Here is a 57,024-nt window from a genome sequence, read left to right as displayed (position 1 = left end):
GGAGACGACACTGCCGTCGCGGACCTCTCCCGCCGCCTCGTCGACATCGAAGAAGCGATCGCCGCCAACGACTACCGCATCGCCAACATCCGGGCGGGCTATGTCTACGTCATCTCCAACATCGGCGCCTTCGGTCCGAACATCGTGAAGATCGGCATGACCCGCCGCCTCGAGCCAATGGACCGGGTCCGGGAACTCGGCGACGCATCAGTGCCGTTCCGGTACGACGTCCATGCCCTGTTCTTCTCCGAGGACGCCGTGACACTGGAGTCCGAACTTCATAGATCGTTCGCCGACCGACGCGTCAACTTCGTCAACGAGCGACGCGAGTTCTTCTTTGCCACACCATCCGAGGTCCGAGCCCACCTCGCAGACCGGGTCGGCGGGCTGCTTGAGTTCACGGAGGAACCAGCGGCTCCCGAGTACTTCCAGAGCCGCAGCCGCTGGCCCCAGCACAACTAAGAGGGTGAATCGAGAGCGATTGTCTGTTTTGAGACGGAGGTTGGGCAGGGCACCCTGGTCGAGAGCGAGGCTGCCCGGATGCGGATGGCAGCCTCAACGAACTGGTATTCCTGTCCAGTTGAACTGCTAGTCGTCGAACTCGAAGCCCGAAGTCTTGGCCCGGGCGATGATGTCGCGGACCGCGTCGGGGCTTGTGATGACTGACTCAAGGGCGGTCTTGAGTTGCGCTAGGTCACTCGGAGTCCCGACAGCGCAGAACATGCCGGACTCGCTGTCGAAGTCGAGCGGCTCGGCGATGTCTGGCCAGGCAAGCCGCACGAGACCTTCCCAGAAGTACCCGTTCGGTTCGTGCCATGCATCGACTATCGCCATGTCAGCGGCCAGGCCGCCGACATCCAACGTTAGCGAGTGTTCGCCGTCGAAGTCATGAAGCGTGATGGTCACGGCCACGACCTTCTCACGCCCGGCATGGGCCGCCGGATCCGCCCCGGCGGCCCATCCGCTCCCTCACCGCTCTCGGCCCCGGTGAACCTCTCCGGTCACGGCACCAGCCACATCGCCCGCACGAGCGAGCCCGGCGACGACGCTCGCGGAGGCCTGGGCAGCAGCGTCAGGCGGAGTAGGTCGGCGAGATGCGCGGCGACTGGACGTTGCCCCAGTAGCCGTAGGAGCCGCCGGGAGGCGTGCCCCAGTAGCCGTACTGGAAGACGTAGGTTCCGTCGCCCGGGTAGTACGCGTTCCAGTTCACCGCGTAGTAGCCCAGGGGCGCCCAGCCGTTGCAGCCGTAGTCGTGGACCTCTGTGGTGGACCCGTTGGAGTTCACGCGCAGGAGTTGTGCGCAGGCGTCCGTGCCGATCTGGCCGTCGTAGACGCCCAGCGACGGGACCAGGCCGCCGTCGGCGTTGCTGTATCCGCACGCCGACATCGTGACCTGGCCGGGCCCGGTCCAGTCCGCGCGGCAGTTGCCCGACGTCCCCGGCGGGTCGGCCTGCGCGGCGCCGGTGCCGATCGCGAGGGAGCCGGCTGCGAGTGCGGCAACCGCCGTAGTGCGGGCGATGTGACTCAGCTTCAAGGCAGAATCCTTCTCTTGTGTGGCCGGATCCGCCGTGCGTGCAAGCGCGGCAGCCCCGATTTCGTGCCGCTCCGCCCGGTCCGGCGCGAAGCAGCGGAACCAGGTTGATCGCAGGGACTCGGCGCGGTCCCGTTTCCCGTACGAATCCGTACGCCCGCTCCTAGAATCGCCTTGTCAGGGCACGGCTTCACGACGCGGGGGGCATCGTGGGAGAGCAGCGCGGCGTACTGCCGGATCCGGGCAGGGCCGAGGATCTTGCCGAGTTCATCGGCTTGCTGGGCGAGTTGCGTACGTGGGCGGGCATGCCCTCGTACCGAGTGCTGGCAAAAGGAGTCGGGCCGCTTCTGCGGCCCCCGCGCGTCGTGTCGGCCACGACGGTCGCCGACGTGTTCAAGGTCGGGCGGCGCCGCCTGGATCTGGACCTCGTGGTCGCGGTCGTCCGGGCGCTCGGCGTCGACGAATCGGCGCTCGACCGGTGGCGCCAGGCCTGCGTCACGGTCCACGCGCAGGCCAAGACCGGCGGCCCGGTCGGCGTCCTCGGCCAACTGCCCACGGAACTGGCCACCTTCACCGGCCGCCGCGACGAACTCACCCGGCTGATCGCGCAGGCCACGAACCCGCGCAACGGTGACGGCTCCGGCCCGAACACGGTGGTGATCTCCGCGGTCGAAGGGATGGCCGGCGTCGGCAAGACCCAACTCGCCGTCCACGCCGCCCACAGGCTCGTCCGCGACGGCCACTTCTCCGACGTCCAGTTGCACGTCAACCTGCGCGGTTTCGACCCTGAACTTCCACCCGCGGACCCCTCCGCCGTCCTGGAGGCGTTCTTGCGGCAGCTCGGCGTGCCCGCCCAGCAGATCCCCGCCTGCCGTGAGGAGCGGGCGGCTACGTTCCGCGACCGTCTACGCGACCGCAGCGCGCTGGTCCTGCTGGACAATGCCGCCGATGAGGACCAGGTCCGCGACCTCATCCCCGCCGGCCCCGCCTGTCTGGTCCTGATCACCAGCCGCCGGAGCCTGATCGGTCTCGACGGCGTCACGCCGCACCTGCTCGACACCTTCACCGACGCCGAATCACTGGAGTTGCTGGGGCGGATAGCGGGCCGCGACCGGGTGGCGGCCGAACCCGAGGCAGCCGCCCGCATCGTCGAGCACTGCGACGGTCTCCCCCTCGCGGTGGCACTGACGGCCGCCCGACTCCGCTCCCGACCAGCGTGGAGCCTCGCTGACCTCGCCTGCCGGCTCGAAGCCGGTCGACTGGAGGCGCTCCGCGCCGGCAGCCGCGCCCTCACCCCTGTCCTCGAGCTCTCCTACCGAGACCTCACCGAGCCGCTGCAACGTGTCTTTCGCCTCCTCGGCCACCACCCCGGACCCGACTTCACCCCGGCCATGGCCGCCGCCCTCGCCGACATCCCCGCCCACCAGGCCGAAGACGCCCTCGACCAACTCCACGACGAGAACCTGATCCGCCAGAACACCCCCGGTCGCTACGAACTGCACGACCTGCTGCGTGCGTACGCCGCTGAACTCGCTGAAGCCGAGCCGGATCCGGATCCCGTCGCGCCGCTGGCCCGGCTGCTCGACTACTTCGAGACCACCGCCCGCCGCGCCGACGAACTGCTGACGCATCACAAGATGCCGCTCCCGCCCGCCTCCGGCTCGCGCCCTGACGTCGGACTGCCCGATCGGAGCGCGGCACTGGCCTGGATGCGGACGGAACGCGAGAACCTGATCGCGACAGCGGGCCAGGCCCAGCAAACCCACCCGTCGCGCTGCCTGGCACTCGCCCAGGTGATGGGCACATTTCTCCAACTGGACGGGCCGTGGCTGCGCGCGTCCGCCTTCCAGGGCGACATGCTGGCGCTGGCGCGGCGCTGCGGTGACGGACTCGCGCTGGCCAACACGCTGTGGAACCTGGGTCGCCTCGGCCTCACCACCGGTCAGTACCACCAGGCCGCCGGGCACCTCGCCGAGGCAGTGGACGCCTACCGGAGCCTGGGGCAGGACTTGGGCGAGGCCAACGCGCTGTGGGACCTGGGGCGTGCCAGGCAGTTCACCGGAGCACTCCACCAGGTCGGCGAGCTGTACGAACGGGCCCTGACCCTGTATCAGGGACTTGGCGAACACGCCAGTGAAGCCAACGTGCACCACGAACTCGCCCGCGTCCGCCATCTGACCGGCGACGACGATGCCGCAGTAGCCCTCGAAGGCCAGGCTCTCGAAGGGTTCCGCCGCGCCCTGAACCGCCTCGGCGAGGCCAACGCCCTCATCGGACTGGCCCGGATCCACCAGGCCACTGGACGGCTGGACCTCGCCGCCGACCTGTTCGGCCAGGCGAACGACGTCTACCGCGAACTCGGAAGCCGTCTCGGACAGGCCAACGCCCTCACCGGCACCGCCCGCATCCACCACATACAAGGGCGCCTTCACACCGCCAAGGAGCTCTACGAAGCCGCACTGGTCGAGTACCGGGACATCGGCGGCCGCCAAGGCGAAGCCAACACCCTCCACGACCTGGGCCGGGCTGAACAGGATCTCGGCCACCCCGACACCGCGGCTGACCTGTACCGCCAGGCCGAAGAACTCTTCACCGCACTGGACGACCCCCACGGCACCGCGCAGGTGCTCAACAGCACGGGCACACTCCACACCGTCATGGGAAACCCGCACGAAGCCCTGCCCCTGCACCGACGAGCGCTCGACCTCGCACGCGCTACCAACACCCCCACCGAAGAGGCCAAAGCACACGAAGGCATCACCCGCGCCCTCACCGCCAGGCTGGTGACTTCAGTGCCGCGCAAGCGGCGTTGGTGACGACCCACGGTCCCGCACGCGGGCGCGAAGGTCACCACCGCGGGTCAGGCCCGGTCCGGTGACGTGGTGAACGAAGGTCACCAGCGGACCCACGCCGCCGGATTACCCTTCCCGTCGCCGGTCCCAAGCCGGTCGCGTGCCGCTGCACGGCGCCGGCGGATGCGCCATCTAGGATCGGCAGCACGCTTCATCCGGTGGCGAGAAGGAAGAGACAGGTGCGCGCGTGATCGCGCTGGCAGTCACGATGGCCACACTTTTCGTCTGGTCGCTCGTGGCCGGCCGCCTGGCGCGGTGGAGTGTCACGGCGCCGGTCGCGATGACGGCCGCCGGAGTGGCGCTGACGGTCGGGCCGCATCCCCTGGTGCGCATCCATCTCACCACCTCGAACGCCGAGCACGCGGTCGAGGTCATCCTCGCCGTCCTGCTGTTCATCGACGCCACCGAGGTGCCCGCCGGGGCGATCCACAAGCAGCGGACTCTGCTGACCAGGCTGCTGGCCTGGGGCCTGCCGCTGACGCTGGCGGTGGCCGCCCTGCTCGGGAAGCTGCTCTTCCCCACGGGCGGCTGGTGGCTGGCAGCGCTGTTCGCGACGGTGACCGTGCCCATCGATCTGGCGCCCGCGGCCGAGCTGATCCGCGACTCACGCCTGCCCCCGTGGCTGCGGGGGGTACTGACGGTCGAGAGCGGGCTGAACGACGGGATCGTCGCCCCCGTGTTCCTGCTGTGCCTGGCCGGCTTCGAGGCGCACGGCGTGCCTGCGCACCACGCCACGGGCGAGGTGGGCGCGGCCTTGACCGCCCTGCCGTGGGCCGTGGCCGCCGGCTTCCTGGTCGGCGGGCCAGGCGGCTGGCTGCTGCGGCGCTCCTGGCGCGCGAAGTGGACGCGCGAGTCGGCCGTACGCCTGGGCATCGTGGCACTGCCATTGGCCGCCTACGCGCTCGCGAACACCCTGGACGGAAACGGCTTCGTCGCCGCCTTCGTCGCCGGGCTCAGTTTCACCCCGGCCTCCCGCGCCCTGCCGCACAAGGCACTGCACCTGGTCGAAGACCTCGGAACCCTGCTCTCGCTGGCACTGTGGTTCGTCTTCGGCGATGTGGTCACCACGGCGTTCACGGGCAACTTCAACGCGAATGTCGTGGTCTACGCCCTCCTGGCACTGACCGTGGTGCGGATCGGGCCGGTGCTCCTCTGCCTGACGGGCAGTGGGCTGGACTGGGCCGACCGCTGGCTGCTGGCCTGGCTCGGCCCCCGCGGCCTGGCCTCCATCGTGTTCGGCCTGCTCGCCTTCATCAGTCTGGCCGACACCGACCCGCACGCCGCTGACCTGGTCGGCCAAGTGATGACGATGACGGTCCTGATGAGCCTGGCCCTGCACGGACTCACCTACGGCCCCCTGGCCGCCAGATACGCGGCAGCCCGCTCCAGGACGGCAACAGCGGCAGAAGCACACGGATAGCCGCGAAATCGTGCACCCGGTCAAGTGCGACAGCGCAGCGTGGCCGAGTAGGAGAGGCGCACACCGGCTGCTCTCCGCGACTCAGAGCTGGACTGCGAGCCGCGGCCACGGCCTACCCGAAGGGCGTCCGGTCCGGTTGGCAGACGGTGCCGTTGGCGGGGGTGACGAGATCGACGAGGTAGCGCACCCTCGCCTCGTCGACGCATGTGCTGGGGACCTGGTAGCTGGGGTGGCCGTAGCCGTTCAAGGTGAGCAGCACCGCGTTGCCGAGTCGCCGCTGCGCCGCCTGGGCGTTGCGGTAGCCGGTGGCGGGGTCGTAGCGGGCGTTGATCAGCAGGATCGGGGTTCTGGTCCTGGCGTTCCACGGTCCGGTGTAGCGGTCGGCGTCGGGGGACGGCCAGTGCGAGGCGCACGGCGACCACAGCCACCAGCCCAGCACCGTGCCCCACAGCTTGCTGGTGTCGGTGAAGTCGGCGATCTGTCGGGTCCAGGCGGAGGACGGGACGCGGGCCGCGGCGTCCGCACACGAGATCGACGACGAGGTCGTCGCGCCGACGCCCAAGGCCTCGGGTGTCTGCAGGGCCTCTGCCGCTGTCTTCAGGTTCGACGCGTCGCCGCTCACCGCGGCCTCGAGGTCCTTCGCGAAGGCGGGCCAGGTCAGCGGCGACCGCAGCGGGGCGAATGTCGAGACCTGTAGGTCGCCGTAAGTGAGCACGCCCGGCGGGTTGGCGTGGTGCGCGGGGATCGGCGCCCGGCGGGCGGTGGCGAACAGCCGCGTCACGCGCTGTGCGACCGTGTCGCCGTGGCCGGCGAGCGCGCAGCGCCCGGGACCCGCCTGCTGGCACAACGTCTCGAACTGAGCCAGCACCTCGTCGGTGGAGGAGACGGCGCTGGTGATGTTCGCCTCCATGCTGGTGGTCTGGGCCACCGTGTCGACGATGCCGTCGAGCATCATCGCCCGCACCCGGTCGGGGAACAGGTTCGCGTAGGTCTGGCCGATCATGGAACCGTAGGACAGGCCGACGTAGGTGAGCTCGGGGTCGCCGACCAGGGCACGGAGGCGGTCGAGGTCGCGGGCGGTGTCGGCGGTGGAGATGTGCGTGAGCAGGTCTCCACTGAGCTTGGCGCACCGGGACGCCAGCTCTTCGGCCTTGTGCTGGTACGCGACCGATTCCGCCGGGGTGCTGGGGATCGACACGCCCTTCCAGAACTGGTCCTGCTCATTGCTGCTGGTGAAGCACTGCACGTGGGTGCTGTCGTTCGAGCCGCGCGGGTCCCAGCCCACCACGTCGAAGCGTCCGCCGCCGAACGTGTCGAGCTCCGCTCCCGAGTCCCGTACCAGCCCGACCCCGCTCTGGCCCGGGCCGCCGGGATTCACGAACATCGACCCGATGCGCGCGTCCGGCCGGCTCGCGAGACGACGCATGACGGCCAGTTCGATCTGCCTGCCGGTCGGCCGGTTCCAGTCCAACGGCACCGGGACCCGCGCGCACTGGAACTCCCTGCCCAGTCCACTGCAGCTCGTCCAGGCGATCGCGCCCGGCCGGGACCCGACATCGGCTTGGGCGTCGTGCGGGCCGGTCGACGTGCACGCGGCTGCGGCCAACGACACCAGAACGGCCGCGACGGCCAGCCCCGCACGCCGTCCCCATCCAGCAGCCCGCAGGGACGGTGGGGCGGTCCCAGTAGTCATCCCTCGGCCGATCCTCGGCTCAGCATCCAACCTGCCCACGCCAGCATCCGGCGCGAGCAGGCGACGACCGTGACGGCTCGCCGATCCCCGTCCGCAACCCACCCGCTTGGTGCACCCGCCGCGCTCAGCTCCGCCTCGTCACGCCAGAGGCCTCGGACCGGACCGGGCGGCCTTGCTCGGCTTGTCGGACAACGGCGCCTCCCTGCTCTCCTTCCGTCGCCGACACGGCGAGCCAGGAAGGGAAATGACGCCGGTACAGGGGACGATCACGAGACCCGCAGCGGTGGTCGCCGTGGGACAAGCGAGGAGGTTGAGATGAGTGCGGGACTTGCCGGCAAGGTCTGCGTCGTCAACGGGGCGGCCAGCCTGATCGGCCAGGCCGTCGCGGAGCGGTTCGCGCGTGAGGGCGCGGTCGTGGTCGGCGTGGACAAGGTTCAGCACGCCGTCGGCGCGCACACGGTGCAGGCCGACCTCACGGACGAGGCCCAGGTCGAGGAGGTGTACCGGCAGATCGTGCGCGAGCACGGCCGGCTCGACGTCATCTACAACAACATGGGCCTGATGGACCGGGGCGACCACTCCGTCCTCGACATGAGTCTGCAGACGTGGCGCAACGCGCTGGACGCGAACCTCACCAGCGTCTTCCTCTCCTGCAAGCACGGCATCCCGCACCTGCTGACCACCGAACCGGCCGGCGGCAGCGTCATCAACGCCGCCTCGTTCCTGGCCGCCGTCGGCTCGGCGACCGCGCCGATGGCGTACACCGCCGCGAAGGCCGGCGTCGTCCAGCTGAGCAGGGACCTGGGCGTCCACCTCGCCCGCAGCAACGTCCGGGTCAACGCGGTGCTGTTCGGGCCGATCGAGACCCCGCAGCAGCGGGCAATCCTGGAACGTGACCCCAGCGTCCTTCAGAAGCGGCTCGTCCACTGGCCCATGGGCCGCTTCGGCACACTCGACGAAGCAGCGGGGACCGTCGCCTTCCTCGCGAGTGACGACGCCGGCTTCATCACCGGTGCTGCCATCCCACTCGACGGCGGAATCACCGAAGCCTTCACCGTCCCCGAATGACAACCTGCGCGCCCTCCCCGCCGCGAAGCGTCAGCGGTCACGCGCGGCGCGACAGCGCGGGTCGGCGTCAGCTGCCGATGGTCTTGGCGAACGTGCGCTTGAGCGGCGGCAGGGCGTTGGTGGCGCCGATGCCGCCCATCGGGGTCATGTTGTGGATGGCGTCGCCGAGCAGGGTGACGCGCGAGGGGGTCCAGGCGCGGACGGGCTAGGCGGAGCGGTCGGCGGCGTAGGCCCAGAAGACGTAGTCCTGGGTGTTGTCGAGCAGCACTCCAGCCGGGGCGGGGGCGGCCGGATCGCCGACGGCCCGGCAGTCGCCCTCCCAGACGGCGGTGAACATGAAGGCGTCGGCCGGCGGCATGATGTTGTGCACGTCGCGCCTCTACGAGCCTCCGCCGCAAGACGGATGCTCAACTCCCCTGGTTCGCCATAGGATCCGTGCAGACTGAGCCCAACTCATCCACGGGGGAACTGATGAAGCTCCGCACGTCCGCCATGCTCGGCGCCGGCCTGCTCGTCGCCATCCTGCTCTCCGCCAGCGGCGGGGCCGGCAGCGTCAACAGCGCCGACACCCTGCAGAACGGCCCGAACTACTTCACGGCCAGCCCGGCCGCGCCCGCGACGGCGTACGGCCTTGTCGCCAACCCGGACGCGACGGCCACCGAATACGGCCTCCTGTAGCGGACCAGAACTCGGCCCGGCGGGCCGACACCGACCGCGCCACCGCCCCGATCTGCACTCCGCGGATCGGGGCTGGCGTCAGGAGGTGGAGCTCTTGCCGATCAGCCACCAGCGCTGGATGCCGGAGCTGTCCAGTGTCAGCGGCACGCCGTCGACGTTCTCCTGGGTGGCCGCGAACTGGCTGCTCTGCCAGAGCGGGACCACGGGCACGTCCCGTGCGATGTCCTGCTGGATCTGTGCGTAGTCGCTCTTGGCGTCCTCGCGATTGGTGTGCGCCAGGCCGTCGGCGATCAGCGCGGCGGGAGCGGTGTAGCCGTTCTGGGCGGCGTTGTGCGGGCCGACGAGCGGGGCTATGTAGTCGTCGATGTCGAGGTAGTCGGAGTACCAGGTCAGCGAGTAGGCGTCGAAGGTGTGGTTGTCCAGGATCGCCGCCGCAAGCTTGGGGTGGGTCACGTAGTCGTGCAGGGTGACCTTGAAGATGCCGCCGGCTTCGAGCTGCTGCTTGATGAGCCCGGCTTCCTGCGCGATGGCCTGGTCGCCCCTGCTGTAGTACGCGAAGGTGAACGGCACCGGGAGCGCCACCCCGGCGCTCTTGAGCTGCTGGCGGACCTTGTCCGCACTCAGCGGTCGCTGGCCGTAGGTGGAGAAGCTGCTGGTCGCGTCGGCGATGATGCTCGGGACGATGGTGTACGCCGGGGAGACCAGGTGACTGAAGGCGTTGTCGGCGATCGCGCCGCGGTCGACCAGTTCGGCCACCGCGCGCCGCACGGGCTGCTTCGCGAAGACGCCTGACGCGGTGTTGAGCACGATCATGTGGATGCCGCCACCGGGGCCGGAGTCGACCTGGAGGCCGGTGCCGAGCTGCTGGTCCTGCTGCATGCTGACCACGTCGGAGACGTTGAGGTCCGCGATGACGGTGTCGACCTGGCCGTCGTCCAGCGCCTTCTTGGTTCCGACCTGGTCCGGGTAGTACCGCAGGTCGATCCCCGAGTTGCGCGGGGTCGCGGCGGCTCCCTTGTAGCTCGGGTTCAGGGAGAGTTCGACCTCGCTCGGGGACTTGCCGGCGCCGGAGCCGGTGAAGGTGACCGAGTCGATCTTGTAGCGGCCGGAGCCGACGACGCCGGTGTAGTCCGGGGCGGCTTCCTTGGCAGCGGGAAGGGTTTTCGGGTCGATGATCGAGGCGACGCCGGAGGTGAGCTTGGCCGGCATGGTCGCGTCCGGTGACTTCAGATGGAAGACGACCGTGTTGTTCCCCTGCGTCTCCACCGACGCGATGGTGGCGCTCAGGATCGCCGCCGGACCGTTCGGGTCGTTGATCGCTATGACGCGGTCGATCGAGTACTTGACCGCCTCGGCGTTCAGCGGGTCGCCGTTGGAGAACGTCATGTCCGGGCGCAGGACGCACGTGTAGGTCTCGTCGGCGTGACCGGTGTAGCCGCACGACTGGGCCGCGTCCGGCTGCGGGGTGTCCGATCCCGGACGGTAACTCATCAGGCCCTGGTAGACGTTGGAGTAGAGCGTCCACGCGCCGATGTCGTAGGCCTGCGCCGGGTCGAGCGTGGTGTAGGCGTTGGCCGAACCCACCTTGATGACCACGGGCGGTGCCCCCGGAACCGGACTGGTCGGCCCCGAGGAGGCGCACGCGGCGGTCGTCGTGATCAGGCCCGTACAGGCGAACGCTGCTGCCATTCGCTTGGCTGCTGACATGGTGTTCGGCATCTCCAAAATCGTGAAGTGAGCAGCCTCCCACGCAAGTCGCACAAACCATGCAATCACTCCCGGACTGACACCCGCTCAAAACGTGCCCCACCAGGCCCGATATGTTCATATAGATCCTATAAATCCAGTCTTGTCATGACGTTTAGTACCTGGGCGGAAGCTCAGCGTGCCTCTGCGCATCCCTTGGGCTCGCACCGAATAGCGCTCTGACCAGGCAATATGTGCACATCCAGTGGATTTCGAATGGATTACGTGGAGGGTGTGCCGAAGCACCCATCCGACGCCGCCCGTGGCGCAGGGCTCTTCGCGCCGGAGGTCAGGCCGTTGCCCCTGCGGCGTCGCGGGTAGGCGAGGGCGACAGCCGCGGTGAGGCAGGCTGCGCCCACCACGGTCAGGTCCCAGGGCGCCTTCCTCGGACGTCCACGGCCACAAGGGACGGCCGGAGGCCTCAGTTCCTCCGATCGGTGCATAGCCGGGGTGACTCTCCGCAGGGACGGCACGGCGGTCGACATACTCGCCCACTCAGCGGAAATGCAGAGCGTGGAGAGAAACACCGACCACACCCGACCCACAAGCCGCCCCCCGCCACTCCCGGCACGCCCACCGCCCCGGGCGACGAACACACCCAGCGCCCGCGGGTGCCCCGGCGACCAGTGACACGACCGAAAACAGCACCGGAACCGGGAACCACCGCCCCCACCGACCGACCTCGCCCCGCACCGGGCACGACGGAAATCCGGGTCAACAGGACAAGAGCACACCGGGACACCACGCGCACCGAAACACCACCGACGACGTGACACCGGAAGCAACGGTACGACCGCGTAGTGTCACACGACCCCGGTGGCGCCTTTGTCAAGGACCCCTATCAGGACTGAAGCCAGAACAACCTTGAGTCCCGCTCGAACTGCACTTACTCTCGTGATCATGACAAGTATTCGTGCACTCGGCCCGGAAGAATCGTTTCTTGTCAAACTGAACCCCACCGTCCGGAAACACCCGGACCCGGGAACCAGCCCCCGACCCGCGCTCGCCGCCCACAACGGAACCGACACCGCGCACGCGCTGTACGACCTCGCCGTCAAAAACCCGGCCTGGCACCCCGACGACGCCACCACCAGCCACGGCTGGACACAACGCGAACTCGACCACGCCGCCGACAAACTCCACCGCCTCGGCCTGTTCGCACCCAGCGACCACACCCCCAGCGGCTGGATCGCCCTGGCTCCTCAGCACGCGCTAGGCGACCTCGTCCAGGACTTCGAGACCCAACTCGCCCAATTCACCACCACGCTCGCCAACACCTGGGAAAACGCCTACGAAGTCCTCACCGGATACCGCACCACCTACATGACCCACCACGAGGACAACCGCATCCACATCCTCGACGACCCCCACCACATCAAAGCCGCCCTCGAAAAGGAACTCAGCACCACCACTTCCGAACTCCTCCTCCAAGGCACCGGAGACGAATTCACCAGGGCCCTCACCCCTACTCTCCACTCCCTCCTCGATCGAGGGATCCAGATCCGCTTCGTCATCCGCACCGCCACCACCCATGCCCCCCACGCCGCGCAACAGCTCCACCACCTGCTCCAGAACGGCGCTCAGGGACGCAGCCACCCCGTCCTCCCCCTCAGCTTCGCCCTGATCGACCACACCACCACCCTCCTGCACATCCCGCACGACGCCACCACTCCCCAAACACCCAACCCTCCGCCGTCGCGCCTCCTGATCGCCCACAGCCCGGTCGTCAACCACATCCTCCGCACGCTCTTCCACCACTACTGGACCCACGCCACCCCGCTCACCCCCCAAGGCACCAAGAGCCTCAAACAACACCCGCCCACAACCCCACCCACGGACCGAACAGACCCCGAGCGCCAGACCGACCCCGGAGACCCCGCTCCCCACCAGCCCCCGCCGCCGCACGACACCCACACCACGACCCTGCTCCACATGCTCGCCAACGGACACACCGACCAGGCCATCTCCCACCACCTCGGCATCCACGAACGCACCGTGCGCCGCAAGATCGCCCAGCTCACCACCCAGCTCCGCGCCAACAGCCGCTTCCAAGCAGGCGTCAACGCCACCAAAGCCGGCTGGCTCAACAACACCACCCCCACCACCTGACACAACCCAGCCCGAGCGTGCACCCCACCAGGGAGTGCCGACGGCACGTCACTTGGCCAGGGGGAATGCGCACGTGGGGCTGACGCCGGCTGTGGACCCACCCAGGGGCCGCGCGCAGCACTCGCGCAGGCAGGCAGCGACGGCGACAACGACGTCACCGTCCCTGACCGGACAGCGCAGGAGCCGGCCAGGGGGCCGGTCTAGGGCGCGACGCGGTCACCCGCGAGACGTGCGTGCAGGTGCTCGTCGTGCAGCTCGCCGTCCCCGTAGCGGTACGAGGAGCGCAGCTCGCCCTCCAGCACGAACCCGGCCTTCACCGCGACCCGGCAGGAGGCGTGGTTCTCCCGCCCGTGCAGCAGTTGCAGCCGCGTGAGATCGAGGGTGGCGAACGCCCAGTCGGTGACCGACATCAGCGCCGCGGTGGCGACGCCCTGGCCACGGGCCCACGGCGCGACCCGGTAGCCGATCTCGGCGGAGGAGTTGCGCCGGTCGATGTCGGACAGCGATATCGTCGCGAGCAGCGCGGGCTCGGCCGCGTCGAAGACGCCCCACACCGCCGAGGTCCCGCCGTTCCAGCCGGACCAGCGTTCGCACCAGGCCCGCGCGCTGTCCTCGTCGCTGACCGTGGTCAACCCGTTCCACAGCCGGATCTCGGGGTCCTGCGCCATCGCCAGTACATCCCGGGCCTCGCGCAGTGAAGGCGGACGGAGCCGGTAGCGGGCGCTGACGATCTCCACGGGCTCCAGTGAAAGATCAGGTGTAGCCATGCCGCGTATTGTGCCGGACACCGGCGCGCCCGCCTGCGGCGCGTGGACCGGAGTCACCTGGTGACCTTAGGAACAGGCCGCCAGGTGACTCGGTCAGTGGCTCCGGGTGTTCACGCCAGCGAACGAATGACCTCCAGCGCCAGGTCGATCTCCGCCGGGAAGTTGACGATGCCGGCGGACAGGCGCACGTGCGGGACGCCGTAGGGGGTGGCATTGGCGATGACCCGGTTGTGACGCAGGGTCTGCGCCACGTCCCGGGGGCTGTGGCCGTCCACGTCGAAGGTGACGATGCCCGCGGAGATGTCGGGGTCGAGCGGCGTGTGCAGGGTGACGTGCTTCATCCCGGCCAGGCCCACCTTGATCTGGCTGTTCAGCTCGGCGATCCGGTCGTGGACGCGCTTGCGTCCGATCTGCTGGTGGAAGCGGAACGCCTCGGCGGCGGCCCACTGGTGCTCGTACGAGAAGAACCCGCCCGGGCTGACCCACGCCGCTTCGGTCGGGCCGACCGGCAGCCGGTCCTGTCGCCATGCGTCGGCGGTCTCCCGGGTCATCAGGCTGGGGATGGTCGGCCGCACGAGTGCCCAGTTCCGGGGCTCCGCCCAGACGATGCCGGTCCCGCGCGGTCCGAGGATCCACTTGTGCGTGCCCGCCGAGAAGAAGTCGCAGCCCATCCGTGCGACGTCTTCGTCCGCGACACCGAACCCGTGGACCCCGTCCACCACCAGCAGGACGCGGTCGTCCTCGTCGCGGTTCTTGTTCAGGTCGGCCAGTGCGGCTGCGAAATCGGCGAGCGGCAGCCTGACTCCGGTGTTGGAGTGGACCCAGGCGACACCGAAGACCCGGGTGTTCGGGCGCACTGCCGCGCACATCCGGGCGATGGCCTCGTCTGCGGAGAAGTTCAACGACGACTCGTAGAGCGGGATCTGACGCATGCTCGCGCCCGACTTCTCGGCAGCCAGGCGGATCGACTCGTAGTGCGGGTAGAACTCGTGCGTGGTGGTGAGGATCTCCTGACCCGGCTTCAGGCTCAGGCCGTTGTAGATCAACGCGAGGCCCATGGTGGTGCTGCTGGTCAGGGAGATCTCGTTCGGCTGCCCTCCGACGTAGTTCGCGGCGGCGGCGCACACCTCACGCCACAGCATGTCCTCGTCGCGCCCGAACATGTTGTCGTCGAGAAAGCCGTGCGGATCCTCGTCGAACGCCCTCCGGTAGCGGGTGATGGCGTCACGCACGGGAGTGGGGTTGGAAGCGAGATAGAAGTTCGAGAGGTGCACCAGCTCCGGCGACAGCAGGAACTGGGCGCGGACGGATTCCCAGTCCCCCGGATCGAACGCTCCGCCGTCGACGGCGAGCGCCGTGTCGGATGCGACGTGGGACAGGGTCGCTGGCTGTGAGAGAGACATGAGGAGTCCTCCGTGAAGTCGGCGTGTCAAGGGTGGGCGTTCAGTGGACCTCTGACGGCGATTCCGCCGGTCGGACCGTCGCCCGACCGGTGTCGCCGTGGGACGGTGGCTCGCCGTGGGACGGCGGTTCGCCGTGACTCGGGACGCGCGCGTCAACGGCCCAGACGGCCAGCGCGCAGGCCGCGAGGACGGCTCCGAGGAGGCAGGAGCCCGTCCAGCCGTGAGCGGTGGACACGGCCGTCGTGGCGGCCGCGCCGAGGGCGGAGCCGAGTGAGTAGAAGACCATGTAGCTGCCGATGAGTCCGCTGATGCGGTCGGGGAAAGCGGTGGTGAGCAGGTGTTGGTTGCTCACATGGACGACCTGGACGGCGAAGTCGAGCAGGACGATCCCGAGAACGAGGATCCACAGCGACCAGGTCAGCTGCGCGGTCGCCGCCCACGAGAGGATGAGCAGGATCAGGGCAAGGCCGGTGAACAGCCTTGCCCGGCCCGCGTCCGCCCACCGTCCCGCGCGTGCCGCGCCGAGGGCCCCGGCGAGGCCGGCGAGGCCGAACAGACCGATCTGGGTCTCGTTCAGGTGCCAGGGCGAGCCCGCCAACGGCAGGGACAGCCCGCTCCAGAGGGTTCCGAACGAGGCGAACAGGAAGAAGGCGATGAACCCGCGTGTCAGGAAGGCCCGCCTGCGGAACAGGCCGCCCAGTGCGGCGATGGCCTGCCGGTAGCTCGCGGGACGGTCGGAGCGCTCCTCCGAGGGCAGCACCGCCAGGACGAGTGCCGCGAGGGCGAGCGACAGCAGCGCGAGCAGGAGGTAGAAACTGCGCCACCCCCACGCCTGGGCGACCGCGCCGGTGACGACTCGCGCGCCGAGGATGCCCACCACCACGCCGGAAGTGACGACGCCGATGTTCCGTCCGCGTTCGGCCGGCGGGGAGACCGAGGCGGCGTAGGCCACGGTGGTCTGCACCACGACCGCGAACATCCCGGCCAGGGCGAGGCCGACGAACGCCACCCATGCGGTCGGCGCGGTGGCCGCGAGGATCATGCCGAGCGCGGTGATCGTCAGGTGGGCCGTGATGAGTCGCCGCCGGTCGAGCATGTCGCCCAGCGGGACCAGGAGCACCAGTCCGATCAGGTACCCGCATTGGCCGATCGCGACGATCCACCCGGTGAGCCCCGCCGGCACCCCGAGATCGTGTCCCATCGGCGCGAGGACCGGCTGCGCCGCGTAGATACTCGCCACCGCCACGGCACAGACCGTCGCGAGCAGCAATCGCCGCCAGGCGTTCATCGTACTCCTCAATGAGTAGCGAATTGCAACTGATTCGACGCTACGGCATGATGGTTTTGATTCGCAACTCATCGGGAGATCCGCAACCCATCGGAGGTGTCATGCCAACCACCGCACTGCGCGCCACCGGCCCCGAGTGGACCGACCCCGACTGCCCCGTCGCCCGCACGGTCGACCTCGTCGGCGACCGCTGGAGCCTGCTGGTGATCCGTGACGCGATGGACGGCGCGCGGTCCTTCACCGAGTTCCAGCGACGCACCGGCATCGCGCGGAACATCCTCACCGACCGCCTGCGCAAGCTCACCGCGTACGGGGTGCTCGCTCAGGAGGTCGCGACCTCGGGCCGTCGCAAGGAGTACGTGCTCACCGAGGCCGGCCGCGATCTCTTCCCGGTCGTCCTCACCCTGCGGCAGTGGGGGGAACGGCACGCCTTCGCGCCCGGCGAGGCTCACTCCCTGCTCGTGGACGAGCACGGCGACCAAGTCCTGCCGTGCACGCCGACCAGCGCCGAGGGCGTTCCGCTCACCGCGGACAACACCCGCGTGCAGAAGACCCGGTAGCACCGCTGAGTTCGTGGTCTGCGGATTCCTGGCCTTCGGGCATGTCCTCCGCCCGCCCGGCCAGTTCCGTCCGCAGCAGGTCCAGGCCCATCGGGCCGAGGCCGAGCGCGTGCTGATGGAACCGCTTCAGGTCGAACGCGGAACGCTCGCGCCGCCGTGCCGCCTCCCGCGCCTCCAGCCAGACCCGCTCGCCGAGCTTGTAGGCGAGGGCCTGGCCGGGGCGCCCGAGGTAGCGGTCGATCTCGAACTCGACGAACCCGGTCGGGCCCAGCCCGCAGTAGTCGGAGAGGAACGCACGTCCCAGCCGAGGTGTCCACCGCTCCCCCTCGGCGAAACCGGCGCCTGCGGGGATCCGTAGGCGCAGGTGCAACCCGATGTCCAGCACCACCCGTGCGGCGCGCAGCAGCTGACCGGTCGCCAGCATTCCCAGCCGATGCGCGGGGTCGGTCAGATGGCCCAGCTCGTCCATCAGTCGCTCGGCGTACAGGCCCCAGCCCTCGCAGTGCCCCGGATGCAACTCGGAGGAGAGGCGCTGGAAGCGGTTGAAGGCGGCCGTGTTCAAGGTGGTCATGCCCAGCTGCAGATGGTGGCCAGGGACGCCTTCGTGGAACAACGTGCTCGGCGCCGACCAGGTGGGGATCGGCGCGCCCGGATCTCTCAACGGCCACTCGACCGTCCCTGGCCGTGACAGGTCCTCGCTGGGCGGCAGATAGGTGGCCGGTCCGCTGGTGAGAGCGATCCGGCAGTCGATCCGACGCAGCGGCTCGGGGATCGCGAAATGCGTTCGGTCGAGATCGGCGATGGCGCGGTCGGCGAGCTCCTGAAGCCAGTCGCGGAACGCCTCCGTGCCCGTGATCTGGTAGCGAGGGTCGCGGTCGAGCCGCGCCAGCACCGCCGGGACCGGTTCTCCAGGGGCGATCCGCGCGGCCGTGCGGACCATCTCCCGCTGGACCCTGGCCAGTTCGTCCCAACCCCAGGCGTAGGTGTCGTCCAGGTCGAGCCGGGTGCCCAGGAACTCGCGCACGCCGAGGTGGTAGCGATCCGGCCCGAGGGCGTCCAGCTGCGGTGCTTCCGTGGCGAGTTCTTCGGTCAGGTAGGCCGTGAAGCGGGTCAACGCCTCGTTCGCCTCAGCAACTGCCGTGTCCAGCGCGGCCCTTGGCACAGCGTCGGCACCGGCGCTGACTCCGCCGCCGACACCGGCCGACAGACCCCGCAGGTACCGCCGCATGTCCCGGCAGTCGCGGGCGTTGCGGACGACCTGGCGCAGCGGCGCGATCCGGCCGCCGCGCCGCGCGGCCTCCAGGCTCTCGCGCAGGCCCGCCAGCGTCGCGGGGACGGCCCGCAGGCGCGCGAGCAGCGCGTCCCAGCGGGTGTCGACGCCTCGATCCAGCAGCCCGATCGACTGACGGATCCGTTGGATCGGGCCGTCCAGTGTGTCCAGCAACGGGTCGTAGGCGCCCGCGCCGGAGAGCGCGATCTCCGTGGAGAGCCGTTCCCGCAGCACCGCCGCCGCGATGCGCTCTCTTCTCCCCGCCACCGGCGTGCCGTCGAGCGCGGTCAGGGTGCGACGGGCCAGCTCCGCCCGCGCGTGCGCGGCGCTCGGGCCGAAGTCGGTGAGCCGCTCCTCCTGCCCGGTCATGCCCATCGACGAGGCCAGGCAGGGGTCCAGTGCGGCCAACTGGTCCATGTACCGGTCGGCGAGAGCGTTGAGGCCGGTCACGCGGGGACCTGTTCCGGTGCGGCGGGGACGCTCGGACGTGCGCGGACCGACAGCGAGTGGAACAGGTCCCGGATCCAGTCGCGGGTGTCCTCGGGGGTCTCGCCCGCGACAACCCCGGCGAGGACCGTCTCTCCGGCCTGGTAGGTGATGTGGTCGGGCAGCGGCGCACCGGACGGCAGTTCGTTCCAGGTGACCACGCGCGGGCTGGCCCGGAACGCCTCGGCTCCGTCGAGCCCTCGGTAGTCCCGTCCGGTCAGATGGTGGCCGGGGTGGACGAACCAGCCGTACCAGCGCCGGTCGGCGGGTGGTTCGGGCAGCGTCCCGGCGATGGGCTCGCCGAGCAGGGTGCGCAGTTCGTACGACGGCAGGTGGACGCCGGTCGCGAGCTCCACGGTCGACACGACGTCGGCGCCGCCGACCCGGTTGCCGACCTCAAGGAAGACCAACTCGTCGTCGTGGACGATCCCTTCGAGATGGAAGCTGCCGTCCTCGATTCCCACCGCGTCCAAGGCCCGTGACACCCAGGCGCGGGTCGGGTCGGACACGCCGACCTGGAACGATCCCATCGGGCGGCCCTGCGCGTACTCCAGGCAGGTGCCCACGTACTCGCTCGCGCTGAGCACCAGGACCTGGCCGCCCTGGACCAAGCCGTCGAAGTGCCGGATCGGCCCGGAGAGGAACTCCTCCACTTCGAAGTCGTCGACCCCGCTGCCGGCGTCGAGCCGGGCGACACCGGTGCGGCCGTTCGTGACCGCCGTGGCGACGCGCGCCGGTGTGTCGAACACGAGCACGTCCTCGCTGGAGGCGCCGCGATGGGGCTTGAGGACGGTTCGGCCCGTCCAGGGTGCGTGGCCGTTCTGCCCGAGAAAGCGCCGCAGGGGCAGGAAGCGCGGCACGCGAAGACCGGCGTCGTCGACGGCCTGCTTCATCAGGACCTTGTCGCGGGCCAGCAGCACCTGCTCCACCGGGGCGCCCGGGACGCCGAGATACTTGCGCAGCCGGGCGGCGTCGAGCAGTTCGTACTCCGAGACCGAGATGATCCGGTCGAAGTCACGGGGCGCGTCGGCCAGCCAGTCCCGGGCCTCGTCGAACGCGGAGCGGGAGCCGGCACGGCTCACCCGCTCGCAGCGCAGATCGGGTGGGAGCGTGGCCAGCGCCTGGTCGGTTCCGTAGTAAGTGACCTCGTGCCGGTCGTGGGAGATCCCCCGGTGGTATTCGATCTTGAAGTACGGCACCCGGTGCAGGACGAGAATCTTCATCAGGACCTCTCGACGGGAGTGGCGAGAACGCCGTCCAGGGCGTCGACCCACGCTTCACGGAGCATGTGGACCACGGAGCGGATGTCGGCGCTGCCGCCGTGCAGCACGACGCAGCCCTGTGCCGCGAAGTCAGCGTTGTCGCGGGCGACGGCGTGCAGGTGTCTGCGCTCGCGGGACAACCAGGAGAACTCCGTCACGGTCAGCTCTCCGTCGACCAGTCCGAGCCGCTCCCCGGTGGCCTGGACGGCGTCCGTGAACGGGTCAGCGCCGACCGGGAGGTCGTCCGGGCCGAACCAGCGGTCGCTGCCGACGCCGAGCAGCACCGTGGCCGCCGAGCGGCCGGGCACCAGAGACGGCGTCTCGGTTGCCGTGCCGAACGCCGCGTCGACCCAACGGCGGTGGAGGTCGACGCCGTAAACCCATCGGGCCAGCGACCAGATCTTCATCCCGCCCGGCCTGCGGTTGGGCTCGACGACGGCGGCATACCGCCCGTCGTCGCTCAGCTTGATCTCGTTGTGGAACGGACCGTCGCACTGGCCGACCAGCCAGTTCGCCTGACGGCCCGTCCGCTCCAGCGTCGCGCGCTCCTGGTCGGTCACCACCGCCGGGAGCACCTGCGCGATCTCGACCGGGTACCGGCCAGGCGCGCTCATCTTCTCGGTCAGGAACGTCAGCGAGCCGAGCCCGTCGAAGGAGAACTCGCGCCGGTACGGGATGAACTCCTCGCAGACGACGCCGCCCTCCAGATACGGAAGTACCTCACCGAAGGCCGCCGTCAGGTCGTCGCCAGGGCGCACCACGACGACGCCCCTGTTGTTGCCCTCAGCCGCAGGCTTGACCACGAAGCCCTCGGGATGCGCCCGCGCGAAGTCCCGGAGCTGGTCGAGCGAGGCGATCTCAGCGAACGCCGGCACCATGACCCGCTGCGCGGCCAGCAGCTCGGCCACGCGCGCCTCACCCAGCCGGTAGCGGTATTTGGAGAACGCCCCCTCAGCCAGATGCGAGCAGTCCACCGGGACGCCGAGCCGCTCCAGGAGCTCCGCCCCGCTGCGCACGGCGTTGTCGGAGAAGACGATGCCCGCCTTGATCCGCTCGCGCCGGTCGTCGAGGAGCTTCGCCCCGATCTCGCTGAAGTCGTCACGCAGCGGATCGAGGTCGATCACCTCGTCAGCGAGGTAGCGGTCCGCCTCGGTGGGTTCGGAGCGGACCAGAACCACCGTTGCCCCGTGGCGTTCGCGGGCGTAGTCACCGAGGTCGCGGACCTCGTCGATCCGGCTCAGGTTGTAGTCGACGATGAGGAGAATTGGCCTGGTCATCCGCGCTCCGTCTCATACGTGATCTCGATCGCGCGCTCGGAAGCGGGCAGCAGCTCGGGAAGGACGGCGTCCCGTTCGGCGCAGGGCATGCGCCACAGCACCTGACCGAGGAAGACCTCTCGCGAGGAGGACTCCACCACGTCGCCGGGCTTGAGCAGCACGTGCGACACGGCGGGTCGGAGCGGGAGGTCGTCGTTCAACCCCACCTGAAGGATCTTTCCGGGGTCGGCGAAGAAGACCCGGAAGAACGTCGCGTCGCCGCTCGGGGTGACGCCGTCAGGCCTGAACGACACGTCCCTCAGCGCCTTGAGGAATCCGGCCGGCAGGTCAGCGGCGAGCAGTGAGCCCAGCCAGAGGTCGAGCAGGCTGGGACCGCCGGTCAGCGCCGCCACGCTCGGCGATATCAGACTGCCGCCGACGCGTGGATTGACCTCGATCAGGTCCCACCCGGCCGGGGCGTACCGCGCCTCGATGTGGAAGCAGCCCCAGTCGAGGCCGAGGTTGCTCAGCACGCCCGCCACCCAGGCGATCCCGGCGCCGGTCTGCTCCTGCGACAGGCTCACCGGCGGGCTGACGCACGCGTTCTCGAGGACGGTGCCTTCGGTCTCCGTCACCTCGCACTTCTCGTGCACGGCCACCACATGCGGGGCACCGTCCACGACGATGACCTCGAAGCTGAACTCCCGCCCCGGCACGTAGTCCTCGACGAGGAACTCCATCCCGAGGCCTTCGCTGTGACCCTCGCTCGGACCCGCGCTCGTGGCTGGGCCGGGGCTTGGGCTTGGGCTTGGGCTTGGCTGCACGGGATCGGTCGGCTGCGGGTCGGCGGCGAAGACGCTCGCGTAGACGGTGTCGGCGCGGGCCTCGGCGGCCATGCGCTCCAGGTCGTCCCAGGTCGTGGCGGCGGTCAGCGGAAAGGCGCCGAAGGAGGCGATGCCGCTCACCGGCTTCACGAAGTATCGGCCGCCCTCGCGCTGGCGTTCGGCGAGCGTCTCGGGGTTGAGTGCGCATGCTCGGCCGCGGCTGAGGCCGGCGTCGGCGATGAGGTTCCGTAGCGTCAGCTTGTCGCGCAGATCCAGAACCTGCTTCTCCGCCAGGTCCGGGACCCCGAGGCGGGCGTTGGCCAGCGCCATCAGGTGCCGGTAGCCCTCCCAGACCGTGAGGCAGCACCGCACCCGGATGCCCGTGTCCGACAGTGCGTCGAGGTACTCCTCGACATCCCTGGGGGTCAGTACGTGACGGTCGGTCACCCGAAGGTCGTCGGCCAGATCCGCCAACTGCTGCGGCCTGTCCTGCTGGTGCTGTTCCTCCGGCAGCGAGCTGAGCACGTAGACCCTCAGCCCCCGCTTCCTGACCGTGGCGACAAGGTCTTCCATGAACGAGAACCCGACATGGCTGAGCAGTAGCACTCCGTTGGCGTTTTCCGTGCTCATCCGGCCTCCTCACCGGGGGGTGGGGGCGCGGCCCGATCGCGCCGCGCCCCCACCGAGGGCGGGAATCAGGCCGACTGCTTCTCGGCCGTGGCGATGGTGTCCAGGTAGAGCTCCTCGAAGTACCGCGCCAGCAGCGACTGGTGCTCGCCGAGGTAGCGCTTGAACGCGACGACGTCCTCGTCGCTTCGGAGCAGGTGCCGCACCGCCGCCCACACCTCACCGGGGTGGTCGTCGTTGATGTCGGTGTGCGAGTGGTTGATCTGGCCGCCGATGTTGTCCTCGCCGACCGAACCCTTCAGCGCCTCCAGCTTCCTCGGCTCCAGCTTCACGTTCACGTACTCGACCAGGTAGGAGTAGGCCACCACGCCGAGCGGCCCCTCGTGGTCCAGCAGGTAGGAGAAGTAGCCGGTCAGCAGCTTGGTCGACAGGTAGGGCTCGGTGCCCAGGAACTGCTCGCGCGACACCCCCACCCGCGCAAGGTCGCTGATGAACAGTTCGTCGTGGAGCATCTCCTCCTGTTCGTAGTTGGCCCAGACCTGGGCGGCCTCCGGGCTGCGCTTGGCGATCTCCACCAGCGCCTTCGCCTCGGACACCCGTAGCATCCGGATGCGCCAGGCGGTCTCGATCAGGTTTCGCTTGTAGTACGCGGAGTCGACGTTCTTGCCCTCCAGGTGCGCGGCCTCGGGGACGTTGGCGTACCACTCGAGGACCTGCTGGTCGAGCTGCTGGTCGATCTCGGCACGCAGCTTCGCCGAGGCGGCTGCGTTCAGGAACGGGGTGCGGTCCCCGTAGCCGACGTGGTGGACGCGGTTCTGCATGATGTCACCTTTCGTGTGGACACTCGGGTGGATCAGATGTCGTCGGCGACGCAGATGGTCGCGTCGCCCTGCAAGCGGCACTGGCAGGCCAGTCGATGGCTACCGCCGGTGCGGCCGAGGTCTTCCAGGAAGTCGAGCTCGTCGAGGTCGGGTTCGCCGAGGCAGCCGAACCCCTGCACCACCTCGATGACGCACGCGCCGCACGAACCGGAGCGGCATCCGAAGGGGATGAGCCGGTCCGGGGATTCGTACTCGACTTCCGTGAGGGGGGATCCGGCAGGGAGCAGGATCTCCGTTCCGGAGGGAAGGACGGTCAGTTTCTTCAGGGTCATGGCAGCAGCGCGGTGTCGCGGTCGGTGGAGTGTTCCGGTGCGAGCCGGGATCCGGGACGCAGGTCGACCGCCGCATGGTTCGCCGCAGTCGCCGCGTCCCCGAAACCGACTGAGATGAGCGGGACTCGACCCTCGTAATGACATATGTCGCCGACGGCGTACACGCGCGGAAGGTTCGTCCGCATCGCCCTGTCGACAACAATGCGATGGTTTTCCACCGTGAGCCCCCAACCGCCGATCGGTCCCAGGTTGGTGATGAACCCGAGAGCTGCGACCAGTGCCTGCGCGGGCAGCTTCATTTCTTCGTCGCCGGCTCGAATGCGTATGTCTTCGAGACGCCCTGCACCATTGCATTCCGTCACGCGCGCATCCGTCAAGACGCGGATATCGGCCGCGTACATCTGCTTGACGCTGTGCGGATGGGCGCGGAATTCCGAGCGCCGGTGCACGACAGTGACGCACCGGGCCAGCGGCGCCAAGGCGAGGGCCCAGTCGACCGCGCTGTCGCCGCCGCCCACGATCACCACGTCGCGCCCGCGGTGCTCCTCCAGACGCGGCACGTGGTAGGCCACGCCTCTCCCCTCGTAGGGGCGCAGGCAGTCCAGCGTGCGGGGCGTCGAGCGGCCCAGTCCGGCCGCGATCACGACCGCCTGGGCGTGGATCCGCCCGCCGCCGTCGAGTTCGATCGTCCAGCCCGCCTCCTGACTAGGCGTCAAAGAGGTTGCCGTCGTGCCGAGCAGGTAGTGCGGTTCGAAGGGAGCGACCTGGCGGACGAGGTTGTCGACGAGTTCCCGTCCGCGCACCACCGCGTGGCCGGCCACGTCGTAGATGTTCTTCTCCGGGTACAGGGCGGATATCTGCCCGCCCGGATGCGGCAGTGAGTCGACGACGGCACAGGAAAGTCCGCGGAATCCCGCACAGTAGGCGGCGTACAGTCCCGCCGGACCTGCTCCGACGACGGCGACGTCGACGTCGACGCGTTTATCGCTGTCGGGCAAGGCCGTTTCCACTTGGTCGCCCACGTGATCCATCCTGAGCTCCAGTCAATTCACGATGAATTCCGGGTCACTTCGATCGGGGGCCGATCTCATCGGGTCGGTTTTCATCCTTCATGCGGGCAATCGAATCGTCAAGGCAAGAGATGGACAGCAGATCCCCCACGGCTTTCTGCCCATGGGAAATTGCAGAGACCGTGGCGTTTCACAGGGGGCCGAAGGCCGTCCCTGTACGAGTGCGGTTCGTGCGCGGTTGGACACGCGCAGCGTCAGTCATCCGCGGCTGTGCGCGGGCTCTTCCGTGCGCGCCGCGAGCAGGTCGGCGAAGGCGTCCCAGGCGCGTGCGCACTCCCGGGCCGCCGCCGAGACCGCTGTCGTCGCGTGCGGCGGAACGCTGGCCAGGAGCTCCTCTCGGCGCTGCACCGGGAACCGGTGCATCATGAGCAGGCGGAGCAGTTGGCGGCCTTGCTCGCTGAAGCGAAGTGACGGGTCCCGCGTCGGGTCCCAGGCGCTCGCGGGGACGCGGTCTGACAGTCCGTCGGCCAACGGTGCCCCCCGCCGGTCGTCCTTCGGCTGCTGGCCGCTAGGGACGACGTTCTCTCCTCGTCGCAGGCGTTCGCGAACGTCGCGGACGGTCGAGGGGGACACGCCCGCTGCCCGCGCGACGGTCCGCAGCGATGCCTGCGGGTCTTTCTCGATCATCTCGCGTGCCCGCAGCCGCCCCTCCGCGCTGCTGACCGGACGGGAACGTCCGTCCCGGCCCATCCGGGACACCACGTCGGCGTCGGCGTCCTGCCGGAGCGAGCGGACGGTCCTGGCGGAGACACCGGCCACCGCGGCGATCGCCCGGTCGGACCACTGCGGGTGCGAGCACAGCAGTCGCCGGGTCGCCGCTGACCTGTCCTCGGCGGTGAGCGGGAGGCCGTGCGTGGTGTTCGCCTTGACCGCCCATGCGAACGCGTCCAGTTCACTGCCCTCGAAGTACCGTGCGGCGATGTGGGTCTCGCCCCGCAAGACGACGGCCTCCCATCGGTGCATCCCGTCGATGATCCGCATCGTTCCCGCGTGGACGACGATCGGCGGAAGCGCTGTCTCGCACTCCGCGAGGAGGCGGACGTGTCGGTCGTCGATGCCGGCCCGGCGCGGGGAATCGGCAGGGTGCAGCCGGTCGACAGCGATCTCGTGGACATCCGACAAGGAACCCTCCGACCACGCGGTCGTCTGTGCGCCCGCAGCTTCCGTGCTCATCACTGACCTCCAAGAGTGAACCGACGTCGGCTGGATCCGCCCCGGATTGACTCTGCGTTGGTTGCGTTCGACCAGGTCATCGCTACAAAAATAGGCTTTTTTATGATGTAGGGTGCGGGCCTGGAAGGCAAGGGGGGACGACGTCCGCGACCGCACACGCCGCCCGGGGCGGGCCGCCCGGCAACAGGGTCGTGAACGGCAGGTGGTCTTGACGGATCCGACATCGCGTCAAAAATCCTCTTACGACCATCAGCCAAGATCCGCACCGGCTCCCCGCGCCCCGTCCGCCGTGGATGACAAGAGGATGAAGTGACGCAGACACGAGCAATGCGCACCCGCAACCGAGTCCTGAGGGCTGCGGCCAGCGAGATAGTGCAGTCCGGGTACCACGGGACCACGCTGGCTCGCGTGGCGGCACGTGCGGATGTGACGTTGGGCGCCGTGAGCTTCCACTTCCCGACGAAACAGGCGCTGATCCAGGAGGTGTACCGCGACGGCGTGAAGCGCACATCGGTGGCCGTCGCGTCTCAGGCGGGAGATGACGCCGAGCCCCTGCAGCGCCTGGCCGACCTCACGTTACGTCTCGCGTCACTGCTGCTGAACGACGACGATCCCACCGTTCTCGCCTGCAGCCGACTGAGCCGGGACGACCCGACGGGGCACTTCGCCTGGCGAGACACCTGGTGCGGCCAGGTGGCGGGACTGGCGAACCGGGCGTGCGACGCCCCAACTGCCCTCGGAGCGTGCTCAAGTGAGACCATCGGCTTCCTCGTCCGCTGCCTGCTCATGGGGGTGGAAGCCTGGGCCGTCCACGCCGGAGCCGACCACCATGCGGCCCTCCGCCAGCTGGCGGCCGCGTGGCGCCAGGCCATGCCCGGCGGGCACATGGAAGCCGAGGGCTGACTGGTTATCGGGCCGTCCATCCCCCGTCGACGGGAATCGCCGCCGCCGTGATGAAGGAGGACCGGTCCGAACAGAGCCAGGCGGCGGCCTCCGCAACCTCCCGAGGCGCAGCGAGTCGGTGTTGGATCGCGCGCTCGGTGAACGGACCGTAGAGCTCGGGCGTGCGGGCCAGGGTCTCCTGCATCAGCTCCGTTCCGGTGCTCCCGACGACGAGGGCGTTGGCCCGGATGCCACGCGCGCCGTACTCGTCGGCGGCGGCTCGGGTCAGGCCGATGACCGCGTGCTTGGCCGCGATGTACGGCGCCGCGACTCCGGTGGCGCGCACGCCGGCGACACTGGACGTGTTGACGATGGCTCCCCCACTGCCGAGCGCCAGCATCGCCGCGATCTGCGCCCGCATCGCGTTCCAGACACCGCGCTGGTTCACGTCGATGATCCGGTCGTACTCGTCGTCGGCGATCTCGTGGAAAGCGGTGCCGGTGGAGGTCCATCCAGCATTGTTGAAGGCTGCGTCGAGCCCTCCGAACGCGTTGACGGCCTTGTCGACCACGTCGCGCATGTCCTGGGCGCGGGTGACGTCGCCGGGCGCCGCGATCGCTCGTCCGCCGGCCGCGTGGATCTCGGCGCACGTCTTCTCCAAGAGCTCCGCGCGGCGCGCGGTGAGCACCACGGCTGCGCCTTCGGCCGCGAAGAGATGCGCCGCCGCAGCGCCGATGCCGCTCGACGCGCCTGTGATCATGACTGTCTTGCCGTGGAGGAGGGGGTCGTTCGACACGGGGGCAGGCCGCCAATCATGACGTCGTTTCAGGCAGTGGTTTTATGCATTGGTTTCATGCGGTGGTTGCGAAGAGATGCGCGTTCGTCTGTGCCCATGAGGAGAAGGAGGTGGGTGACCGCCCGAGGAGGTCCTCCACGTCGCGAGTGGTCCTCTCCTTGGCGCCCGCCTGCTGGCGCTCCGCACTGGCCGTCAGGGCCTGCGTCATCACTTCGGGATACCGGCGGCGCCACCGCTCCTGGGCCTGCCCGATGGTCAGTTCGGCGCAGGCGAGCGGGCGTTGCAACACTGCGCCCAGGTGGTCCACCTGGTCCCGGGCCGAGAGCGGCTGGGGGCCCGTCAGTGAGTAGATCCGTCCGTGGTGACCGTCCTCAAGGAGGACACGACGGGCGACCTGGGCGATGTCGTGCGGCGCGATACAGGCGTTTCGGGAGGCGGGATACGGCGCCCACACGGTGGCTTCTCGGCGGATGTCGGACGCCCAGGACAGGGTGTTGGTCATGAAGGCACGGGGGCGCAGGATGGTCCACGGGATGCCGCTGCGCCGGATGCGGTCCTCGGCCGCACGCTGCCAGGAGGTGATCAGGTCCTGGGCCTGGGGATCGGCGACAGCCAGCGCGGACAGCTTGACGAGGTGGCCGACGCCCGCGGCCGAGGCGGCGGCGACGATGTTGGCATCGTGGTCCGGGCGGAGGGGGTTGCTGGTGATGACCAGTACGGCGTCCGCATCGGCGAACACCTCGGTCAGCCGCGCGACGTCCGCGAAGTCGGCGCCTGCCACGCGGCCGCCGAGTCCGGCGCTGTCCGGGTCGCGGGTGAGGAACACGCCCTGGCAGGAGGGCTCCGCGGCCAGAAGCTCCGCCACCTGACGCCCCACCGTGCCCGAAGCGCCGGTGACGACGATCCGGCGGCCGCCCCGTCCCGTTGAGCGCCCGAGCACGGCCCGACTGTCGATCGACATCTACTCGCCGCCTCGTCGTGCGGGATCGATGACGATGTCGGCGCGGGCCTCCTCGGAGACGATTCCGGGCAGCAGGACCTGCCACATCTCGCAGGTCCGGTCCATCAGATCGGCCCGGTCGCTGACGAGTTGGGAGTACAGCTGGACCCCGGTGCAGGCGCCGACCAGAAAGCGGGCGACGACCTCGGGGTCCACTCCGGACCGCAGAGCGCCGTTGTCGCGAGCGATCTGCAGGTGCTCGGTCATGATCGCGGCCCAGTCGTTGAACGAGGTGGCATCGCTCATGCCGTGCCCTCGCTGCTCGACAGCGAGGCGGACGCCGGCCCGCAGCAGCGGGTCGACCTGAAGGCGATGTGCCCAGACCAGCGTTATGTCGACGACGTGCTGCAGCCCCTCGGACTCCAACAGAGGCTCTATGACCTGTGGCTGACTGTTCATCACCGCCTCGGCCACGCCCTGCTTGTTCCCGTAGTGGAAGTACAGGGCTCCGAGCGTCAGCCCGGCTCGCTTGACGATGTCGGCGACGTTGGTCCCCTCGTAGCCGAACTGGTCGAACAGTTCGGCGGCTGCCACCAGCAGCCGCCGGCGGGTCTGCACCGCCCGCTCCTGCTTCAGGTCCGGCACGTCGTCACCCTCCGCTCATCGACAAAAAATAAATTTTCTTTTAGCCTACCACCTGCACTGCTCTTGCGACAGGTCATCCCAGCCCAGCACGAGGAGTCCCCATGCCCGCGAACATCCCCTGCCTTCCAGGCATCGCGGTACCGAAGCACTTGGTGCACAAGCGCGCACCCGGCGAGGTCTTCCTGACCGGCTGGCGCACACGTCCCGACGCCGCCGTCGTCATCACCGCCCAGTGGCCCCGTACGCACAGCTTCTACAGGCCTGTCCACGGGCGTTACGATTCGCTGCTGTTCGCCGAGACGCTGAGACAGACCCTTCCGCTCCTCTCCCACCAGGTCTTCGGCGTGCCCCTGGGCCACCAACTGATATGGGGAGACCTGTCGTTCAGCGTGAGCACCGAGGCCATGCAACTGGCCGACCAGCCCCAGGATGTGACGCTCTCCCTCACGTTCGGCGACGTCGTCCGCCGACGGGACAGCCTCACCGTCGGGTGTGTGAGCATGACGGCGGTCGCGCACGGGACGACGATCGGGCACGCCAGGACGCGCTTCTCCGCCCACAGCCCCGGCGTCTACCAACGCCTTCGCGCCGGACGCGCCGACCTCGCCACGGCCCGCGCCAACGCGTTGCACCCGGGACCCGGACTTCTCCCCGCCAGCGTGGGACGCCACCTGGCCCAGGACGTCGTCCTCTCCCCTACGCAGTCCCCCACGCAGCATGCCCGCACCTGGCGGCTGCGCGCGGACCTCGACCACCCGATCCTGTTCGATCACCCTGTCGACCACGCCCCCGGCATGCTCCTGCTCGAGGCCGCCCGGCAAGCCACGGTCTGCGGACACCCCGCGGGTAATGCGGCGGTCACCGACATGACGACGCGTTTCCATCGCTACGTCGAACTCGATCGCCCGGCCTGGGTCCGGTTGGCGCCCGGCGACAACAACGTCTTCCATGTGCGCGTCGACCAGGACGAGCGCACCTGCTTCGAAGCCGAAGTCGCCGCAGCGGCACCGCTGCCATCAGCCCTGCCCGATGACCGGGAACGGTTGCCCGCGGTTCCGTGTTGACGCGGCCCGCGTTCCGGCCCGCGTGACGGGCTGTGGGTCGGTCAGGTTACTTCTGCGTGACGCGCCTGGTTCTCCGGTTCTGATCCGGTAGCTTGGCCGGATCGCGGCACGAGGGGGTGCTCGCGTCTCTTCCTCCCACCCGAGGAGTTCGACGCCGATGAGACTGACTCCGCACGAGCAGGAACGGCTGATGATCCACGTCGCCGCCGACGTCGCCCTCGCGCGGCGGGGGCGTGGGCTGAGGCTGAACCATCCGGAAGCACTCGCGATCCTCACCGTGCACGTGCTGGAGGGCGCGCGCGACGGACGCAGCGTCACCGAGCTGATGGCGTCCGGACGGTCGGTGCTCGGGCGCGACGACGTGATGGACGGCGTGCCGGAGATGATCCGCGACGTGCAGGTGGAGGCGACGTTCCCGGACGGGACGAAGCTGGTCACCCTGCACGAGCCGATCCACTGAGCGGGGGCGCGACGTGATTCCGGGCGAACTGCTGCTGGGCGAGGGCGATGTCCCGCTCAACAAGGGACGGGCGGTGACCAGGCTGCCGGTGGTGAACACCGGCGACCGGCCGGTCCAGGTCGGCTCGCACTACCACTTCGCGGAGGCCAACCCAGGGCTCCGCTTCGACCGCGACTCCGCGCGCGGCCTGCGGCTCAACGTGCCTGCCGGGACGGCCGTCCGGTTCGAGCCGGGGATCCCGATGACCGTGGAGCTGGTGCCGCTCGGCGGTGCCCGCGAGGTGTGGGGGCTGCGCGGCGAGACCGCCGGGCGGGTGGACGGATGAGCGCCCACGAGATGAGCGCGACTAAGAAGAGCACCGCCGACGCGAGCGCCGGCAGGCCGAGCGCCGGTGACCCGCGCGCCGCCGCGCTGACCGTGACCCGGCGCCGGTACGCCGACCTGTACGGCCCCACGGCCGGGGACCGGATCCGGCTGGCCGACACCGATCTGCTGGTCGAGGTCGAGCAGGACCTGAGCGGCGGCGGGGACGAGGCGGTCTTCGGCGGCGGCAAGGTGATCCGGGAGTCGATGGGCCAGAGCCGTGTCTCCCGCGCCCAGGGCGCGCCCGACACCGTGATCACCGGAGCGGTGGTGCTGGACCACTGGGGCGTCGTCAAGGCGGACGTGGGCATCCGCGACGGACGGATCACCGCGCTCGGCAAGGCCGGGAACCCGGAGACGATGGACGGCGTCCACCCGCAGCTGGTGATCGGCCCGGAGACGGAGGTGATCGCCGGCAACGGACGGATCCTCACCGCCGGAGCCGTGGACGCCCATGTGCACTTCATCTGCCCGCAGTTGTTCGACGAGGCGCTGGCGAGCGGGGTGACCACCCTGCTCGGCGGCGGCACCGGCCCGGCGGAGGGATCGAAGGCGACCACGATCACGCCGGGCTCCTGGCATCTGGCGCGGATGTTCGCCGCCGCCGAGCAGTACCCCGTGAACCTCGGCCTGCTCGGCAAGGGCAACACCGTCGCGACCGAGGCGCTTCGCGCCCAACTGCGCGGCGGAGCAACCGGTTTCAAGATCCACGAGGACTGGGGCGCCACCCCGGCCGCCATCGACGCGTGCCTGCGCGTCTGCGACGAGAGCGGCGCGCAGCTCGCGCTCCACACCGACACCCTCAACGAGGCCGGGTTCGTCCAGGACACCCTCGCCGCCATCGCCGGTCGCGGCATCCACGCCTACCACGCCGAGGGCGCGGGCGGCGGGCACGCGCCCGACATCATCACCGTCGTCTCCGAGCCCAACATCCTGCCCAGCTCGACGAATCCGACCCGTCCGCACACCCGGAACACGGTCGCCGAGCACCTGGACATGCTGATGGTCTGTCACCACCTCAGCGCCGACGTCCCGGAGGACCTCGCCTTCGCCGAGTCGCGGATCCGGCCGTCCACCATCGCGGCCGAGGACGTGCTGCACGACCTCGGCGCGATCTCGATCATCAGCTCGGACTCGCAGGCGATGGGCCGGATCGGCGAGGTCGTCCTGCGCACCTGGCAGACCGCGCACGTGATGAAGCGGCGCCGCGGCTCGCTGCCCGGCGACGGGCGCGCGGACAACCTGCGGGCGCGTCGCTACGTCGCCAAGTACACGATCAACCCGGCGATCGCGCAGGGCATGGACGAAGAGATCGGCTCCGTCGAGCCGGGCAAGCTCGCCGATCTGGTGCTGTGGACGCCGGCCTTCTTCGGCGTGAAGCCGGACCTGGTGGTCAAGGGCGGGCAGATCGCCTGGGCGCAGATGGGCGACGCGAACGCGTCCATCCCGACGCCGCAACCGGTGCTACCGCGCCCGATGTTCGGCGGGGTCGGGCGGTCGCCGTCGGCGAACTCGCTCAACTTCGTGACGCCGTGGGCGCTGGAGGACGGGCTGCCGGAGCGACTGGGCGAACAGCTCGGCGTCGCCAAGGCGTTCGTGCCGATCCGCAACACCCGGGACGTGCGGAAGGAGCATCTGCGCGAGAACACCGCGCTCCCCCACGTCACCGTGGACCCGGACACCTTCACGGTGCGGATCGACGGCGAGGTGGTGGAGCCGCACCCGGTGGCGGAACTGCCCATGGCCCAGCGGTACTTCCTCTTCTGAGGCGCGGCCCGTGACGATGCATTCCTCGGTCCACCCCGCCCTGCTCGTTCTCGCCGACGGACGCTTCCCCGCGGGCGGCCACGCCCACTCCGGCGGCGTCGAGGCGGCTGTGCGCGCGGGGCGTGTGGGCGACGCCGCGAGCCTGGAGGCGTTCTGCGCCGGACGGCTGCACACGGTCGGACTGACCAACGCCGCCCTGGCGGCGAGCGCGGCGGCGGGCACGGACCCGCTCGCGCTCGACGAGGCGGCGGAGGCCCGCACGCCCTCGCCCGTGCTGCGGGCGGCCTCGCGCCGTCTCGGCCGCCAACTGCTGCGCGCGGCGCGGGCCGCCTGGCCCGACCCGGCGCTGGAGCGGCTGGCCGCAGCGTGCCCGGCCGGGGCGCACCAGCCGGTCGTGCTCGGCGTGACCGCTGCGGCGGCGGGTCTCGGCCCGGCGGACGCGGCGACAGCGGTGGCGTACGAGACGGTGTCCGGCCCGGTCACGGCCTGCGTGCGACTGCTGGGCCTGGACCCGTTCCAGGCCACGGCCGTGCTCGCCCGGCTGGCGCACGCCGTCGGCGAGGTCGCGGACCAGGCGGTCACCGCCGGGGAACTCGGCGACGTCGACCTGCTGCCGGTCCTCGGCGCGCCGCTGCTGGAGATCTCGGCGGAACAGCACGCGGCGTGGCCGGTCCGGCTCTTCGCCTCGTGACACGCCTGGCACCCGGCACGTGACACCCCGCCCGCATCGTCGCGGGCCGTCCCCACCATCCCCCGATGAACGGAGGCACCATGCACCGTGACCCCGACCTTCCCGCGCCCGAGCACCACGCGGCCCCGGCTCCGGCCGCCGCCAGAACCGGCTCCGGGACCCGGCGCGCCCTGCGGATCGGCCTCGGTGGGCCGGTCGGCTCCGGCAAGACGGCGACGGTCGCGGCCCTGTGCGCGGTGCTGCGCGACGAGCTCTCCCTTGCGGTCGTCACCAACGACATCTACACGACCGAGGACGCCGAGTTCCTGCTGCGCAACGCCGTGCTGCCGCCGGAGCGCATCACCGCGGTGGAGACCGGCTGCTGCCCGCACACCGCGATCCGCGACGACATCAGCGCCAACCTGGAGGCGGTGGAGGAGCTGGAGGCCGCGGTCGGCCCGCTCGACCTCGTCCTCGTCGAGAGCGGCGGCGACAACCTGACGGCGACCTTCAGCCGCGGGCTGGTGGACCACCAGATCTTCGTGATCGACGTCTCCGGCGGCGACAAGATCCCCCGCAAGGGCGGCCCCGGCGTCTCCACCTCCGACCTGCTGGTCGTCAACAAGACCGATCTGGCCCCGCTGGTCGGCGCGGACCTGTCGGTGATGGCCAGGGACGCGGCCGCGCAGCGCGGCGAACTGCCGGTCCTCTTCTGCTCGCTGGTGCGCCCGGACGGCGTCGCGCCGGTGGCGGCGTGGGTACGCGAGCGGCTTGCGGACTGGCGCCGGGCATGAGCGGTGTCACCGCCGTCGCCCGGATCCGCGTGACGGCGGACGGAAGCGGGGGCACGGCCCTGCGCGAGCTGACCGGCGAAGGGCCGCTCGCCTTGCGCCGCTCCCGCCACCCGGACGACGCGGGCGCGGCGCACGTGGTCCTGGTGGGCGCGATGGCCGCGCCCCTCGGCGGGGACCGGCTGCGCGTCGAGGTGGTCGTGGAGCCGGGCGCCCGACTGCTGGTCACCAGCGCAGCCGCCACCCTCAGCCTCCCGGGCCGGGATCCGGCACCGGCCCATTACGACCTGGACCTGACCGTCGCCGGGGACGCCGAGCTGAGCTGGCGTCCGGAACCGGTGATCGCGGCGGCGGGGAGCGAGCTGCGGCTGTGGACCCGCGTCCACCTGGACCCGCACGCCCAGCTGCTGTTCCGTGAGGAGCAGGTCCTCGGACGCCACGACGAACCACCTGGGCGCCTCACCTCCCGCCTGACCGTCCGCCAGGGCGACCGGCTCGTCCTCGACCAGTCCACCGACGTCGGCACCGGCGCGCCACCCGGCTGGGACGGCCCGGCGGTCCTGGCGGGCCGTCGCACGCTCGGCCAGTTGCTGACGACCCACGCGGTCACGTGCGAGGCATCAGGCGGGACGTCGGTCGGGGCTTCGGCGGAGGCGGCAGCCTTCCGGCTCGGCGAGGGCCTGACTCTGCTCACCGCCGTCGCCCCGGACATTCCCGCGCTCCGCGCGACGATGGCGGCGCCTTCTCCGGCGCCGGGATCCGTAGTCGTGAGCTGACTGATGAGCCGATCGGCTCTGTATGCCGGCCTGGCCCGCGACAGCCGGTCGCCGGGCTGGTTATATGGACGCAGCCGTCACAATCCGTTCTCCGGGCTGCCGAACAGCGACGAGTTCAGGCGGAGCTCACCGAGAGTACGGCACAGAGAACGGAGCGCACGCCGATGACAGCTGACACTGGTGTGCGCGACACGGTGCGACTGGGGCTGATGGTCGGCGCCCTGGGCGTGGTGTTCGGTGACATCGGCACGAGCCCCATCTACACGATGGCGACGGTGTTCAACCCGAGCGACCCGCACCCGGTGCCGTTGAACACCTCCAACGTCTACGGCATCGTCTCGCTGATCTTCTGGTCCGTCATCATGGTCGTCTCCGTCACCTACGTGTCGCTCGCGATGCGCGCGGACAACCACGGTGAGGGCGGCATCATGGCCCTGATCACGCTGGTGCAGCAGAAGCTCTCCAAGCACGGCAGGCGGACGGCGGTGTGGCTGTCGGCGCTCGGCATCTTCGGGGCCGCCCTGTTCCTGGGCGACAGCATGATCACGCCGGCCATGTCGATGCTGTCCGCGGTCGAGGGTCTCAAGATCGTCGACCCGAGCCTGCACGACGCGGTCATCCCGATCACGACGGTCATCGCGGTGCTGCTCTTCCTGTCGCAGAAGCGCGGAACCGAGGCCGTGGGCAAGCTGTTCGGGCCGATCATGATCGTCTGGTTCGTCGCCATCGGCGCTCTCGGCATCTCCGGCATCTCGGACGAGCCGGCCATCCTGCGCGCGTTGTCGCCCACATACGCGCTCGGCTTCGTGTTCCACCACTTCAACATCGCCTTCTTCGCGCTCGCGGCGGTCGTGCTCGCCTTCACCGGTGCGGAGGCGCTCTACGCGGACATGGGTCACTTCGGCCGCCGCTCGATCAGCCGGTCCTGGACCTTCCTGGTATTGCCGGCCCTGACGCTGAGCTACTTCGGCCAGGGGGCCCTGATCCTCAAGGACCCGGCGAACGTCAGCGGCCCGTTCTTCCTGCTGGCGCCCGGCTGGGCGCGGGTCGGGCTCGTCGTGCTGGCCACGGTGGCGACCGTCATCGCCTCGCAGTCGGTCATCTCCGGCGCGTTCTCCGTCGCCTCCCAGGCCGCGCAGCTCGGCTACCTGCCGCGCCTGCGGATCGCGCACACGTCCGAGAAGACCATCGGGCAGATCTACGTCCCGTGGATCAACTGGCTGCTGATGGTCTCGGTGCTCGGCCTGATCTTCGCCTTCCAGTCCTCCGCGCGGCTCACCTACGCCTACGGGATGGCCGTCACCGCGACGATCACCATCTCCACCGTGCTCTTCCTCTACGTCGCCCGGCAGCGGTGGAAGGTCCCGCTGCCGTGGATCCTCGTCGGCGGCGTCGTCCTGCTGTCGGGCGACCTGATGTTCCTGGCCGCCAACCTGACCAAGATCACCCACGGTGCCTGGCTGCCGCTGCTGATCGGCCTGATCGCCTTCACGATCATGACCACCTGGCGCCGGGGCCGCGACATCGTCACGGAGAACCGCGAGCGGCTGGAGGGCCCGCTGCGCACCTTCGTCGACGACCTGGAGACCGACAAGCGGGTGCGGGTGGTGCCGGGCACCGCGATCTTCCTCAACCGCTCGTCCACGACCGTACCGCTGGCGCTGCGGGCCAACGTGGAACACAACCACGTGCGCCACGAGCACCTCGCGGTGGTGGCGATCAACACCGAGCCGATTCCCCGGATCGGCCCGGAGGACCGCATCGTCGTGGACAGCCTCGGCAGCGGCACGGACGGGATCATCCAGGTCACCGCGAGGTTCGGCTACATGGAGACGCCGAACGTCCCGGCCGCCCTGGCCCTCCTCAACGCGGAACAGACCGAGGGCCGCATCGACGTGGACACCTGCACCTACTTCCTCTCCAAGATCGAGCTGACGCCCGGCCCGGGGAAGACGATGCCGCAGTGGCAGAAACGCCTCTTCATCGCGACCTCGCACATCACCTCGGCCGCCGCCCCGTACTTCCAGCTCCCGCAGGACCGCACCGTGATCATGGGCTCGAACGTCGAGGTGTAGGTCGCGGCGTCAGCACTCCGGACTGCGCGCTTCGAGTGAAGACGGTCGCCGGTGCGGCGCAGTGAGCGGTTGCCGCCGCATCGGATCCCCATACTCGGCAGGGGGTCACGCCATGTGCGATCGCTTGAAGGAGCTGCCGACGTGTCCGAGCCCGTAGCACGATCCCAGGTCAGCGAGGTTCCAAGGACGCGCAGGGGCGTCCTCCTCGGCGGGGCGACCGTCCTCGCCTCCGCCCCGCTGTGGACCACGCTCCTCGCCCCCGACGCCGCCGCGGCTGTCCGACCCGCCTCGCCACTCGACGCGGCCGACGCCCCCGTCACCCCGGAGCTCACCCCGGAGCGCGTCCTCCACCTGCTCCAGGCGGGCAACCAGCGTTGGATCGCCGGACGGCTGCGGCACCCCCACCAGACCGTGGCGCGCCGTGAACAGGTCGCGGCCGGTCAGCATCCGCTCGCGACCGTCTTCTCGTGCATCGACTCACGCGTCCCCCCGGAGATCGTCTTCGACCGGGGCGTGGGTGACCTGTTCGTGGTGCGCACGGCCGCGCAGACCAACGACGGCCTGGTCCAAGGCGCGGTGGAGTACGGCGTGGAGGAGTCACTGACGCCGCTGCTCGTCGTCATGGGGCACCAGCGCTGCGGCGCGGTCACCTTCGCGGTGGAGACCCTCAACGCCGGACGTGAGGCCCCCGCCCACCTCAAGGACGTCGTGGACGCGCTGCGCCCGGCCTACGAGGCGGCCAAGGGCCTTCCGGGCGACCAGGTCGACAACACGATTCGCGCCCAGATCCGGCTGACCGTCTTCCAGTTGCAGCATGACGAGTTGCTCGAACCGTACGAGCGGGAAGGCCGCGCCCAGGTCGTCGGCGCCTACTACTCACTCGACAGCGGCGCGGTGGACTTCTGCGTCTGAGCCGCCTCCGACGCGGCTGTCCCGGTGCCGTGCACATGCCGTCGGCGTGATGCCTTTGTAGCCTGGAAGCAAGCCGGCGAGGAGGTGCGGTATGGCTACGCCTACGGTTCCCGCCATGGACATCACCCGGACGTCAGGGTCACGGGCACGCACGGTCAACGAGGCCGAGATACAGGCCTCGCTCGCGATGATGGAATCGTTGGACGCCAGGGCATGGTCGAAGCCGACCGCGTGCAGCGGCTGGACCGTCCGGGACATGGTCGCGCACGAGGTCGGCCAGTTCGAGGAACTGCCCAAGCCCTGGCTCATGATCACGCGAATCCGACGGGCTCGCCACAGGCATCCCCAGATGGGACCGCTCGACGGCCACAACGAGAGTCAGGTCGAGGAGCGCGGCGGAGCGTCCTCGGAGCGTCTGGTCGAGGAGTTCGGCCGCGTCGCGCCCAAGGGCGTCCGCTCGCTGTCCCGCGTACCGGCTCCGGTGCTGCGGCGGATCCGCACGAGCATGATCTTCCCAGAGGGCAAGGCGCTGCCGGAGGACTCCATGGAGTACCTGAACAGCGTTCTCATCGCCCGCGACACCTGGATGCACCGTATCGACATCAGCGATGCGACCGGTGCCGAGCTGACCCTGGACGCGCACGACAGCGAGATCATGGACCAGGTCCTGCTGGACCTGGCGCTCGGCTGGACCGGACCGCCGTGCCTGCTGGAGCTCTCGGGCCCGGCCGGTGGCCGCTTCCTGCTCGGCAGCGGTCCGCCCGTGGTCACGCTGCGGGCCGACGCGATCGACTTCGCCCGCCACCTCTCGGGTCGGCAGCCGCGGGGTGAGCTGACCTTCGAGGGCGACGCGGACGCCGCAGCCGCGCTCAACGCGGCCCGGGTCGTCTTCTGACCCTCGACCCCCGTCGCGGAGGCGTCGACGCCTCCGCGACTTCGTCATGCCCGAATACTGCCCGACCGATGTGCGGCTCCGTTGACGCGGTAGGCGGGCCCTTCCTAGACTCCACGCCGTTCGTTGCTGTTTGAACTTGCGCGCTCCTGTTGAACTTTTATCGGTTTCGACGGGATGACATCCGTGAAGGAGCAAGAGTGAGCAGATCGATGCGGGCCGTGGGACCGGCGCTGGCAGCCGGGTTGGCACTCGTCGCCGGGATGATCGTCTCCACCCCGACCGCCGCGCGGGCGGAGGACAACGGAGTCGGGCTCAAGCCCGCCATGGGATGGAGCAGTTGGAGCTACCTGCGCAGCCATCCGTCGGGGGGGGGGGGGGGGGGCCCCGGCCCCCCCCCCCCCGACCCCCTGGGTTGGGCGTTGTGGGCGCCCCCGCCCCCCCCCCCCCGGGGGGGGGGGGGGCCCCCCCCCCCCCGACGCGCTCAAGTCCGACGGGCTCGCCAACGTGGGCTACCAGTACGTCAATCTCGACGACTTCTACTACCAGTGCCCCGGCGGCCAGGGGCCCGCCGTCGACCAGTACGGCCGCTGGGTGACCGATCCGGGCAAGTTCCCGCCCTCCGGCTCGGAGGACGGGATCAAGGTCGTCGCGGACCATGTGCACGCGGACGGCCTGAAGTTCGGCCTGTACGTCACCCCCGGGATATCCCAGCAGGCCGTCGCCGAGAACACTCCGATCGAGGGCACCTCCTACCACGCCGACGACATCGCCGAGCCGAGCGTCTCGGAGGCCAACTACAACTGCGGCGGCATGGTCGGCATCGACTACAGCAAGCCCGGCGCGCAGGCGTTCATCGACTCCTGGGCCGACGAGATGGCCTCGTGGGGCGTGGACTACCTCAAGATCGACGGCGTCGGATCCTGGGACGTCCCGGACGTCGCCGCCTGGTCGAACGCGCTGCGGCAGACCGGGCGTCCCATCCACCTCGAACTCTCCAACGGCCTGGCCGTCTCCGACGCCTCCACCTGGGCGACGTACGCCAACGGCTGGCGGACCGGCGGTGACATCGAGTGCTACTGCGGCACCAACGGCAGCAGTTACCCGCTCACGTCCTGGAACAGCGTGGCCACCCGGTTCGATGAGGTCGCAGCGTGGCAACCGTACGGCGGCCCCGGAGCGTTCAACGACTACGACTCCATCGAGGTCGGCAACGGCAGCAACGACGGCCTCACGCCCGACGAGCGCCGAACCCAGCTGAGCCTGTGGGCGATGGCCGCCTCGCCGCTGCTTCTCGGCACCGACCTGACCCACCTCGACCCGACCGACCTGGGGTATCTCAAGAACACCGACGTGATCGCCGTCGACCAGGACGGCATCGACGCCAAGCGCATCGCCGACACGAGCACCTCACAGATCTTCACCAAGAAGGAAGCCGACGGGGACAGCGTCGTCGCGCTCTTCAACACGAGTGACCAGCCGCAGACCATCTCCACCTCCGCGTCCGCGATCGGGATGCCCACCGGCCCGGCCTACACGCTCGACGACCTGTGGGCGCATCAGACGACCGAGACCGCCGGCACCATCACCGCGCAGGTCCCGGCGCACGGCACCGCCCTGTACCGCGTCGGGATCGACCCGCGGTGGAACCTCTACCCGCCGTCGGTGAACGCCGGTATCCAGCTCGACCTGCCCTACCCGGGGGCCACCCCCGTCGTCACGGCGGGCGGGACGAACGCGGTGCAGACCTCGGTCACCAACACCGGCCGTGTTCCCGCTCGGGGCATCCAGGTGTCGCTCTCCGCGCCGGCAGGCTGGTCGGTCACGCCCGCCTCGGCGAGCAGCACGCCCGCTCTCGGCACGAACGCCACGTTCGACACCTCGTGGAAGATCTCGGTGCCGACGACAGCAGCACCAGGCTCCTACAGCCTGACCATGACCGAACGCCATGCAACCGGGTCATCCTCGGAGACGGTCGACGTCGTCGTGCCACCCGCCCCTCCGACCGGGACCGTCCAACTCGCCACCGTCCCTTGGCTCCAGGAGACCATCGGCTGGGGCACGCTGGAGAAGAACGAAAGCGTCGGCGGCAACCCGCTCACGATCGGCGGCGTCGCCTACCCCACGGGCATCGGGACCCACGCCGACAGTCTGCTGGAGTACTACATCGGCCAGAAGTGCTCGTCGGTCTCCACCACGGTCGGCGTCGACAGCGAAGTCGGCACCAACGGATCCGTCGACTTCCAGATCTGGGCCGACGGCAAGCAGGTCGCGGACAGCGGAGTGATGACCGGCGGCGAGCCGGGCAAGGCGTTGACCGCCAATGTCTCGGGCGCCCAGTACCTGCGACTGGTCGTCAACCACACGGGCGACACCATCAACTACGACCACTCCGACTGGGCCGACGCTCAGATCACCTGCGCCTCGTAGAGCGCGCGTCGCACGGCACGCCTCGCAGAACACGCCTCCCAGAACACGTCTCGCAAACCGGAGAACGCAATGATCCGTCAGAGCGCACCGACACCGCGCCGCCGCACCGCGGGGCAGGTGATCCGGCGGGCCGCGTTGGCCTGCGTCGCGGTCACGGCCTTCGCCCTCGCCAACGCCGCCCCCGCATCCGCAGCCGTCACCCCGGGCGGCATGGTCTCCGACAACTGGTCCTTCAGCGGGGCCCCGTCGGGCGGCCTGACCAAGCTGGCCTTCCCGATCACCGTGAACAGCCAGCCCGACGCCGCCGGTTACTACTGGGCCCAGCAGTTCTACCTCAACAACAACCAGGGCGGTTACGTCGGCCTCCAGCCGCGCGCCGGCGGCGGCGCGGCCCTGTTCAGCATCTTCGGCAGCGGCACCTCCTCCACCAGCCCGAACTGCCACTCCGGCGCCGACGGGGGCGCGGGCACCAGCTGCCTGATCAGCTACCCCTACACCGTCGGCGACGAGTACGAGCTCGAAGCCATCGTCACCGGCACGAACACCTACACCGGCTACGTCGTCGACGACTCGACGGACGTGTGGACCACCATCGGCAGCTGGACCGTCTCCGGCGGCGGCAACTTCCAGCCCTCCGGCGTCGGTTTCCAGGAGTACTACGACTCCACCTCCTCCTGCAGCGCCATCCCCTACGGCCAGGCGCACTTCTGGCGGCCCTTCACCAACAGCGGGCAGGGAACCGGCGCCATCACCAGCGGGGGCACCTACGGCACCTGCGCGGCCGAGGGGAGCTACAGCCTCGACGGCAGCGGCGGCATCACGATGACCGGGCAGTAATACGCGTCGGAAGGACTCGGGCTCCGGCTGCGAGCGGTGGGGGGGGGGGGGGGGGGGGGGGGGGGGGGGCCCCCCCCCCCCGCGCGCGCGCCCCGCGCCGCGGGGGGGGGGCCGCCGCGCGGCCGGCGCCCCCCCCCCCCCCCCCCCCCCCCCCCCCCCCCCCCCCCCCCCCCCCCCGCGCTGCGCGGTCAGCCCAGTCGGACGGTGACCTGCTGGGTGGATCCCGCCAGACCGGTCAGATCACCGAAGGTCAGCTGCAGTGCGCGACCCGCGCTCGGCCAGGCGAGCGAGGACGGCGACGCGATGACGCTGCGGACCGGCCGGGCCCAGGTGACCGTCAGACTTGTCGCCTGCCGGGTCTGGTCCGAGACGCAGAGCGTTGCGGTGCCGTCGCGGGCCGAGCCCGGAAGCGGGTGGGCACGTGGCTCAGCGCTGGAAGGCACCGAGGTCGGGGGAAGTGTCGGCGGGTACTGGGTGACCGCTGAAGTCCCGCCCGCCGTTGTCGGGGACGAGCGCACCCGCGCCCAGACGGTCCGCGACGCCGTGCAGACCCTGGAACCCACCGTCGCCAACCCCGACCAGGCCGACCTGTTGGACGTCCCCGTCTATGCGCCACTCCTGCAGACCCAGCGCACCACCCGCGACACCACCGGCCGCGTCGTCGAGTTCACCCGCTCCGTCTACCGAGGCGACCGCTACCGCATCACCTCCCACCTCCACTTCGACCACAACTCCGGCTGACGCGCATCGACATGGCATAGGGGCGGCCCGCATGGGAGGCAAGGTCGAGAGGCGGCATCAGCGCATCGTCGAGCTCGTGCACGAGCGCGGGAGTCTGCGGGTGACCGAACTGGCCGAAGTCCTGGGCGTCTCCTGCGAAACCGCGCGGCGTGACGTCAGTGCGCTCGCCGCCGTCGGGCGCGTCCGCCGCGTGCACGGCTCCGTCTCCCTGCCGCAGGCCCCGCCCAACGCCCGCGACGCGCGACTCCTGCGGCAGCTCCGCCCCCCGCTCACCTTCGGGATGGTCGTGCCCACAGCGGGCTACTTCTACCAGAGTGTGGTGCGCAGCGCCCGGCGCACCGCCCGGGCCGCCGGAGCGAGGCTGATCGTCGCGGTGAGCGAATACCGCAGCGCGCTGGACGCGTCGCAGATGGGCGACCTGCTCGCCGGCGGCGTCGACGGGCTGCTGCTCACCCCCACATGGGCCGACGAGGAGGTGAGCGAGGCCGATTGCACGCCGATCGCTGATGCCCACGTGCCTGTCGTCCTGGTGGAGCGGGAGATCCCGCTGGGGTTGCCCGGCGCCGGGCTCGACCGGATCGGCTCCGACCATGCCGCAGGCGGAGCACTGGCCGTCCGCCACCTCGCCGGGCTGGGGCATCAACGCATCGCCCTGTTCGGAGGCCCCACCGTCACCATGCCGCACCTGCGCCCCGGGTACCACGTTGCCATGCGCGCACGCGGCCTCGTCCCCATCGACCTGACCCGACACGGGGTGTCCGCCGCCGACGCCACCGAGACCGAGACCGAGACCGAACGTCTCTTCGATCTGATCCGGTGCGGTGACGTGACCGCGGTGATCGTGCACAACGACACCGAAGCGCTCACCGTCCAAGACCGCCTGCTCGAACGGGGCCTCCGCATCCCCCACGACCTCGCCATGATCAGCTACGACGACGAGGTGGCAAGGCTCGCGGACGTGCCGATCACCTCGGTTGCACCGGCCAAGGCCGAACTCGGCAAAGGGGCGGTGGAGTTGCTGCTGCGCCGGATCGCCGACCCCGACGCGCACGTTGTTCAGACCCGCGTCCTCCCGCGGCTACGGATCCGAGCGTCGTGCGGCGGCGTGCGTGCCGCCCATTGAGACCGACCCGACGACCCTGCTCCACATCGGCTCCGGCACCGGATCCCGGCGCCTCAGTCCGAGCTACTCCTGACCCCCAAGCCTCCTCCCACCCAACCGAGGTCCCCCATGGCCAACCGAACCAGCATCCACACCCTCACCGCCGCCGGTGTCGCTCTCGTCGTCGTGGAAAGCGACACCACCCTCCCCCGTGTCCTGCACTGGGGGCGCGATCTCGGCCTCACCGAGACCGACGCGGCACAGGCGTGCAAGGCTGCCGGGGCTGGTGCCCCCGCGGGCGCGCTGCCCTTGCTGCCCACGCAAGCTGACGACTGGTCGGGACGCCCTGCGGTCCTGGGCGAGCGCGCGGGGCAGTGGCCGCACCTGCGGCTGCGCCCGAGTCGGCCCGTCGTGCGTTCCGAGGACGCGGACGGCGCGACACGGCTGACCGTCGAAGCAGCCGACACGGACGCACGCATCACCGTCCGCACCGACCTCAGGCTGACCGCCCAGGGCGTGCTGGGCGTCACCCACACCGTCACCAACTCCGCCTCCAGCACCACCCCGTGGAACCTCCACACGCTCCGCAGCGTGCTGCCGGTGCCGGAGGAGGCCACCGAGCTCCTGGACCTGACGGGCCGTTGGGGGCTCGAACGCGTGCCGCAGCGCCACGCGTTCACGCACGGCATCCACGCCCGAGAGGGACGCACCGGCCGCCCCGGCCACGACGCGGCGACGCTGCTCGCGGCGGGCACGCCCGGGTTCGGCTTCGGGGACGGCGAGGTGTGGGCCGTTCACACCGCCTGGAGCGGCGACAGCGAGCACTACGCGGAGCGCTTCCCGGACTGCACCGGTCTGCTCGCCGGAGCCGAACTGCTCCACCCTGGCGAGATCAGCCTCGGTCCCGGGGAGTCCTACACCACCCCCGAGGTGTTCTTCGTCCACTCCACGCACGGTCTGGACGGGATCAGCGACCGCCTGCATCGGATGCTCCGCGCCCGCCCCCAACACCCGCGCGCACCACGGCCGGTGACGCTGAACACCTGGGAGGCCGTCTACTTCGACCACGACCTCGACCGCCTCAAGGCGCTGGCTGACCGCGCCGCCCAGGTCGGCGCCGAACGGTTCGTGCTGGACGACGGCTGGTTCCGAGGCCGCCGCCACGACCGTGCCGGGCTCGGGGACTGGTACGTCGACGACAAGGTCTGGCCGGACGGCCTGCACCCGCTCGTCGACCATGTCCGCGGCCTGGGCATGCAGTTCGGGCTCTGGGTCGAGCCGGAGATGGTCAACCCCGACTCCGACCTCGCCCGCGACCACCCCGACTGGCTGCTGGCCGCACCCGGCCGACTGCCGCACGAACGCCGCAACCAGCACGTCCTCGACCTCGCCCACCCCAAAGCCTCCGCCTACGTCCTGGCCCGCCTGGAGGCGCTGCTGGACGAGTACCCGATCCCCTACCTCAAGTGGGACCACAACCGGCCCCTGGTCGAGGCCGTCCACGAAGGCCGCGCCGGCGTGCACGCCCAGACGCGTGCCCTGTACGCGCTCGTCGACACGCTGAAGGCGCGTCACCCGGGGCTGGAGATCGAGTCCTGCGCATCCGGCGGCGGTCGCGTCGACCTCGGCATCCTCCAGCGCACGGACCGGGTCTGGGCCTCGGACACCAACGATCCGCTCGACCGCCAGCGGATCCAGCGCTGGACCACCCTGCTGCTGCCCCCGGAGCTGGTCGGCAGCCACGTCGGCCCGACCGAGACCCACGTCACCCACCGGGTCACCCGCCTCGCCTTCCGCTGCGCCACCGCCCTGTTCGCGCACGCGGGTCTGGAGTGGGACCTCACCACCTGCACCCCCGACGAGCTCGATGAGCTCAAGGCGTGGACCGACGCGTACAAGCGCCTGCGCCCGCTGATCCACTCCGGCACGGTGGTCCGCACCGACCTGCCCGACCCCACCGCCCTGCTCCACGGAGTCGTCGCACACGACATGCGCAGCGCGGTGTACTGCTACGCCCAGCTCGACAGCCCCGTGATGAACGCGGCCACCCGGGTCAAACTCCCGGGCCTGGACCCGCATACCCGCTACCGCGTCCGCCTCACCCCCGAACTCGCCCGCCTGCGTCCGATCCCCGAACCCCTCGGCACCACCGGCATCGAGGCCATCGGCGCAGTCCTGGCACACCTCGGCATCGGCCTGCACCGCCTCGCCCCCGCCGACGCCGTCGTGCTGGAGGTCGAAGAGGCTTGAGCGGCCGTACAGTTCGCCGGGCACCGGGGTACGACGACCGTCCGACGGTCCGTCATGCCGCGTTTCCCTGGGTCGATTCGGGAGTGAGGCTGAACCAGAGCCATTTGCCGGCATCGTCCGGCAGGTAGCCCCAGACGTCGGCGAGGGCGTCGATCAGGTGCAGGCCACGGCCGCTCTCGGCCCCGGGGTCGGCGTGGCCGCACGGGTCCGTCGCCGGGGTGGTGGTGCTGGTGTCGTGGACCGCGCACAGCAGCCGTCGATCCCCTGGTTCGTGGCGGAGCAGCACGTGGACCTGGACGGTGGCGGTGTGCTCGACCGCGTTCGCGACGGCTTCGGACACGAGCAACCGCCCGTCCTCGCAGCCCTCGGGGATCAGGGCGTCGAGCGCGCGCCGGGCGCGGCACGCGGCGAAAGGGGTGGCGGGCAGACACAGGTCGGCGGTCGAGGGCTGAGAGCTGGCGGGCACGGTGGGGCTTCCTTCGCGTCGTCGGGTGCTACGGGAGGTCAGTAGCCGGTCTTGGCGTAGGCGATCGCCTCGAAGGAGCCGTAGCGGTCGTTGGCGTAGCGGACTCCGGCGATCACCGAGTCGACGGGGTGAAGGATGTCCTTGTGGCCGGGGAGTGAGTAGGCGGCGAAGGTCGGCTTGATGGTCTGGATCAGGCCGTACGTGCCGCCGTAGGCGGCTTCGTTGGCGTCCCAGTGGTTCTCGGCCTTCGGGTTGCCGGACGACTCGGTCAGGGCGCGGGCCTTGATCGCTGCCGCGGAGGGGACCTTGTCCCCGTGGGCGGAGAGGATGTCGCGGGCTTCGGCGATCCAGCCGTCGAGGTTGTTGCCACAGCTCTTCGCGGCTGCCTGGACCACGGCTGCGGGCTTCGCCGGGGCGGCTTTGACCGGTGCCGCGTTGGCGGGGGCGGCTTTGGCGGGGGCGGCCTTCGCCGGAGCGGGTGTGGTGGGCACGGGCTCCGTCGGCTGCGGCCCGGTCGGGGCGGGGGTCGCCGGGGAGCCGACGTGGAGGGTCGGGCCCGGCTGGGCGGAACCGCCGTGGGCCAGTGCGGCGGTGCTCAAGCCGGCCACGACGACGGTGGTGCCGAGGCCTGCGTACAGCGCGAGGCGGGCCTGGCGGCGGTTGATACGGGTCGTCCAGGTGCGGGGCAGCATAAAGGGGGTCCTCAAGCTCGGGGGCAAGGTCAGCACGTCCGCCTTCGCGCGCCGGGTACGGCTTGGGCGCGCGGGCGGAGTGGCGGGCCACCGGCGGACGCACGCGAAGCGGTCCGGCCACGGGGCGGCAAGGGCACGATGCCGGGCCTCGATGGGCGAGCGGGTTGCGGCGAAGCGCAGTACCCGCAGGCGGGACGGCGGCGTTGCCGTCCGTTCGTGCCCTCGCATCAAGTCTTCCGAGCCCGAATGCCCGGTTCGTGCGCCTTTCGTCGTCGATTCGCGCAACCTGGGTTGCGCGGTCTCGGCGCTGTTCTAGCGTCGAGACGTGACCGCTCCCGCACTGCACCGGCGGTGGCCTCCGCGACGCGTGGATGCCGTGGTGGTAGCCGTCGCCGCGGTGCTAGGGGTGGCCAACAGCTGGGTCAAGCCCTCGAACGGGCTGCTGACCGGGCAGTCGATCGCGCTGGTGGCCTCGTTCTCCGGGGCGGTCGCGCTGGTGCTGTGGTGGCGCCGACGCGCGCCGCGCGTGGTGGCGTGCGTGCTGCTGGTGGCACACATGGTCGCGTTCACGCCCACCGCGCTGGCGGTGGCCATGTACACCGTCGGGGACGAGTGCCGCCGCTCCGCGCGGACGCTGTGGGCGTTCGGGGTGGCCGGCTGCGCGGCGGACCTGGTGGCGGTCCAGGGCGGCGGACCGCAGTGGAACCTGCGGGAGGCCGCGTACAGCCTCGCCGCGGTCGTGGGTCCGCTGGTGGTGGGCTACGCGGTGGCGCTGCGCCGCGACCTGGCTGCGGCTGCGCGGAGCGAGCTGGTCGTGGTGGAGCGCTGGCACGCGCTGCTGGTCGAACAGGCCCGCGAGACGGAGCGGCGTCGGATCGCGCGGGAGATGCACGACGTGGTCTCGCACCGGGTCGGCCACATGGTTCTGACCGCCGGCTCGCTGGAGGTCGCCCGCGATCCCGACCCGGAGCAGGTCGCCGAGAAGGCCGGGCTGATCCGCACCGAGGGTCGCCACGCGCTGGAGGAACTGCGCGAGATCCTCGGCGTCCTCGCACCCGACCGGTCCCGTGAGTCCCGCGATCCCCACCATCGGGCACCGCTGACGCCGCAGCCGGACGCGTCCGCGCTGCCCGGCCTGGCGGACCGCACCCGCCAGACGGGCCACGACGTCGCGTTGCACGTGTCCGGTCACCCGGAAGGGCTGCCGACGGTGGTGCAGCAGGCCGTGTACCGGGCGGTCCAGGAGGCGCTGACCAACGCCGCCAAGCACGCCCCCGGCGCCCCGATCAGCGTGACCGTGAACAGCGGGGCAGACGCGGTACAGGTCACCGTCGTCAACGGCCCGCCCACCCGGGCACCGGAACACGGTCTGCCCAGCGGTGGAAACGGGCTGCTCGGCCTGCGTGAACGCGCCGCGCTGCTCGGTGGCAGCGTCGAGGCGGGTCCGTATCAGGGCGGGTTCCGGCTCAGCCTCCAGCTACCCGCGCGCCCCGGGCACGCCGACCCGACCGGACCCAGCGCTTGACCGCCGCGAGCGAGCGATGCGGGGCGCGGCGGTCAGTCCGCCAGTCCCGCACGGATGGCCAGCCGGGCCGCCTGTACCCGGTTCTCCGCGCCGATCTTCGTCAGCAGCCGACTCACCTGGCTCTTCGCCGTCCCCTCCGCGACGTGCAGGGCGGCGGCGATCTGCGCGTTGCTCCAGCCGTGCCCGATCATCCCGATCAGCTCCACCTCGCGCGGCGCCAGCGAGGCCACCATCTCCTGCTCCGCGGCGGACAGCCGGGCGATACCGGTGAACGACTCGACCACCTGCCCGGCCACCGCCGGATCCAACGGTGTCAGCCCCTCCGCCACCTGCACCACGGCCCGGATCAGCTCACGGGGCGGGGTGTCCTTGAGCAGGAATCCCGACGCCCCCGCCTCCAACGCCTCGCGCACGTACTCGTCCTCCGCGAACGTGGTCAGGATCAGCACCCGCGGTGGACGCGGCAACCCGCGCATCTCCCTCGTCGCGGCGAGCCCGTCCAGCCCCGGCATCCGGATGTCCACCAGCGCCACGTCCGGCGATGCCGAACGGGCCGCGTCCACCGCGCTGCGCCCGTCCCACGCCTGAGCCACGACGTGCAGCTCGTCGCTGGACTCCAGCACGTCCACCAGCCCCCGGCGCACCAGTTCGCTGTCGTCCGCGACCAACACGTGCACCACCACCCGCCAACACCTCCCTCCACACGCGCCGACCGGTCCACCGCCGCAGGCCCGGGGCGACGGCTCCACCCTCCCCCGCAACCGACCGCGCCGCGAGCCACGACCCGCGAGCCGCGAGAGTGGACGACAGCGCCCGAGTGAGCGGCCAGTGGCTAGCCGTCCGCGCGGAAGATGGGCCAGCCGACCTCGGTGACCCAGTCGTCGTCATCGACCCCGTCGAGGGGGCCGCGCAGGTAGAACTCCCGCAGCGGGCCGTCGACGCCGATCTCGTGCCGGGCGGCGTAGGTGCCCAGGTCGCCGTAGGTGAGGTCGATGGTCTGCAGCGGCCCGCGGTGGACCGCGACCGCGAGTTCCGCGCCGGGCACCACCACGGCGTCGATCCGGCCGACCGGGCGAACCTCGCCCTCGACCGGGACGAAGACGAGCGCGTCACCGCGCTCGTCCTGGACCAACCCGCTCGCGAACAACCCGCCCAACGGACCGGTCGTGCGCAGCCCCCGGGCCCTGGTGAAACCGTGCAACTCGCCCAGCGCGCCCTGCCACCAGCTCACCACGTCCTGCCGGTCGACGACGGCGCGGATGCCGATCGCCGCCTGCTCGCGGACCGTGCGGTACTCGACGGCCGCCGCGTGCGCGGGCCGGGCCAGCAGGTCGCGCAACGACTCGACGGCGCTCTGCGCCTGCGCGAGCCGGTCCTCCAGACGGGCGAGATGCGCGGCGATCAGCTCGTTGCGGGTGCCCACGTCCTCCGCGGCCAGCACCGCCTTCACGTCCGCCACCGGCATGTCGAGGTTCCGCAGGCGCACGATCACCTGAGCGGTAGGCACCTGGTCCAGGGAGTAGTGCCGGTAGCCGGTGCCCGGGTCGACAGCAGCAGGCGCGAGCAGCCCGACCTCGTGGTAGTGCCGCAGGGTCTTGATGCTCAGATGGGTGACGCGGGAGAACTCGCCGACCGTCAGGCCTGTGTGCATGGCACCAGTGTCAACCCTCCCCCTGCTGGAGGGTCCAGCGCAGAGGCGGCGGTTGACTCTCCCGTGCGGGCAGGGCCCACCGTTTGATCAGGCACCGCACCGTCGTGCCGAGGTCATCCAAGGAGCCCCCATGAACACCCACACCCGGACCACGGTTCTGCCCGACGTCGTCGCCGCCTACATCGACGCGGTCAACGCCTTCGACGTGGACGCCGTCATGGCGACCTTCGCCGACACGGCCGTCGTCAACGACGCGCACCACGAGTTCGCCGACCCCGCCGCGATCCGCGCCTGGGTGAGCCGAGAGATCGTCGGCGACAAGGTCACCATGGACGTGACCGAGGTCGTGAGCCGTCCCGGCCTGACGATCCTGCGGGCGCGCTACGACGGCGCGTACGACAAGACGAACCTGCCCGACGAACTCGTGCTCACCAACTACGTCACGGTCGCCGACGACGGGATCACATCCTTGATCATCGTCCACAACCAGCCGTCTCCCTACTGACGGCCTCCCTGCCGCTGCGGAGAGCAGCGAACCGCGAGCAGGCCCGGCGCGGCCGGGCCTGCCCTCAGGCCGAACGGTGCCGCGCGGACGCTCAGGCCGGGGTGCCGCCGGAGTAATCGCCCGCGAAGGTGGTCTCGATGACGGAGGCCACGCCGGAGTCGGTGAGGATGACGCCCAACTCGCGGTTGTTCTGAAGGGAGTTGCTGGTCACGTTCATCGAGCCCGCCTCCACCTTCATCGTGGGCAGGCCGTAGTCGGCGACAATCGCCTTTGCATGGACGTAGAAGCCGGTGCTGGACGAGTAGCCCACGACGGTGCCGCCCGCGGCCTGCACCGCGGAAACCTCGGAGGAGTAGTCGGCCGGGGTTTCCAGTACGACGCGGACCTTCACGCCGGCCTTGGCCCGTGCGGTGATGGCATTGACCACGGCGGTGTCGCTGAACTCCTCCTCCTCGACGTCCAGCGTCTTGGTCGCGCCGTTGATCACGGACAGCAGCCGGGTCTGGGAGTCGGTCGGGGACCAGAGCAGGTTGTCGCCGTCGCCGGGGGTGACGGCGGTGTGGGCGTAGTCGGCGTTGAAGACCTTCTCGACGGCCGCGACGTCGTTCACGTCGTTGTCGAACACGCCGTAGTCGCGACTGGTCGGGTAGTACTCGGAGGTGAGGTTGCCCGTCAGGATCAGCGACTCCGTGCCGTTGACCGTGATGGTCTTCTGGTGGGTGTAGTAGTAGGTGGTCGACGAGTAGACCACGCCCACACCGGCGGCCTTCAGCTTGGAGTAGGCCGAGGAGTTGGTCGACTTCTCCCGCTCGTCCAGGATGACCCGGACCTTGACCCCGGCCTGCTCGCGCGCGATGAGGTCGTTGACCGCGGTGGTGTCGTTCAGCTCGTACATGGTCATGTCGAGCGTGCTGGTGGCCGAGTTGATGAACGAGTAGATCGTCGGCTCACTGCTCCCGAGGGAGAAGGCGAACGCCGAGTAGGTCGCGGACGCGTGGGCGGGAGCAGCGGAGATCCCGAACGCGGTGGCGCACGCCAGCAGGGCGGCTCCGGGTATGGACAGCCTTCGGCTCGTTCCTGACATGTGTGCCTCCCACAGTGCGTGACGGCCTTGCGGCCAGGGGCAGTTGGATCGCGCTGTGTCAGCGAAGCACGCCCGGAAGACGCGGGGAGGCCCTGCATTCCAGAATTAAGCGTGAACATGCCATGAATGGTCAGGCGGGTGAGCCGCGGCGTTCACGTCGCAGGTAGGTCACCGTCCTCAGCTCGACACCGCCACGCACGTCGGCCCGGAGGCCGAGGCCTCCGGGCCAACAGGACGGGCTCAGGGGGGTCAGGGACGTTCGAGGACGTCGAGCTGGTTGGTGGCGTCGTCGACGAAGTAGACCTTGTGGTGGTCCCGGTCGACGGCGAGGCCGAAGAGGGCGCCGGCGCCGGCCGGGCTGCCGCTCCTGTCGAGGGTGCGGACGGCGAGCTGACGGCCGTATGCAGCGGTGTCGACGAGGTTCCCGTCGCCGCTGTTCACGGTGAGGATCTCGTCGTCCGGGGCGATCGCCAGACCGAGCGGACCGTTCAGCGCCCCACCGGAGGTGACGACGCGTCCAGTGCCGTCGGAGCTGCGGCGGGTGGAGGCGTGCGGGATCGCGGTGACGCGGTTGCCGAGGGTGTCGGCGACGTACAGGGTGTCGTCGCGGCCGAGGCCGACGCCGGTGGGCCCGATCACAAGCGCGTTGGGGTCGGTGCGCTCGGCGAAGCCGGAGCCGATCACCGTGCTGGACAGCAGGGTCGGGGCCTGGTCCTTGTCCTGGGTGCACAGGGTCAGGCGCAGCACGGTGCCGCGGTGGACGACCTTGCCGTTGGCCCGGACGGTGCCGTTGAGGACGTTGGTGACGAACAGGTCGGTGGTGTCGCCGTGGGGGGCCGCGGTCATGTCCCACGGGCCGTTGATGCCGTGGCCGGAGATGGTCTCGCGCAGGTTGCCGTGCTTGTCCAGCACGAGCAGGCAGCCGGCCTTCGCGGTGGCGGCGGTGCCGTCGGTGGTCGGGAGGCTGCCGACGACGACCCAGCCGCCGGGCAGGACGGACAGGGCGGTGGTCAGCCCGACGCCGCCGGGGCACGGGCCGGGCAGGTTGTTCGGGTCGATCTGCGAGAACAGGTCGGCCTCGCCGTGCGGGTTGACCTGGACCAGCGTCGTGCCGGTGCCCTGCTTGTTGCCGCTGTTGTTGAAGTTGCTGACCAGGACGTCGCCCCCGCGCAGGTCGCCCTCGCTGTGCTCGACCAGGGCGGTGCCGTAGGGGTTGACGTCGCCGTTGCCGGGGACGGTCGAGGCGATGGTGCGCACCGTGTTCAGGGGACCGACGAACGGTCCGTGGGCGGCCTGCGCGGGCAGGGCGAAGGCGGCGGTGGCCGCCAGACCGGTCAGTGCGGTGAGTGCGGTCAGACCCGCACGTCTTCCGTGTTTCACGAGCTTCCCTCCGTGACATCCTGCGGTCCCCGGCGGTCGCGGGCGACTCGGATGTCACGCTAAGCAGCTGATCGCACCCCGCTGCGCTGACGCGCACCGGACGACCCGGAAACCAGCCGGATGGCAGCCGGGGCGCGGTTGCGACAGGCCCGCACCGCCGCGTTGATGGTCGCTCCCGACGCTGCCTGGCCCGCCGACCAGGCATGTACATGCGCTGGTTAATCACCCAGTTCGGGCAGGCCCCGTTGGTAGACCCACCCACTCGTTCCGCCTGGTCAGCGATTGCTTCAATCGCCGTGTCGAACAGTCGAGGACGGTGACGAGGCGTGGACCTGAACACGGTGGTGGAGATGCGCGACGCGAGGAGTCGCGACATGTGGCGCCCCGGTGACGCCTGGCTCGGGGGCGGCACGTACCTGTTCTCCGAGCCGCAGCCGCACATCCGCCGACTGGTCGATCTGAGCCGGATGGGCTGGGAGCCGGTCCGGCTGACGGCGGCCGGGGACCTGGAGATCGCCGCGACGTGCACGATCGCCGAGCTGTCGCGCTTCGCCCAGGGCGCGGACTGGGCGGCGGCGCCGCTGTTCGAGCAGTGCTGTCGGGCGTTTCTGGCCTCGTGGAAGATCTGGAACATGGCCACGGTGGGCGGCAACCTGTGCAACGGGCTGCCGGCCGGGCCGATGATCTCCCTCACCGCCGGCCTGGACGGCGTCTGCGAGCTGCAGTCCCAGTCCGGTTCCAAGCGTCAGGTGCCGGTCGCGGACTTCGTCGTGGGCGCCGGGGTCAAGGTCCTGGAACCCGGCGAGCTGCTGCGCTCGATCACCGTGCCGACGCGGGCACTGGCCCGCCGTACCGCGTTCCGGCAGGCGTCCCTGTACGGCCTCGGCCGCTCCGGCGCGTTGCTCGTCGGCACCCGTGACCCGATCGACGGCGAGCTGGCGCTGACGGTCACCGCCTCCACGGTCCGACCGATCCAGTTCCGCTTCCCGCTGCCGCCCAACGCCGCCGCGCTCCACGAAGCCCTCGAATACGGCATCCGGCCGGACGAGTTCTACGACGACATCCACGGCCTGCCCGAGTGGCGGCGGCACATGACCTTTCGTTTCGCGGAGGAGATCCGCCGCGAACTGCTCCAGGAGGACGGGAGATGAGCTTCTCCATCCGCGTCAACGGCGAGGACTTCGACGCCGAGCCGAGGGCCGGCCAGTGCCTGCGCACCTACCTGCGCGAGCGCGGCTGGTTCGGGGTGAAGAAGGGCTGCGACGGCGGCGACTGCGGGGCGTGCACCGTCCAGGTGGACGGGGATCCCGTGCACAGCTGCCTCTACCCGGCGCTGCGTGCCGAGGGACGGTCGGTCACCACCGTCGAGGGGCTCGCCAAGGACGGTGAACTGCACCCGATGCAGCAGCAGTTCCTCGACGCCCAGGGCTTCCAGTGCGGCTTCTGCACGGCCGGCTTCCTGATGACGACCACGGCGGCGGGCTTCGACGAGGACAAGCGCGCGGATCTGCCGCGCGCGCTCAAGGGCAACCTGTGCCGCTGTACCGGGTACCGGGCCATCCAGGACGCGATCTGCGGCGTCAAGCACACCGAGCGGCCGGAGGCGGGCCAGGCCGTCGGCCGTAGTCTCGGTGCGCCCGCCGGGCCGCAGGTGGTGTCCGGGACCGCGCGCTACACCTTCGACCTGGAGGTCGAGGGGCTGCTGCACATGAAGCTGCTGCGCTCCCCGCACCCCCACTCCCGGATCGTGTCCATCGACACCTCCGCCGCGCTGCGCGTCCCCGGCGTCCACGCCGTCCTCACCCACCACGACGCGCCCGACAAGCTGTACTCCTCGGCCCGGCACGAGCACCCCACCGAGGACCCCGCCGACACCCGTGTGCTGGACGACGTGGTCCGCTTCGTCGGACAGCGGGTGGCCGCCGTGGTCGCCGACAGCGAGGGCGCCGCCGAGGAGGGCTGTCGGCAGGTCGTCGTGGAGTACGAGCAACTCCCGTACGTCATCGACCCCGAGGAGGCCATGCTGCCCGGCGCTCCGGTGATCCACCCCAAGGGACCGGAGTCGCGCATCTTCCGCGCCGAGAACAACGTCTGCGGCGAGGTGCACGGCGAGATGGGCGACGTCGAGCAGGGCTTCGCCGACGCGGACGTGGTCTACGAGGAGACCTTCCAGACCCAGCGGGTCCAGCACGCCAGCCTGGAGACCCACGGCTGCGTCGCCTACTTCGAGGAGAGCACCGAGGAGGGCGAGGACGGCGCTGTGAGCGGTCGCGAGGAGCGCCTCGTGGTGCGCTCCAGCACGCAGGTGCCGTTCCTGACCCGGCGCGCGTTGTGCGACCTGTACGACCTGCCGATGGAGAAGGTACGCGTGATCGCCGGGCGGGTCGGCGGCGGCTTCGGCGGCAAGCAGGAGATGCTCACCGAGGACATCGCGGTCCTGGCCGCGCTGAAGCTGCACCGGCCGGTCAAGCTGGAGTTCACCCGCCCCGAGCAGTTCTACGGCGCCACCACCCGGCACCCGTTCAAGGTCACGGTGAAGGTCGGCGCGAAGCGCGACGGCACCCTGACGGCGCTTCAGTTCCGCGTGGTCGCCAACACCGGCGCGTACGGCAACCACGGCCCTGCCGTGATGTTCCACAGCGTCGGCGAGTCGATGGGCGTCTACAAGGCCCCGAACAAGAAGGTGAACGCGTACTCGGTCTACACCAACGGCGTGCCCGCGGGCGCGTTCCGCGGCTACGGCCTGGGCCAGGTCACCTTCGCGCTGGAGTCGGCGATGGACGAACTCGCCCGGCTCCTGGACGTCGATCCGCTCGTCCTGCGCGAGAAGAACGTGATCGGCCCCGGCGAGCACATGGAGGGACCCTGCGGCGAGGAGGAGGACCTGCACATCGCCTCCTACGGCCTGGACCAGTGCCTCGGCGTGGTGCGCAACGCGCTCGCCGACGACCGCAGCGCCGAACTGGCCCCAAAGGGCTGGCTGGTGGGGCAAGGATTCGCGATGTCCGCTATCGCCACCGGCCCGCCCGGCGGCCACTTCGCCGACGCCACCGTGAAGCTGCTGGAGGACGGCACCTACGACATCGCGGTCG

53 protein-coding genes (2 of these 53 running past the window's edge) are annotated in these 57,024 nt (G+C 70.3%); 27 read left to right on the top strand and 26 right to left on the bottom strand.

What is annotated here, in order from left to right; genetic code table 11:
* A protein-coding gene (locus I2501_RS40835) for a DUF4041 domain-containing protein (RefSeq protein ID WP_215910204.1) crosses the window boundary here: on the top strand, window positions 1–462 show its end. The gene continues 798 nt to the left of window position 1, outside the view; 462 of the gene's 1,260 nt are visible here — the last part of the coding sequence; the start codon falls outside the window, past its left edge; it ends in the stop codon at window positions 460–462.
* A 126-nt stretch (window positions 463–588) separates the two neighbouring features.
* On the opposite strand, the gene I2501_RS32865 is transcribed toward I2501_RS40835, so the two are convergent.
* Window positions 589–906 carry an Imm51 family immunity protein gene (locus tag I2501_RS32865; protein ID WP_196197968.1) on the bottom strand — a complete coding sequence of 106 codons (318 nt, stop codon included), beginning with the start codon at window positions 904–906 and terminating at the stop codon, window positions 589–591.
* A gap of 166 nt (window positions 907–1,072) precedes the next feature.
* Window positions 1,073–1,534, bottom strand: coding sequence for a hypothetical protein (locus I2501_RS32860; protein WP_196197967.1), 462 nt, complete (start codon window positions 1,532–1,534; stop codon window positions 1,073–1,075).
* 206 nt (window positions 1,535–1,740) lie between these two features.
* On the opposite strand from I2501_RS32860, the gene I2501_RS32855 reads away from it, so the two are divergent.
* Together I2501_RS32855 and I2501_RS32850 are read left to right on the top strand one after the other, a co-directional pair.
* A complete protein-coding gene (locus I2501_RS32855) occupies window positions 1,741–4,347 on the top strand; it encodes an ATP-binding protein (RefSeq protein WP_196197966.1) in 2,607 nt (868 codons plus the stop codon).
* 223 nt (window positions 4,348–4,570) lie between these two features.
* Entirely contained in the window at window positions 4,571–5,803 is a 1,233-nt protein-coding gene (locus I2501_RS32850; RefSeq protein WP_196197965.1) for a cation:proton antiporter domain-containing protein, read from the top strand.
* A 112-nt stretch (window positions 5,804–5,915) separates the two neighbouring features.
* On the opposite strand, the gene I2501_RS32845 is transcribed toward I2501_RS32850, so the two are convergent.
* Window positions 5,916–7,496, bottom strand: coding sequence for an alpha/beta fold hydrolase (locus I2501_RS32845; protein WP_196197964.1), 1,581 nt, complete (start codon window positions 7,494–7,496; stop codon window positions 5,916–5,918).
* A gap of 315 nt (window positions 7,497–7,811) precedes the next feature.
* Here I2501_RS32845 and I2501_RS32840 point away from each other — a divergent pair, with 315 nt between their 5' ends.
* Entirely contained in the window at window positions 7,812–8,564 is a 753-nt protein-coding gene (locus tag I2501_RS32840; RefSeq protein ID WP_196197963.1) for an SDR family oxidoreductase, read from the top strand.
* Between the two features lie 205 nt (window positions 8,565–8,769).
* Here the strand turns inward: I2501_RS32840 and I2501_RS32835 are convergent, their stop codons facing one another.
* Window positions 8,770–8,934 carry a hypothetical protein gene (locus I2501_RS32835; protein WP_196197962.1) on the bottom strand — a complete coding sequence of 55 codons (165 nt, stop codon included), beginning with the start codon at window positions 8,932–8,934 and terminating at the stop codon, window positions 8,770–8,772.
* Window positions 8,935–9,035: 101 nt separating this feature from the next.
* Here I2501_RS32835 and I2501_RS32830 point away from each other — a divergent pair, with 101 nt between their 5' ends.
* Window positions 9,036–9,242 carry a hypothetical protein gene (locus I2501_RS32830; protein ID WP_196197961.1) on the top strand — a complete coding sequence of 69 codons (207 nt, stop codon included), beginning with the start codon at window positions 9,036–9,038 and terminating at the stop codon, window positions 9,240–9,242.
* 78 nt (window positions 9,243–9,320) lie between these two features.
* Here the strand turns inward: I2501_RS32830 and I2501_RS32825 are convergent, their stop codons facing one another.
* Entirely contained in the window at window positions 9,321–10,931 is a 1,611-nt protein-coding gene (locus I2501_RS32825) for an ABC transporter substrate-binding protein (RefSeq protein WP_196197960.1), read from the bottom strand.
* Window positions 10,932–11,888: 957 nt separating this feature from the next.
* On the opposite strand from I2501_RS32825, the gene I2501_RS32820 reads away from it, so the two are divergent.
* Window positions 11,889–13,097, top strand: a complete 1,209-nt coding sequence (locus I2501_RS32820; protein WP_196197959.1) for a LuxR C-terminal-related transcriptional regulator — start codon at window positions 11,889–11,891, stop codon at window positions 13,095–13,097.
* Window positions 13,098–13,297: 200 nt separating this feature from the next.
* On the opposite strand, the gene I2501_RS32815 is transcribed toward I2501_RS32820, so the two are convergent.
* From I2501_RS32815 to I2501_RS32805, 3 genes are all read right to left on the bottom strand, one after another.
* Entirely contained in the window at window positions 13,298–13,864 is a 567-nt protein-coding gene (locus I2501_RS32815; RefSeq protein ID WP_215910203.1) for a GNAT family N-acetyltransferase, read from the bottom strand.
* A 110-nt stretch (window positions 13,865–13,974) separates the two neighbouring features.
* A complete protein-coding gene (locus tag I2501_RS32810) occupies window positions 13,975–15,267 on the bottom strand; it encodes an aminotransferase class V-fold PLP-dependent enzyme (RefSeq protein WP_215910202.1) in 1,293 nt (430 codons plus the stop codon).
* 40 nt (window positions 15,268–15,307) lie between these two features.
* Window positions 15,308–16,555 (bottom strand): MFS transporter, encoded by a 1,248-nt coding sequence (locus I2501_RS32805; protein ID WP_196197958.1) that lies wholly within the window; start codon window positions 16,553–16,555, stop codon window positions 15,308–15,310.
* 101 nt (window positions 16,556–16,656) lie between these two features.
* On the opposite strand from I2501_RS32805, the gene I2501_RS32800 reads away from it, so the two are divergent.
* Window positions 16,657–17,115, top strand: a complete 459-nt coding sequence (locus I2501_RS32800; RefSeq protein ID WP_196197957.1) for a winged helix-turn-helix transcriptional regulator — start codon at window positions 16,657–16,659, stop codon at window positions 17,113–17,115.
* Here the strand turns inward: I2501_RS32800 and I2501_RS32795 are convergent.
* The 8 genes from I2501_RS32795 to I2501_RS32760 all read right to left on the bottom strand — a co-directional run bounded on the left by I2501_RS32795 (window position 17,078) and on the right by I2501_RS32760 (window position 26,236).
* Window positions 17,078–18,835, bottom strand: a complete 1,758-nt coding sequence (locus I2501_RS32795; protein WP_196197956.1) for a DUF885 domain-containing protein — start codon at window positions 18,833–18,835, stop codon at window positions 17,078–17,080. The two genes, I2501_RS32800 and I2501_RS32795, sit on opposite strands and share 38 nt — an antisense overlap.
* A complete protein-coding gene (locus I2501_RS32790) occupies window positions 18,832–20,094 on the bottom strand; it encodes an ATP-grasp domain-containing protein (RefSeq protein ID WP_196197955.1) in 1,263 nt (420 codons plus the stop codon). Before I2501_RS32790 ends, I2501_RS32795 begins: the two co-directional genes overlap by 4 nt.
* Complete coding sequence (locus tag I2501_RS32785) at window positions 20,094–21,410, bottom strand: ATP-grasp domain-containing protein (RefSeq protein WP_196197954.1); 1,317 nt, start codon at window positions 21,408–21,410, stop codon at window positions 20,094–20,096. Before I2501_RS32785 ends, I2501_RS32790 begins: the two co-directional genes overlap by 1 nt.
* Window positions 21,407–22,843: an ATP-grasp domain-containing protein gene (locus tag I2501_RS32780; RefSeq protein WP_215910201.1), complete on the bottom strand. Its 1,437-nt coding sequence runs from the start codon at window positions 22,841–22,843 to the stop codon at window positions 21,407–21,409. The genes I2501_RS32785 and I2501_RS32780 overlap by 4 nt, the downstream gene beginning before the upstream one ends.
* Before the next feature lie 65 nt (window positions 22,844–22,908).
* Window positions 22,909–23,661, bottom strand: coding sequence for a hypothetical protein (locus tag I2501_RS32775; protein WP_196197953.1), 753 nt, complete (start codon window positions 23,659–23,661; stop codon window positions 22,909–22,911).
* 32 nt (window positions 23,662–23,693) lie between these two features.
* Entirely contained in the window at window positions 23,694–23,993 is a 300-nt protein-coding gene (locus I2501_RS32770) for a 2Fe-2S iron-sulfur cluster-binding protein (RefSeq protein ID WP_196197952.1), read from the bottom strand.
* A complete protein-coding gene (locus I2501_RS32765) occupies window positions 23,990–25,024 on the bottom strand; it encodes an NAD(P)/FAD-dependent oxidoreductase (RefSeq protein ID WP_196197951.1) in 1,035 nt (344 codons plus the stop codon). Before I2501_RS32765 ends, I2501_RS32770 begins: the two co-directional genes overlap by 4 nt.
* Before the next feature lie 237 nt (window positions 25,025–25,261).
* On the bottom strand, window positions 25,262–26,236 hold the full coding sequence (locus tag I2501_RS32760) for a ParB/RepB/Spo0J family partition protein (protein WP_196197950.1): 975 nt from the start codon (window positions 26,234–26,236) through the stop codon (window positions 25,262–25,264).
* Between the two features lie 327 nt (window positions 26,237–26,563).
* On the opposite strand from I2501_RS32760, the gene I2501_RS32755 reads away from it, so the two are divergent.
* Window positions 26,564–27,139, top strand: coding sequence for a TetR/AcrR family transcriptional regulator (locus I2501_RS32755; protein WP_196197949.1), 576 nt, complete (start codon window positions 26,564–26,566; stop codon window positions 27,137–27,139).
* A gap of 4 nt (window positions 27,140–27,143) precedes the next feature.
* On the opposite strand, the gene I2501_RS32750 is transcribed toward I2501_RS32755, so the two are convergent.
* The 3 genes from I2501_RS32750 to I2501_RS32740 form a co-directional block, all read right to left on the bottom strand.
* The gene (locus tag I2501_RS32750; protein ID WP_196198023.1) at window positions 27,144–27,878 is read right to left on the bottom strand and encodes an SDR family NAD(P)-dependent oxidoreductase; all 735 of its coding nucleotides are present in this window, start codon (window positions 27,876–27,878) and stop codon (window positions 27,144–27,146) included.
* 91 nt (window positions 27,879–27,969) lie between these two features.
* On the bottom strand, window positions 27,970–28,875 hold the full coding sequence (locus I2501_RS32745) for an NAD(P)H-binding protein (RefSeq protein WP_196197948.1): 906 nt from the start codon (window positions 28,873–28,875) through the stop codon (window positions 27,970–27,972).
* A complete protein-coding gene (locus I2501_RS32740; RefSeq protein WP_196197947.1) occupies window positions 28,876–29,499 on the bottom strand; it encodes a ScbR family autoregulator-binding transcription factor in 624 nt (207 codons plus the stop codon).
* A 101-nt stretch (window positions 29,500–29,600) separates the two neighbouring features.
* Between I2501_RS32740 and I2501_RS32735 the strand changes: the two genes are divergently transcribed.
* The 12 genes from I2501_RS32735 to I2501_RS32680 all read left to right on the top strand — a co-directional run bounded on the left by I2501_RS32735 (window position 29,601) and on the right by I2501_RS32680 (window position 42,536).
* Window positions 29,601–30,563, top strand: coding sequence for a ScbA/BarX family gamma-butyrolactone biosynthesis protein (locus I2501_RS32735; RefSeq protein WP_196197946.1), 963 nt, complete (start codon window positions 29,601–29,603; stop codon window positions 30,561–30,563).
* A 157-nt stretch (window positions 30,564–30,720) separates the two neighbouring features.
* The gene (locus I2501_RS32730) at window positions 30,721–31,023 is read left to right on the top strand and encodes an urease subunit gamma (protein WP_196197945.1); all 303 of its coding nucleotides are present in this window, start codon (window positions 30,721–30,723) and stop codon (window positions 31,021–31,023) included.
* Window positions 31,024–31,036: 13 nt separating this feature from the next.
* Window positions 31,037–31,348 (top strand): urease subunit beta, encoded by a 312-nt coding sequence (locus I2501_RS32725; RefSeq protein WP_196197944.1) that lies wholly within the window; start codon window positions 31,037–31,039, stop codon window positions 31,346–31,348.
* Between the two features lie 11 nt (window positions 31,349–31,359).
* Complete coding sequence (locus I2501_RS32720; protein WP_196197943.1) at window positions 31,360–33,153, top strand: urease subunit alpha; 1,794 nt, start codon at window positions 31,360–31,362, stop codon at window positions 33,151–33,153.
* A gap of 16 nt (window positions 33,154–33,169) precedes the next feature.
* A complete protein-coding gene (locus tag I2501_RS32715) occupies window positions 33,170–33,844 on the top strand; it encodes an urease accessory protein UreF (RefSeq protein WP_196198022.1) in 675 nt (224 codons plus the stop codon).
* Between the two features lie 80 nt (window positions 33,845–33,924).
* Window positions 33,925–34,617: an urease accessory protein UreG gene (gene ureG / locus I2501_RS32710; protein ID WP_196198021.1), complete on the top strand. Its 693-nt coding sequence runs from the start codon at window positions 33,925–33,927 to the stop codon at window positions 34,615–34,617.
* Window positions 34,614–35,390 (top strand): urease accessory protein UreD, encoded by a 777-nt coding sequence (locus tag I2501_RS32705; protein WP_196197942.1) that lies wholly within the window; start codon window positions 34,614–34,616, stop codon window positions 35,388–35,390. The genes ureG and I2501_RS32705 overlap by 4 nt, the downstream gene beginning before the upstream one ends.
* 164 nt (window positions 35,391–35,554) lie before the next feature.
* Window positions 35,555–37,465 (top strand): potassium transporter Kup, encoded by a 1,911-nt coding sequence (locus I2501_RS32700; protein WP_196197941.1) that lies wholly within the window; start codon window positions 35,555–35,557, stop codon window positions 37,463–37,465.
* Between the two features lie 141 nt (window positions 37,466–37,606).
* Window positions 37,607–38,377, top strand: coding sequence for a carbonic anhydrase (locus I2501_RS32695; protein WP_196197940.1), 771 nt, complete (start codon window positions 37,607–37,609; stop codon window positions 38,375–38,377).
* Window positions 38,378–38,468: 91 nt separating this feature from the next.
* A complete protein-coding gene (locus tag I2501_RS32690; RefSeq protein WP_196197939.1) occupies window positions 38,469–39,272 on the top strand; it encodes a maleylpyruvate isomerase family mycothiol-dependent enzyme in 804 nt (267 codons plus the stop codon).
* 504 nt (window positions 39,273–39,776) lie between these two features.
* Complete coding sequence (locus I2501_RS32685) at window positions 39,777–41,699, top strand: NPCBM/NEW2 domain-containing protein (protein WP_196197938.1); 1,923 nt, start codon at window positions 39,777–39,779, stop codon at window positions 41,697–41,699.
* Window positions 41,700–41,768: 69 nt separating this feature from the next.
* Window positions 41,769–42,536, top strand: coding sequence for a DUF3472 domain-containing protein (locus I2501_RS32680; RefSeq protein WP_196197937.1), 768 nt, complete (start codon window positions 41,769–41,771; stop codon window positions 42,534–42,536).
* A 188-nt stretch (window positions 42,537–42,724) separates the two neighbouring features.
* On the opposite strand, the gene I2501_RS40830 is transcribed toward I2501_RS32680, so the two are convergent.
* The gene (locus I2501_RS40830; protein ID WP_215910200.1) at window positions 42,725–42,979 is read right to left on the bottom strand and encodes a hypothetical protein; all 255 of its coding nucleotides are present in this window, start codon (window positions 42,977–42,979) and stop codon (window positions 42,725–42,727) included.
* 31 nt (window positions 42,980–43,010) lie between these two features.
* Between I2501_RS40830 and I2501_RS40825 the strand changes: the two genes are divergently transcribed.
* The 3 genes from I2501_RS40825 to I2501_RS32665 all read left to right on the top strand — a co-directional run bounded on the left by I2501_RS40825 (window position 43,011) and on the right by I2501_RS32665 (window position 46,629).
* Entirely contained in the window at window positions 43,011–43,277 is a 267-nt protein-coding gene (locus I2501_RS40825) for a UTRA domain-containing protein (RefSeq protein WP_215910199.1), read from the top strand.
* Between the two features lie 31 nt (window positions 43,278–43,308).
* The gene (locus I2501_RS32670; protein ID WP_196197936.1) at window positions 43,309–44,400 is read left to right on the top strand and encodes a substrate-binding domain-containing protein; all 1,092 of its coding nucleotides are present in this window, start codon (window positions 43,309–43,311) and stop codon (window positions 44,398–44,400) included.
* 108 nt (window positions 44,401–44,508) lie between these two features.
* Window positions 44,509–46,629 carry an alpha-galactosidase gene (locus tag I2501_RS32665; protein WP_196197935.1) on the top strand — a complete coding sequence of 707 codons (2,121 nt, stop codon included), beginning with the start codon at window positions 44,509–44,511 and terminating at the stop codon, window positions 46,627–46,629.
* Window positions 46,630–46,681: 52 nt separating this feature from the next.
* Here I2501_RS32665 and I2501_RS32660 read toward each other — a convergent pair whose 3' ends face one another.
* The gene (locus I2501_RS32660) at window positions 46,682–47,095 is read right to left on the bottom strand and encodes an ATP-binding protein (protein WP_196197934.1); all 414 of its coding nucleotides are present in this window, start codon (window positions 47,093–47,095) and stop codon (window positions 46,682–46,684) included.
* 38 nt (window positions 47,096–47,133) lie between these two features.
* Window positions 47,134–47,787, bottom strand: a complete 654-nt coding sequence (locus I2501_RS32655; protein WP_196197933.1) for a transglycosylase SLT domain-containing protein — start codon at window positions 47,785–47,787, stop codon at window positions 47,134–47,136.
* Window positions 47,788–48,112: 325 nt separating this feature from the next.
* On the opposite strand from I2501_RS32655, the gene I2501_RS40400 reads away from it, so the two are divergent.
* Window positions 48,113–49,312 carry a sensor histidine kinase gene (locus I2501_RS40400; protein ID WP_196197932.1) on the top strand — a complete coding sequence of 400 codons (1,200 nt, stop codon included), beginning with the start codon at window positions 48,113–48,115 and terminating at the stop codon, window positions 49,310–49,312.
* Between the two features lie 32 nt (window positions 49,313–49,344).
* On the opposite strand, the gene I2501_RS32645 is transcribed toward I2501_RS40400, so the two are convergent.
* Together I2501_RS32645 and I2501_RS32640 are read right to left on the bottom strand one after the other, a co-directional pair.
* Complete coding sequence (locus tag I2501_RS32645) at window positions 49,345–49,995, bottom strand: response regulator transcription factor (RefSeq protein WP_328806814.1); 651 nt, start codon at window positions 49,993–49,995, stop codon at window positions 49,345–49,347.
* Window positions 49,996–50,144: 149 nt separating this feature from the next.
* Window positions 50,145–50,963 (bottom strand): MerR family transcriptional regulator, encoded by an 819-nt coding sequence (locus tag I2501_RS32640; protein WP_196197931.1) that lies wholly within the window; start codon window positions 50,961–50,963, stop codon window positions 50,145–50,147.
* A 130-nt stretch (window positions 50,964–51,093) separates the two neighbouring features.
* Between I2501_RS32640 and I2501_RS32635 the strand changes: the two genes are divergently transcribed.
* Entirely contained in the window at window positions 51,094–51,468 is a 375-nt protein-coding gene (locus tag I2501_RS32635; protein ID WP_196197930.1) for a nuclear transport factor 2 family protein, read from the top strand.
* 91 nt (window positions 51,469–51,559) lie between these two features.
* Here I2501_RS32635 and I2501_RS32630 read toward each other — a convergent pair whose 3' ends face one another.
* On the bottom strand, window positions 51,560–52,552 hold the full coding sequence (locus tag I2501_RS32630) for a phospholipase D-like domain-containing protein (RefSeq protein WP_196197929.1): 993 nt from the start codon (window positions 52,550–52,552) through the stop codon (window positions 51,560–51,562).
* 249 nt (window positions 52,553–52,801) lie between these two features.
* Window positions 52,802–53,932 carry an NHL repeat-containing protein gene (locus I2501_RS32625; protein WP_328806813.1) on the bottom strand — a complete coding sequence of 377 codons (1,131 nt, stop codon included), beginning with the start codon at window positions 53,930–53,932 and terminating at the stop codon, window positions 52,802–52,804.
* 326 nt (window positions 53,933–54,258) lie between these two features.
* On the opposite strand from I2501_RS32625, the gene I2501_RS32620 reads away from it, so the two are divergent.
* A complete protein-coding gene (locus I2501_RS32620) occupies window positions 54,259–55,083 on the top strand; it encodes an FAD binding domain-containing protein (RefSeq protein WP_196197928.1) in 825 nt (274 codons plus the stop codon).
* Window positions 55,080–57,024, top strand: the 5' portion of a protein-coding gene (locus tag I2501_RS32615) for a molybdopterin-dependent oxidoreductase (protein ID WP_196197927.1). 851 nt of this gene lie beyond the right edge of the window; only the first 1,945 of its 2,796 coding nucleotides appear in the window; the start codon lies at window positions 55,080–55,082; the stop codon falls past the right edge of the window. The genes I2501_RS32620 and I2501_RS32615 overlap by 4 nt, the downstream gene beginning before the upstream one ends.

Source organism: Streptacidiphilus fuscans, assembly GCF_015690355.1.
In the GTDB taxonomy this organism is placed as follows: Bacteria; Actinomycetota; Actinomycetes; order Streptomycetales; family Streptomycetaceae; genus Streptacidiphilus; species Streptacidiphilus fuscans.
Note: the sequence above shows the minus strand (reverse complement) of the source record. Positions and strands in the feature narration are given on the sequence as shown.

Excerpts from the sequence above, each read along its gene's own strand:
- I2501_RS32785 (WP_196197954.1), bottom strand. The coding sequence starts at position 21,410 with ATGACCAGGCCAATTCTCCTCATCGTCGACTACAACCTGAGCCGGATC.
- I2501_RS32745 (WP_196197948.1), bottom strand. The coding sequence starts at position 28,875 with ATGTCGATCGACAGTCGGGCCGTGCTCGGGCGCTCAACGGGACGGGGC.
- I2501_RS32770 (WP_196197952.1), bottom strand. The coding sequence starts at position 23,993 with ATGACCCTGAAGAAACTGACCGTCCTTCCCTCCGGAACGGAGATCCTG.
- I2501_RS32640 (WP_196197931.1), bottom strand. The coding sequence starts at position 50,963 with ATGCACACAGGCCTGACGGTCGGCGAGTTCTCCCGCGTCACCCATCTG.
- I2501_RS32690 (WP_196197939.1), top strand. The coding sequence starts at position 38,469 with ATGGCTACGCCTACGGTTCCCGCCATGGACATCACCCGGACGTCAGGG.
- I2501_RS32670 (WP_196197936.1), top strand. The coding sequence starts at position 43,309 with ATGGGAGGCAAGGTCGAGAGGCGGCATCAGCGCATCGTCGAGCTCGTG.
- I2501_RS32765 (WP_196197951.1), bottom strand. The coding sequence starts at position 25,024 with ATGGATCACGTGGGCGACCAAGTGGAAACGGCCTTGCCCGACAGCGAT.
- I2501_RS32730 (WP_196197945.1), top strand. The coding sequence starts at position 30,721 with ATGAGACTGACTCCGCACGAGCAGGAACGGCTGATGATCCACGTCGCC.
- I2501_RS32715 (WP_196198022.1), top strand. The coding sequence starts at position 33,170 with ATGCATTCCTCGGTCCACCCCGCCCTGCTCGTTCTCGCCGACGGACGC.
- I2501_RS32655 (WP_196197933.1), bottom strand. The coding sequence starts at position 47,787 with ATGCTGCCCCGCACCTGGACGACCCGTATCAACCGCCGCCAGGCCCGC.
- I2501_RS32815 (WP_215910203.1), bottom strand. The coding sequence starts at position 13,864 with ATGGCTACACCTGATCTTTCACTGGAGCCCGTGGAGATCGTCAGCGCC.
- I2501_RS32665 (WP_196197935.1), top strand. The coding sequence starts at position 44,509 with ATGGCCAACCGAACCAGCATCCACACCCTCACCGCCGCCGGTGTCGCT.
- I2501_RS32635 (WP_196197930.1), top strand. The coding sequence starts at position 51,094 with ATGAACACCCACACCCGGACCACGGTTCTGCCCGACGTCGTCGCCGCC.
- I2501_RS32780 (WP_215910201.1), bottom strand. The coding sequence starts at position 22,843 with ATGAGCACGGAAAACGCCAACGGAGTGCTACTGCTCAGCCATGTCGGG.
- I2501_RS32705 (WP_196197942.1), top strand. The coding sequence starts at position 34,614 with ATGAGCGGTGTCACCGCCGTCGCCCGGATCCGCGTGACGGCGGACGGA.
- I2501_RS32700 (WP_196197941.1), top strand. The coding sequence starts at position 35,555 with ATGACAGCTGACACTGGTGTGCGCGACACGGTGCGACTGGGGCTGATG.
- I2501_RS32830 (WP_196197961.1), top strand. The coding sequence starts at position 9,036 with ATGAAGCTCCGCACGTCCGCCATGCTCGGCGCCGGCCTGCTCGTCGCC.
- I2501_RS32810 (WP_215910202.1), bottom strand. The coding sequence starts at position 15,267 with ATGTCTCTCTCACAGCCAGCGACCCTGTCCCACGTCGCATCCGACACG.
- I2501_RS32825 (WP_196197960.1), bottom strand. The coding sequence starts at position 10,931 with ATGGCAGCAGCGTTCGCCTGTACGGGCCTGATCACGACGACCGCCGCG.
- I2501_RS32755 (WP_196197949.1), top strand. The coding sequence starts at position 26,564 with ATGCGCACCCGCAACCGAGTCCTGAGGGCTGCGGCCAGCGAGATAGTG.
- I2501_RS32760 (WP_196197950.1), bottom strand. The coding sequence starts at position 26,236 with ATGAGCACGGAAGCTGCGGGCGCACAGACGACCGCGTGGTCGGAGGGT.
- I2501_RS32775 (WP_196197953.1), bottom strand. The coding sequence starts at position 23,661 with ATGCAGAACCGCGTCCACCACGTCGGCTACGGGGACCGCACCCCGTTC.
- I2501_RS32800 (WP_196197957.1), top strand. The coding sequence starts at position 16,657 with ATGCCAACCACCGCACTGCGCGCCACCGGCCCCGAGTGGACCGACCCC.
- I2501_RS32790 (WP_196197955.1), bottom strand. The coding sequence starts at position 20,094 with ATGAAGATTCTCGTCCTGCACCGGGTGCCGTACTTCAAGATCGAATAC.
- I2501_RS32630 (WP_196197929.1), bottom strand. The coding sequence starts at position 52,552 with ATGTCAGGAACGAGCCGAAGGCTGTCCATACCCGGAGCCGCCCTGCTG.
- I2501_RS32845 (WP_196197964.1), bottom strand. The coding sequence starts at position 7,496 with ATGACTACTGGGACCGCCCCACCGTCCCTGCGGGCTGCTGGATGGGGA.
- I2501_RS32720 (WP_196197943.1), top strand. The coding sequence starts at position 31,360 with ATGAGCGCGACTAAGAAGAGCACCGCCGACGCGAGCGCCGGCAGGCCG.
- ureG (WP_196198021.1), top strand. The coding sequence starts at position 33,925 with ATGCACCGTGACCCCGACCTTCCCGCGCCCGAGCACCACGCGGCCCCG.
- I2501_RS32750 (WP_196198023.1), bottom strand. The coding sequence starts at position 27,878 with ATGATCACAGGCGCGTCGAGCGGCATCGGCGCTGCGGCGGCGCATCTC.
- I2501_RS32680 (WP_196197937.1), top strand. The coding sequence starts at position 41,769 with ATGATCCGTCAGAGCGCACCGACACCGCGCCGCCGCACCGCGGGGCAG.
- I2501_RS32735 (WP_196197946.1), top strand. The coding sequence starts at position 29,601 with ATGCCCGCGAACATCCCCTGCCTTCCAGGCATCGCGGTACCGAAGCAC.
- I2501_RS32820 (WP_196197959.1), top strand. The coding sequence starts at position 11,889 with ATGACAAGTATTCGTGCACTCGGCCCGGAAGAATCGTTTCTTGTCAAA.
- I2501_RS32840 (WP_196197963.1), top strand. The coding sequence starts at position 7,812 with ATGAGTGCGGGACTTGCCGGCAAGGTCTGCGTCGTCAACGGGGCGGCC.
- I2501_RS32805 (WP_196197958.1), bottom strand. The coding sequence starts at position 16,555 with ATGAACGCCTGGCGGCGATTGCTGCTCGCGACGGTCTGTGCCGTGGCG.